This is a genomic window from Rhodanobacter sp. C05 (assembly GCF_002001165.1).
Classification (GTDB): domain Bacteria; phylum Pseudomonadota; class Gammaproteobacteria; order Xanthomonadales; family Rhodanobacteraceae; genus Rhodanobacter.
Genome location: NZ_MUNQ01000020.1, coordinates 173,015 through 227,509, shown reverse-complemented (window position 1 = coordinate 227,509; position 54,495 = coordinate 173,015). Strand labels below are relative to the sequence as shown.

59 protein-coding genes (2 of these 59 only partly in view) are annotated in these 54,495 nt (G+C 62.0%); 36 read left to right on the top strand and 23 right to left on the bottom strand.

The genetic code is table 11. The annotated features are described in order from the left end of the window. Window positions 1-1,605, top strand: partial view of an Atxe2 family lasso peptide isopeptidase gene (locus tag B0E51_RS16985; protein WP_077446066.1) — the 3' portion only. Its footprint begins 558 nt before the window's first position; the window shows 1,605 of its 2,163 coding nt (coding positions 559-2,163); its start codon lies off the left edge, out of view; the stop codon is at window positions 1,603-1,605. Here B0E51_RS16985 and B0E51_RS16980 read toward each other — a convergent pair. The 4 genes from B0E51_RS16980 to B0E51_RS16970 all read right to left on the bottom strand — a co-directional run bounded on the left by B0E51_RS16980 (window position 1,602) and on the right by B0E51_RS16970 (window position 5,076). After that, window positions 1,602-3,344: an asparagine synthase C-terminal domain-containing protein gene (locus B0E51_RS16980; RefSeq protein WP_077446065.1), complete on the bottom strand. Its 1,743-nt coding sequence runs from the start codon at window positions 3,342-3,344 to the stop codon at window positions 1,602-1,604. The two genes, B0E51_RS16985 and B0E51_RS16980, sit on opposite strands and share 4 nt — an antisense overlap. Continuing rightward, complete coding sequence (locus B0E51_RS16975) at window positions 3,341-4,015, bottom strand: lasso peptide biosynthesis B2 protein (RefSeq protein WP_077446091.1); 675 nt, start codon at window positions 4,013-4,015, stop codon at window positions 3,341-3,343. The genes B0E51_RS16980 and B0E51_RS16975 overlap by 4 nt, the downstream gene beginning before the upstream one ends. A 51-nt stretch (window positions 4,016-4,066) precedes the next feature. After that, on the bottom strand, window positions 4,067-4,207 hold the full coding sequence (locus tag B0E51_RS19355) for a benenodin family lasso peptide (RefSeq protein ID WP_143525977.1): 141 nt from the start codon (window positions 4,205-4,207) through the stop codon (window positions 4,067-4,069). 236 nt (window positions 4,208-4,443) lie between these two features. Then, complete coding sequence (locus tag B0E51_RS16970; RefSeq protein ID WP_174570693.1) at window positions 4,444-5,076, bottom strand: GntR family transcriptional regulator; 633 nt, start codon at window positions 5,074-5,076, stop codon at window positions 4,444-4,446. A 781-nt stretch (window positions 5,077-5,857) separates the two neighbouring features. Here B0E51_RS16970 and B0E51_RS16965 point away from each other — a divergent pair. The 6 genes from B0E51_RS16965 (at window position 5,858) to B0E51_RS16940 (ending at window position 9,701) form a co-directional block, all read left to right on the top strand. Further along, complete coding sequence (locus tag B0E51_RS16965) at window positions 5,858-6,430, top strand: RDD family protein (RefSeq protein WP_077446064.1); 573 nt, start codon at window positions 5,858-5,860, stop codon at window positions 6,428-6,430. An 8-nt stretch (window positions 6,431-6,438) separates the two neighbouring features. Continuing rightward, window positions 6,439-6,747: a hypothetical protein gene (locus tag B0E51_RS16960; protein ID WP_077446063.1), complete on the top strand. Its 309-nt coding sequence runs from the start codon at window positions 6,439-6,441 to the stop codon at window positions 6,745-6,747. Window positions 6,748-6,850: 103 nt separating this feature from the next. Beyond that, the gene (locus B0E51_RS16955; RefSeq protein ID WP_143525976.1) at window positions 6,851-7,054 is read left to right on the top strand and encodes a hypothetical protein; all 204 of its coding nucleotides are present in this window, start codon (window positions 6,851-6,853) and stop codon (window positions 7,052-7,054) included. A gap of 173 nt (window positions 7,055-7,227) precedes the next feature. Then, window positions 7,228-8,226 (top strand): hypothetical protein, encoded by a 999-nt coding sequence (locus B0E51_RS16950; RefSeq protein WP_077446061.1) that lies wholly within the window; start codon window positions 7,228-7,230, stop codon window positions 8,224-8,226. A gap of 137 nt (window positions 8,227-8,363) precedes the next feature. Continuing rightward, entirely contained in the window at window positions 8,364-8,879 is a 516-nt protein-coding gene (locus tag B0E51_RS16945) for a DUF3016 domain-containing protein (protein ID WP_077446060.1), read from the top strand. Window positions 8,880-9,041: 162 nt separating this feature from the next. Continuing rightward, complete coding sequence (locus tag B0E51_RS16940; protein WP_077446059.1) at window positions 9,042-9,701, top strand: thiopurine S-methyltransferase; 660 nt, start codon at window positions 9,042-9,044, stop codon at window positions 9,699-9,701. Between the two features lie 223 nt (window positions 9,702-9,924). On the opposite strand, the gene B0E51_RS16935 is transcribed toward B0E51_RS16940, so the two are convergent. Further along, window positions 9,925-10,572 (bottom strand): hypothetical protein, encoded by a 648-nt coding sequence (locus tag B0E51_RS16935; RefSeq protein WP_077446058.1) that lies wholly within the window; start codon window positions 10,570-10,572, stop codon window positions 9,925-9,927. Window positions 10,573-10,998: 426 nt separating this feature from the next. Between B0E51_RS16935 and B0E51_RS16930 the strand changes: the two genes are divergently transcribed. The 7 genes from B0E51_RS16930 to B0E51_RS16900 all read left to right on the top strand — a co-directional run bounded on the left by B0E51_RS16930 (window position 10,999) and on the right by B0E51_RS16900 (window position 22,298). Continuing rightward, window positions 10,999-11,595 (top strand): OmpH family outer membrane protein, encoded by a 597-nt coding sequence (locus B0E51_RS16930; RefSeq protein ID WP_077446057.1) that lies wholly within the window; start codon window positions 10,999-11,001, stop codon window positions 11,593-11,595. 106 nt (window positions 11,596-11,701) lie between these two features. Continuing rightward, entirely contained in the window at window positions 11,702-12,091 is a 390-nt protein-coding gene (locus B0E51_RS16925) for a GFA family protein (RefSeq protein ID WP_077446056.1), read from the top strand. Window positions 12,092-12,298: 207 nt separating this feature from the next. Continuing rightward, entirely contained in the window at window positions 12,299-15,241 is a 2,943-nt protein-coding gene (locus B0E51_RS16920; RefSeq protein ID WP_077446055.1) for a TonB-dependent receptor, read from the top strand. 213 nt (window positions 15,242-15,454) lie between these two features. Beyond that, window positions 15,455-18,055, top strand: coding sequence for a glycoside hydrolase family 3 N-terminal domain-containing protein (locus B0E51_RS16915; protein ID WP_254424560.1), 2,601 nt, complete (start codon window positions 15,455-15,457; stop codon window positions 18,053-18,055). A 54-nt stretch (window positions 18,056-18,109) separates the two neighbouring features. Then, the gene (locus tag B0E51_RS16910; RefSeq protein WP_077446089.1) at window positions 18,110-19,654 is read left to right on the top strand and encodes a glycoside hydrolase family 30 beta sandwich domain-containing protein; all 1,545 of its coding nucleotides are present in this window, start codon (window positions 18,110-18,112) and stop codon (window positions 19,652-19,654) included. 308 nt (window positions 19,655-19,962) lie between these two features. Beyond that, entirely contained in the window at window positions 19,963-21,255 is a 1,293-nt protein-coding gene (locus tag B0E51_RS16905; RefSeq protein ID WP_217333120.1) for an alkaline phosphatase family protein, read from the top strand. 101 nt (window positions 21,256-21,356) lie between these two features. Beyond that, window positions 21,357-22,298 (top strand): M14 family metallocarboxypeptidase, encoded by a 942-nt coding sequence (locus B0E51_RS16900; RefSeq protein ID WP_077446052.1) that lies wholly within the window; start codon window positions 21,357-21,359, stop codon window positions 22,296-22,298. Window positions 22,299-22,516: 218 nt separating this feature from the next. Here B0E51_RS16900 and B0E51_RS16895 read toward each other — a convergent pair whose 3' ends face one another. Further along, window positions 22,517-23,566, bottom strand: a complete 1,050-nt coding sequence (locus B0E51_RS16895; protein WP_143525975.1) for a hypothetical protein — start codon at window positions 23,564-23,566, stop codon at window positions 22,517-22,519. Next, the gene (locus tag B0E51_RS19350) at window positions 23,563-23,979 is read right to left on the bottom strand and encodes a hypothetical protein (protein WP_143525974.1); all 417 of its coding nucleotides are present in this window, start codon (window positions 23,977-23,979) and stop codon (window positions 23,563-23,565) included. The genes B0E51_RS16895 and B0E51_RS19350 overlap by 4 nt, the downstream gene beginning before the upstream one ends. A 6-nt stretch (window positions 23,980-23,985) precedes the next feature. Between B0E51_RS19350 and B0E51_RS16890 the strand changes: the two genes are divergently transcribed. The 4 genes from B0E51_RS16890 to B0E51_RS16875 all read left to right on the top strand — a co-directional run bounded on the left by B0E51_RS16890 (window position 23,986) and on the right by B0E51_RS16875 (window position 25,910). Further along, window positions 23,986-24,537 carry a hypothetical protein gene (locus B0E51_RS16890; RefSeq protein WP_143525973.1) on the top strand — a complete coding sequence of 184 codons (552 nt, stop codon included), beginning with the start codon at window positions 23,986-23,988 and terminating at the stop codon, window positions 24,535-24,537. A 101-nt stretch (window positions 24,538-24,638) separates the two neighbouring features. Further along, entirely contained in the window at window positions 24,639-25,160 is a 522-nt protein-coding gene (locus tag B0E51_RS16885; RefSeq protein WP_077446049.1) for a GNAT family N-acetyltransferase, read from the top strand. Window positions 25,161-25,359: 199 nt separating this feature from the next. Continuing rightward, a complete protein-coding gene (locus tag B0E51_RS16880; protein WP_077446048.1) occupies window positions 25,360-25,563 on the top strand; it encodes a hypothetical protein in 204 nt (67 codons plus the stop codon). A 125-nt stretch (window positions 25,564-25,688) separates the two neighbouring features. After that, on the top strand, window positions 25,689-25,910 hold the full coding sequence (locus B0E51_RS16875) for a TonB-dependent receptor (protein ID WP_077446047.1): 222 nt from the start codon (window positions 25,689-25,691) through the stop codon (window positions 25,908-25,910). A gap of 21 nt (window positions 25,911-25,931) precedes the next feature. Here B0E51_RS16875 and B0E51_RS16870 read toward each other — a convergent pair whose 3' ends face one another. Continuing rightward, a complete protein-coding gene (locus B0E51_RS16870) occupies window positions 25,932-27,008 on the bottom strand; it encodes a DUF6765 family protein (protein WP_077446046.1) in 1,077 nt (358 codons plus the stop codon). A 750-nt stretch (window positions 27,009-27,758) separates the two neighbouring features. Between B0E51_RS16870 and B0E51_RS16865 the strand changes: the two genes are divergently transcribed. Continuing rightward, the gene (locus tag B0E51_RS16865; RefSeq protein WP_254424559.1) at window positions 27,759-28,520 is read left to right on the top strand and encodes a hypothetical protein; all 762 of its coding nucleotides are present in this window, start codon (window positions 27,759-27,761) and stop codon (window positions 28,518-28,520) included. A 72-nt stretch (window positions 28,521-28,592) separates the two neighbouring features. Then, the gene (locus B0E51_RS16860; protein WP_077446044.1) at window positions 28,593-29,564 is read left to right on the top strand and encodes a hypothetical protein; all 972 of its coding nucleotides are present in this window, start codon (window positions 28,593-28,595) and stop codon (window positions 29,562-29,564) included. On the opposite strand, the gene B0E51_RS16855 is transcribed toward B0E51_RS16860, so the two are convergent. Both B0E51_RS16855 and B0E51_RS16850 read right to left on the bottom strand, forming a co-directional pair. Beyond that, window positions 29,520-30,026 carry a DUF1223 domain-containing protein gene (locus B0E51_RS16855; RefSeq protein ID WP_077446088.1) on the bottom strand — a complete coding sequence of 169 codons (507 nt, stop codon included), beginning with the start codon at window positions 30,024-30,026 and terminating at the stop codon, window positions 29,520-29,522. The two genes, B0E51_RS16860 and B0E51_RS16855, sit on opposite strands and share 45 nt — an antisense overlap. A 38-nt stretch (window positions 30,027-30,064) precedes the next feature. Next, entirely contained in the window at window positions 30,065-31,513 is a 1,449-nt protein-coding gene (locus tag B0E51_RS16850; RefSeq protein WP_077446043.1) for an Hsp70 family protein, read from the bottom strand. A 126-nt stretch (window positions 31,514-31,639) separates the two neighbouring features. Between B0E51_RS16850 and B0E51_RS16845 the strand changes: the two genes are divergently transcribed. The 6 genes from B0E51_RS16845 to B0E51_RS16820 all read left to right on the top strand — a co-directional run bounded on the left by B0E51_RS16845 (window position 31,640) and on the right by B0E51_RS16820 (window position 36,915). Next, window positions 31,640-32,797, top strand: coding sequence for an acyltransferase (locus B0E51_RS16845; protein WP_077446042.1), 1,158 nt, complete (start codon window positions 31,640-31,642; stop codon window positions 32,795-32,797). Window positions 32,798-32,852: 55 nt separating this feature from the next. Continuing rightward, entirely contained in the window at window positions 32,853-33,233 is a 381-nt protein-coding gene (locus B0E51_RS16840; RefSeq protein WP_077446041.1) for a hypothetical protein, read from the top strand. 13 nt (window positions 33,234-33,246) lie between these two features. Further along, window positions 33,247-33,867, top strand: coding sequence for a nuclear transport factor 2 family protein (locus B0E51_RS16835; RefSeq protein WP_254424558.1), 621 nt, complete (start codon window positions 33,247-33,249; stop codon window positions 33,865-33,867). Window positions 33,868-33,956: 89 nt separating this feature from the next. Further along, a complete protein-coding gene (locus tag B0E51_RS16830) occupies window positions 33,957-35,300 on the top strand; it encodes a M48 family metallopeptidase (protein WP_217333119.1) in 1,344 nt (447 codons plus the stop codon). 94 nt (window positions 35,301-35,394) lie between these two features. Further along, window positions 35,395-35,697 (top strand): hypothetical protein, encoded by a 303-nt coding sequence (locus B0E51_RS16825; protein WP_077446040.1) that lies wholly within the window; start codon window positions 35,395-35,397, stop codon window positions 35,695-35,697. 129 nt (window positions 35,698-35,826) lie between these two features. Further along, a complete protein-coding gene (locus B0E51_RS16820; RefSeq protein WP_217333118.1) occupies window positions 35,827-36,915 on the top strand; it encodes a diguanylate cyclase in 1,089 nt (362 codons plus the stop codon). Window positions 36,916-37,067: 152 nt separating this feature from the next. Here the strand turns inward: B0E51_RS16820 and B0E51_RS16815 are convergent, their stop codons facing one another. Both B0E51_RS16815 and tsaA read right to left on the bottom strand, forming a co-directional pair. Then, entirely contained in the window at window positions 37,068-37,568 is a 501-nt protein-coding gene (locus tag B0E51_RS16815) for an META domain-containing protein (protein WP_168172666.1), read from the bottom strand. Window positions 37,569-37,901: 333 nt separating this feature from the next. Next, window positions 37,902-38,438, bottom strand: coding sequence for a tRNA (N6-threonylcarbamoyladenosine(37)-N6)-methyltransferase TrmO (tsaA, locus tag B0E51_RS16810; RefSeq protein WP_077446037.1), 537 nt, complete (start codon window positions 38,436-38,438; stop codon window positions 37,902-37,904). An 87-nt stretch (window positions 38,439-38,525) separates the two neighbouring features. Between tsaA and B0E51_RS16805 the strand changes: the two genes are divergently transcribed. The 4 genes from B0E51_RS16805 (at window position 38,526) to B0E51_RS16790 (ending at window position 41,308) form a co-directional block, all read left to right on the top strand. Next, window positions 38,526-38,900, top strand: coding sequence for a YciI family protein (locus B0E51_RS16805; RefSeq protein ID WP_077446036.1), 375 nt, complete (start codon window positions 38,526-38,528; stop codon window positions 38,898-38,900). Between the two features lie 66 nt (window positions 38,901-38,966). Then, entirely contained in the window at window positions 38,967-39,500 is a 534-nt protein-coding gene (locus tag B0E51_RS16800; protein WP_077446035.1) for a hypothetical protein, read from the top strand. Between the two features lie 67 nt (window positions 39,501-39,567). Further along, the gene (locus B0E51_RS16795) at window positions 39,568-40,281 is read left to right on the top strand and encodes an HAD family hydrolase (protein WP_077446034.1); all 714 of its coding nucleotides are present in this window, start codon (window positions 39,568-39,570) and stop codon (window positions 40,279-40,281) included. Between the two features lie 64 nt (window positions 40,282-40,345). Continuing rightward, complete coding sequence (locus B0E51_RS16790) at window positions 40,346-41,308, top strand: quinone oxidoreductase (protein WP_077446085.1); 963 nt, start codon at window positions 40,346-40,348, stop codon at window positions 41,306-41,308. 33 nt (window positions 41,309-41,341) lie between these two features. On the opposite strand, the gene B0E51_RS16785 is transcribed toward B0E51_RS16790, so the two are convergent. Next, complete coding sequence (locus B0E51_RS16785; protein ID WP_077446033.1) at window positions 41,342-41,620, bottom strand: hypothetical protein; 279 nt, start codon at window positions 41,618-41,620, stop codon at window positions 41,342-41,344. Window positions 41,621-41,678: 58 nt separating this feature from the next. Next, window positions 41,679-42,575, bottom strand: a complete 897-nt coding sequence (locus B0E51_RS16780; protein ID WP_077446032.1) for an ion channel — start codon at window positions 42,573-42,575, stop codon at window positions 41,679-41,681. A 137-nt stretch (window positions 42,576-42,712) separates the two neighbouring features. Here B0E51_RS16780 and B0E51_RS16775 point away from each other — a divergent pair, with 137 nt between their 5' ends. Continuing rightward, a complete protein-coding gene (locus B0E51_RS16775) occupies window positions 42,713-42,901 on the top strand; it encodes a CPXCG motif-containing cysteine-rich protein (protein WP_077446031.1) in 189 nt (62 codons plus the stop codon). 46 nt (window positions 42,902-42,947) lie between these two features. Next, window positions 42,948-43,433, top strand: a complete 486-nt coding sequence (locus B0E51_RS16770) for a putative toxin-antitoxin system toxin component, PIN family (protein ID WP_077446030.1) — start codon at window positions 42,948-42,950, stop codon at window positions 43,431-43,433. Between the two features lie 9 nt (window positions 43,434-43,442). Here B0E51_RS16770 and pncA read toward each other — a convergent pair whose 3' ends face one another. Beyond that, the gene (gene pncA / locus B0E51_RS16765) at window positions 43,443-44,096 is read right to left on the bottom strand and encodes a bifunctional nicotinamidase/pyrazinamidase (RefSeq protein ID WP_077446029.1); all 654 of its coding nucleotides are present in this window, start codon (window positions 44,094-44,096) and stop codon (window positions 43,443-43,445) included. A gap of 115 nt (window positions 44,097-44,211) precedes the next feature. Between pncA and B0E51_RS16760 the strand changes: the two genes are divergently transcribed. Beyond that, window positions 44,212-44,595: a hypothetical protein gene (locus B0E51_RS16760; RefSeq protein WP_077446028.1), complete on the top strand. Its 384-nt coding sequence runs from the start codon at window positions 44,212-44,214 to the stop codon at window positions 44,593-44,595. A gap of 36 nt (window positions 44,596-44,631) precedes the next feature. Here the strand turns inward: B0E51_RS16760 and B0E51_RS16755 are convergent, their stop codons facing one another. The 5 genes from B0E51_RS16755 to B0E51_RS16735 form a co-directional block, all read right to left on the bottom strand. Next, the gene (locus B0E51_RS16755; protein WP_077446027.1) at window positions 44,632-45,426 is read right to left on the bottom strand and encodes an alpha/beta hydrolase-fold protein; all 795 of its coding nucleotides are present in this window, start codon (window positions 45,424-45,426) and stop codon (window positions 44,632-44,634) included. 79 nt (window positions 45,427-45,505) lie between these two features. Beyond that, complete coding sequence (gene cls, locus B0E51_RS16750; RefSeq protein ID WP_077446026.1) at window positions 45,506-46,897, bottom strand: cardiolipin synthase; 1,392 nt, start codon at window positions 46,895-46,897, stop codon at window positions 45,506-45,508. A 19-nt stretch (window positions 46,898-46,916) separates the two neighbouring features. After that, complete coding sequence (locus B0E51_RS16745; RefSeq protein ID WP_077446025.1) at window positions 46,917-48,284, bottom strand: FAD/NAD(P)-binding protein; 1,368 nt, start codon at window positions 48,282-48,284, stop codon at window positions 46,917-46,919. 27 nt (window positions 48,285-48,311) lie between these two features. Next, on the bottom strand, window positions 48,312-48,890 hold the full coding sequence (locus B0E51_RS16740) for a cysteine dioxygenase family protein (protein WP_077446024.1): 579 nt from the start codon (window positions 48,888-48,890) through the stop codon (window positions 48,312-48,314). A gap of 296 nt (window positions 48,891-49,186) precedes the next feature. Continuing rightward, window positions 49,187-49,855, bottom strand: a complete 669-nt coding sequence (locus B0E51_RS16735) for an energy transducer TonB (RefSeq protein ID WP_077446023.1) — start codon at window positions 49,853-49,855, stop codon at window positions 49,187-49,189. 424 nt (window positions 49,856-50,279) lie between these two features. Here B0E51_RS16735 and B0E51_RS16730 point away from each other — a divergent pair, with 424 nt between their 5' ends. The 3 genes from B0E51_RS16730 (at window position 50,280) to B0E51_RS16720 (ending at window position 51,843) form a co-directional block, all read left to right on the top strand. After that, window positions 50,280-50,687: a hypothetical protein gene (locus B0E51_RS16730; protein WP_254424562.1), complete on the top strand. Its 408-nt coding sequence runs from the start codon at window positions 50,280-50,282 to the stop codon at window positions 50,685-50,687. A gap of 116 nt (window positions 50,688-50,803) precedes the next feature. Then, window positions 50,804-51,472 (top strand): hemolysin III family protein, encoded by a 669-nt coding sequence (locus B0E51_RS16725; RefSeq protein ID WP_077446021.1) that lies wholly within the window; start codon window positions 50,804-50,806, stop codon window positions 51,470-51,472. Window positions 51,473-51,474: 2 nt separating this feature from the next. Beyond that, on the top strand, window positions 51,475-51,843 hold the full coding sequence (locus B0E51_RS16720; RefSeq protein ID WP_254424557.1) for a TfoX/Sxy family protein: 369 nt from the start codon (window positions 51,475-51,477) through the stop codon (window positions 51,841-51,843). Between the two features lie 48 nt (window positions 51,844-51,891). Here B0E51_RS16720 and B0E51_RS16715 read toward each other — a convergent pair whose 3' ends face one another. The 3 genes from B0E51_RS16715 to B0E51_RS16705 form a co-directional block, all read right to left on the bottom strand. Then, complete coding sequence (locus tag B0E51_RS16715; protein WP_077446019.1) at window positions 51,892-53,670, bottom strand: DUF885 domain-containing protein; 1,779 nt, start codon at window positions 53,668-53,670, stop codon at window positions 51,892-51,894. A 76-nt stretch (window positions 53,671-53,746) separates the two neighbouring features. Then, on the bottom strand, window positions 53,747-54,232 hold the full coding sequence (locus B0E51_RS16710; RefSeq protein WP_077446018.1) for a DUF456 domain-containing protein: 486 nt from the start codon (window positions 54,230-54,232) through the stop codon (window positions 53,747-53,749). A gap of 111 nt (window positions 54,233-54,343) precedes the next feature. Beyond that, window positions 54,344-54,495, bottom strand: the 3' portion of a protein-coding gene (locus tag B0E51_RS16705; protein WP_077446017.1) for a ferredoxin--NADP reductase. 625 nt of this gene lie beyond the right edge of the window; 152 of the gene's 777 nt are visible here — the last part of the coding sequence; its start codon lies off the right edge, out of view; its stop codon occupies window positions 54,344-54,346.

Sequence of the window (54,495 nt, the reverse complement as noted above, 5' to 3'; positions counted from 1 at the left end):
TACGAACGCGGCATTCACGTCGACAGTTCGGTGCCCATCGGGCAGGGCGGTCTGTTCCGGTCCGGAAATGTTGAAGGCCGTCTTGCGACGCAGCGTCTGGATGTCATGGGCGATGGGTTCGCTCGCGTTCCGCTGCTTTCCGGAGTTCCGGACCGCTGGAAGGCGATCGATCTGGTGACTGGTAAAACACGTGACCTTGCGGCATCCGAGGTGCCATCGCCGCAAACCATCGCTTCGGCACTGCCGAAGGGGGAGTCGAAGCCCTGGAGGTTTGCACTCGACACCGTGAATCACCGAGTAGCCCTGCTGACGCGAGTGGGTGACCAGGGGAACCTGGTGCAAAAACCGGGGATCGAGCTGTCAGTGATGCTGGGAAAGAATTCTCCACGGCACATCGAGTGTCAGGCTGAGCCATGCGTCAACAAGGCGATATCGGGAGTCCAATGGAAGCCGGGTAGCGAGGAAGTGGTGTACACGGTGACCGACCCCACGGAGGGGTTGGCCCAATCCATCTTCCGATGGAATGTGAAGAACGGCGAAGTGATGCCAGTTGCACGCTCCGTTGGCCTGCTCAACGGCGGACAGCGATACGGCCTTGAGGACCCCGGCTGTGGCCTGTCGTCCACGGCGTTGGTCTGTGTGGCAGCCGATGCCAACCGGCCGCCGCGAGTTGAGAAGATCGACCTGGAGACAGGCAAGCGCCAGGTCTTGTTCGATCCCAACGCATCGCTTGCGGCTGACATCTCGGCTGACATGCCGGTGAAGCTGCTTCGCTGGAAGGATGCAAAGGGGAGGTTGTTCACCGGGCAGTTCTTTGCCGCGCGCAGAACGGGAGATCGCCCGCCCCCTCTGTTCATCGCGTACTACCTCTGCCCGGGATTCCTGCGTAGTGGGTACGGAGGCGAGTGGCCTCTGGCGACATTTGCCGAGCACGGAATTTCCGCGCTGTGCATCAACTATGGCCCTTTCAGCTTCGATGCGGTTGAGCGATACAACCAAGGTCTGTCAGCAGTAAAGAGCGCAGTGGACCTGTTGGCATCGTCTGGAGAAATTGATCGAACCAGAGTGGGAATGGGTGAACTGAGCTTCGGCACGGAGATAACGATGTGGACGGCATTCAATTCCGATCTTCTCGCCGCGACATCAATCACCGGCGCCGTGCTCTCGCGAAGCATGTACTTGCATGGAAGCCTGAAAGGGAAGGAGTTCATGTCGCGCACGCGCAAGGTGTGGCAACTTGGACCCCCTGACGAGACGCCAGAGCAATGGAAAAGAATTGGACTGGAGCTCAATTTGGACAAGATCAGGTCGCCGGTTCTGATGCAGGTGCCTGAGCAGGAATACGTGTGGTTGCTCGACTCCGCCGTTCCGCTGATGCTGGATCACAAGGCCGATCTCTACGTGTTCCCTCAGGCGCCGCACTTCAAGTTTCAACCCAGGCAGTTGCTGGCTGCGAACGAGAGGAACGTCGACTGGTTCAGATTCTGGCTGCAGGATTACGAGGATCCCGATCCGGAGAAGAACGGCCAATATGCCGTCTGGCGTGAGATGAAGGCGCATGCGTCCAATCGAGGCGACAACACTGCTGGCTCGCGTAGCGACTAGGTTTGATGACGCAGCCAATTCTCGACCGCGAAGAGAGAAAGTATCCGCGTGAAGGATTTGTCCCGCGGCGGAAGCTCCGCATTGAAGAAGCGTGTGAGCGCATCGGGATCCAGCAGGCGCTGATCGTGCAGGGCGCCTGATAGAAGGATCTCGTGCATCTGACTCTTGTTGCGCTTGAATATGGCGCCAAGATAGCCAACAAACGAGCCTTTGCTTCTGCGGTTGAGAACGCTTTGAGGTAGTACATCCGCGAATGCTGCTCTTGCAGCACTCCGGTTATGACCGCCGGATATCGACATCCAGGAGGGCACTCTGAGACATGCCTCGACGACAGGCTGAGAAAGTAGAGGCATGCGTATCCAGCGGTTCTCACCCCGATAGACCATGTCCCTGAACAACTGGTTGCTGGCAAGGTCGACGATCCTTTCCCGGTCGCCAGGCAGTGCGTCGGTCGGAGCATCGAACCACGGGTGAGCGTCTGTCGGGGCGACGGCAAGCGATGTGTTCAAGAAGCTGCGGTCTGGCGCGCAGGTTGCTTTGGGTCCCCGCATCATTTTTCGTGCGGTGAGCCTTGCGGCTTTCCATATCGTGCACTGATGCAGGAGGGAAAGATCTCGGATCGCAGAGAAGCCGGCAATCAGGCCGCGCTCCCTTATTGCGTCTGCAGCAGGGACCGCGTTGGTCAGTAGGCCGAATACCGTGTCGCCTCCTGCGCCCATGTACGAGCTTGACGCCCCGTACCGCCGGGCTGCAGCTTCCATCGCCTTGGACACCGCGTATTGCAGGATGCCCATCCTTGGGGAGACGGCATCGGGAAATGGTCTGACATCGCTGCAGGCCATATCGAGATCGAGCTGGTCGGTTTGTAGCGCTACCCCGAGATAGGCTGCCATCTGCCTGGCGTACTGGCGTTCGTCGGCACCGGGTACCGGCGTTGTCAAGTTGTAGCAGGTGACTTGCCGCCGCGCGTCCTTCAGGCAGGCCGCGACAATGGAGGAGTCTAGCCCTCCCGACAGTTCCATGAGAATAGATTCGTCGATATCGGCCCAGGCACCAACCACCGAAGCCACGGCTTTTCGGATGTCTGTGGCTGCGTCAGAGAGATTGGTGTGTCGGTGCTCCTTCGTGACGAATTTCCATGGCGACCAGTTCGAATCCGTCGTGAGATTTCTCTGGCCGATGTTCAGCGACGATCCCGGCAGCAACTCGCAAATGTCGGCAAGGCCTGTGCGACGAGTTTTGAGGTTGGGGTAGGTTAGGCACTGGGCGAGAAAGTCCCAGTCGATCCGCTTCCGGTAAAGCTCAAGACGGGTGGCCAGCGAAATGTTGGACGTGATGAAACCACCGCCGTTACGCAGTGAATAGACGCAGGGGACGCCGCCGGATGGATCGCGAGTGATGGTGGTGTCCGCGCCACGTCTCTCGTCAGATTGAACCAGGAGGTACTCACCCCAGCAGTTATCCACGATGTGTTCTCGCAGACGCTTGTTGTTTGAGAAGGTGGAAAGGTGGTCGATGGCGTCAAGTGGTGAGAAGGTGTGCGAGAACAGGTGTCCGATTGTGAACCCGCCTCCGGGCAACGGTTGGCACGGTGTCTCTTCCGAGAGAAAGAGCTTGATCGATCCAGATGTGAAACGTTCCCGCATGCCAACCATCCGCAACGCGGCTTCGATATCGGTGAGGTTTGCGAGATCCCACCGCCGACTGGCGTCGAAAAGCGCGAGGTAGCTGTAGCTCATTGGAGCACCCGTATCGGAGTGTGGGCATTGGCATGCCCGACCGTGTCGTTGAGAACCAGATCTCCGGCTTGGACCCAGCAATGCGCCGAGAACGGATCTGAGGTGACACCAAAGACGATGCTTGCGTGCAGTTTCCGCTTGACGAGGAAATTGATCATGGCGAGCGAGTCGAGCAGGCAGCTGTTTTCAACAGGCGTATAGGCGCGCGCGAGTCTGAATTCGCCAGAGGCTTCGAGGAGTAGCTGCTCGACTGCCTGGTCAGAAATGGAGCCCGGACGTAGTTGCTCGTTTGGTCTGGAGGTCACAACCGCGTCGAGGACGTTCCTCAGCGGATGTGTTCTAAGCTGCCTCCGTATCGAGCAGACGGTGATGCATACGTCGACTAGTGAGCCGAGATGAAGTTTGGCTTGGCAGGATTGTTCAAGGGCACTTCGGGCGGGGCATTCGATGTTCACAGCTGTCACCCGACCTTGCGAGCCCGAAGCTTCTACCAGGATGTTCCGCTCTACCAGATCACAGACGTCGGTATCTTCATTCCCGTTGGCGTATGCAACAAAAGGACGCTCCAGGCTGCTCGGCAACCGAAAGTAGCGGTCGTTCCGAATGTCCAGGAAGATGAGGTGATCGTCTACCCGGCAGAAAGACAGATCGTTGCGCAACGCGTAGGGCACGGTGTCCTCACTAACAAGAGAAAGGCGCACCTTTCGGTGCGCCTCGTGGGTTCAGTTCTCGGAGATTCCCGGCATTACATCGAGCCCGATGGGCTCAATGGTGCCAAAGGGCCCCCGTGTCTCGACGCTGGCGACGCCGAGCTCGATAACGTCTTCCGGCGTTTTGTTGCGGATGTTCTCGTTCGTGTTCATCTCGATCTCCTACGGTGACGTCATGGCAGTCCCATGACGCGAGTAGCGTAGGAGTCGGAAATTTTGATTTTCAAATGATTATTGCGCTGTCATCCGATGATTATTCCGGGAGCGTAATGGTCGTCCCGCCATGCCGGACTCAGCGTCGATGCTTCGACTGACGCGTGCGAGAGAAAGTCTGATCAACTTGCTTCATCGTCGCTTCGCAACTTCAGGATGACCGGAAAACCAGAGGCTTACTGGTGAAGGTAGTCGCTGCCGTCACTCAGCAACGCCACGATGCGCGGGACGAGTCGCTTCCGGCGTTCGTGATAGTCGCGTAGTGCGGACCTCAGGGCCGGCATGTCGTGTGTCTGCCAACGCCGTTTCAGTTCCGAAAGTTCTTCGAAGCTGTGCTTGAGCAATCCTTGCTCGGCCCGACGTATCGGCGCCAGCCGGTCGTTGGCCTGCTTCACGGCATGGTGCAGGGACCTGTGGGCTGTCGCGCGGGCGATCGCGTCGAACAGTTGCCACGTCAGCTTGATCGGATCGTCGTCAGCGGACGCAAGCTCCCGCTGATCTGTCTTCCCGGCTGCCGGCGCTGCGCCGATATCGCATGCCATCAGCAACAGGCGTTCCATCCAATCGTAGAGGTCCCGCATGGCGACTTCGGTGAGCAACGGGACGTGCAGTCCGCCGCGTGCCTGGTCGACGACCAGAGCTTCGCCGACCAGGCGATACAGGGCGAATCGAACTGGCGTGGGGCTGGTTTTGAACTCTGCCGCGAGCGTGGCCGGATCAATCCGCTGTCCGGGTGCGTAGCGCCCTGACCGCAGCGCGCGTTTGACCTGCCCGTACACGAATACACTCTTGGAGTGGATCGCATCCATATGCTGAACTCCATGTCGGCGGATGGTTTCCTGAGTTGGAGGTACAAGGATTTTGTGTCACGCAAAGAATCGGATTTTCGGCGGGAACGGGGCGCCGTCAGCGCAGTTCACGTTGTGGTCGATCGAAATTCACTTCGAGACATGGACGTATCGCGCGGACTCGGGATCCTTCCGCGTCGTTTCTGCCCATGCTTTGAGGGGAGCCCTTCAACGTCGCTCGGGCCGGCGCCAAAGTCCGTGCCCTGCATGTCAGGAACCATGGGTGCGTCTTTCGCCGCGACCGTGCCTGTCCCTAGCACCAACATCAGCTCTACTGCAATCCAAGCCTTCATAAACTCCCTCCCTTGCGCAGAGGCTCGCAATATCTTACGACCAGTTAGCCGGGAAAGGGGGAAAGGTGTGAGAGCCGAATGACACTTACTTAAGCGCCGTCATTCCCGCGAAAGCGGGAATCCATGGTCTTTCACCCTGCCAGCCAATGGATTCCCGCTTTCGCGGGAATGACGAAAAATAAGGTTGGCCGCTTGGCCGCTTGGCCGCTTGGCCGCTTGGCCGCTTGGCCGCTTGGTCGCTTGGTCGCTTAAGTAAGTGCCATTCGTGTGAGAGCCCCAAAGAGGCGGCGTCATCACCGCGTCGATGAGCCGGCGTGGCAACTGCTGAGCCGCTGTCTGCAGCGAAACGCTGTTTGGCTCGCTGGAAGTGGGGCGGCCTTTCCTCTGTCCAACCCCGAAAGGTGGCGGCCTGCGTTACATGGAATACCTCCTCTCTGTCGAGATATCCCATGCAGCGCTTCACGCTGTTTTGCAAACGACTGCTGGCCCTGTTCGTGGACTGCATCGTCCTGACGACCATGAACGCCGTGTTGCAGCCCTTGCTGATGATCGGTTATCTCATCGCCGCATCGCCCGGCCCGGGCGGTGACGTGCGAAATGGCGCGCTCGTGTCGCTGCTGCTGGGCGGACAGCTTGTTCCTGCCTTTGTCTATTTCTGGTTGTTCCATGCCTGCCGCTGGCATGCGACGCCGGGCAAGCTGCTAATGGGCATCGAACTGCGCGAAGCGGACTCGCGACCGCGCACCACCCGCGCCATCGCGAAACGTTCCCTGTATGCGCTGTTGACCCTGTTGTCCGCCGGGCTGGGCTATGTGTGGGCGCTGTTCGATCGTCATGGTCTTGCCCTGCACGATCATCTGGGAGCCAGCGTGGTCGTGCGCCGCAGTGTCGATGCGACCTTCGCGGTTCCTGCCGCATCGCTGGCACCGTCGGCGACGATCCTCATCGTGCTTGCCAGTTATGTGCTGTACGCGGTTGCGGTGATCCCGTGCGCGCTGGTCATCAGTCTGGTGCTGCGATGAGAACTTCCATGGTGACGATAGGCGTCGTTGCGGCGCTGTTTCTGGGCGCGCTTGGCCTGAGGCAATGGGTCATGCGTATCCATCCCGCGATCCGCGCGTTCCAGGCGCACAACGACGGGTATCTTGCGCCGATGAAATGCGGGGCGTTGGTGCAGCTGCCGCCGAATCTCGCGCGCTATCCGGACGGTTCGTCCATCTACTTCGACAACGCCAGCGGAAAGGTAGTCGCACAGTGCGACAATCCCCTGGCCTGGCACTCCCTCAGTCCGGAGAAGCGTGTGCGTTGTCCGCCGGCAGGGTGGACATGCGGTCCATGATGCCGGGAGAACAAATAATCGGTAACCAGGTCACCATTTCGCCGCCGGCGACAATTCGCCCGCACTTGCTTTTCCCCGGTGATGCCGAGGGTAGATGCCCGTCTTGCCGCTGACCACCCGCCGCTGTGTTTCATGCGGCGCCAAGATCGCACCAGTCAACGTTCTGGTTACCGACCAGCGCATCATCATTCTCGACGGCCTGTTCAACCAGCAGGTGCCGGCCTTCGACATGATCGCGGACATGCGCAAGGTTTGTGCGATCACCCGTGAGGCGCCGCAGTCGAACCGGATGCGCGCAGTAGCGTGACGAAAATCCGGATCAGGGCCGCGGCCCGCATCGCGATGACAATCGTCACGACGGTTCACTGACAGCAGGCGCTGTTTCGATTCTCGCCAACAGGCCATTCTGCGCAGGGCCCGCCGGTGCATCGTCAGGCAAGGCGATTACTGCGGCGCGGGTCGATCAGAACAAGGGGACTTATGCGAAACAAGATGTTCGGACGTGCGCGCCATTTTTCTCTGATGCTGGCCGTCGTCTGCAGCGTGGCCGCGAGTGTGGCGATGGTTCATGCGGATACGCCGCCATCGATGGCGGCAGCGGCGCCGCGCAGCACGGCTGCACTGCAGGCGGACGCCCTGTTCTGGCAGACCCTGCACAGTGGCGACTACGCACACATCCAGGCTGCGCTGGAGGCTGAAACGGGTGCGCACCTGCGCGATCCGCGCGACGGCACGACCACGGCCCACGTCGGCTTTCTGCACATCTGGCGTATCTCCGAACGCGCGCGTCAGGCATCGGTGGCGCCCACCGTGACCGACGATGCGGTGCTGGCGCGCAGCTACTTCCAGCGTGCTGCGGATCAGGTGCCGGACGATCCGCGCTACCAGGGTTTTCTGGCCAGCGCGATGCTGGCCGAAGCGAGCATCCAGCATGACCCCGCGTTGCAGCAGCAAGCTGCGCGCACCATGCAGGCAGCGATCAAGGCGTGGCCGGCGTTCAACCTGTTCACCGCAGGCTACGTGATGAGCAGCCTGGATGCGACGAGCCCCGGCTTCCGACAGGCATTGGCGTGGCAGTGGAGCAACCTCGATGTTTGTGCTCGCGAGCCGGTCGACCGCCACCATCCGGACATCGCCCGGCTAGCCGCCCGCATCGAGGCAACGCCCACCAATGCGCGTGATCGGCGCGCTTGCAACGAGAGTGCGATCGCGCCTCACAATCAGGAAGGCTTCTTCCTCAACATGGGCGACATGCTGGTGAAATCGGGCGACTGGCAAACCGCCCGCACCATGTATGCGGCCGCCAAATCCGCCCCCGGCTACGCCAGCTGGCCGTTCCGGCGCGAACTCGAGCAGCGCATCGCCGACGCCCCGGCGAACGTGGCGCGCTTCAACGCCGTGACCCCGCCGGGCAGCACGCCGCCGGCGCGGATGATGCTCAACTCGACGTTCGCCTGCATGGCTTGCCATAAGCACTGAGCAGGTGCAGGGACAAAAAGGAAGTCCGGAGCGGCAAACGTAGCGAAGGGGTGGAGGAAGTTGTGAGGTGGCAGTTTTCTGACCTGCCTTCTGGCCCGGACATATACTGAGCCCTGTTCCGTTCCGGGAGACCTGTCATGAAATCTTCCCCGCTGCTCCGCCTGCTATGCGTCGCCTGCCTGGCCTTCGCCTCGGTCATGGCGAGTGCGGCGGCACCGCCGGACAACGTCAACGTCCACTACAAGGATCCCCAGCACTTCACCGAGGCGAAGCGCGATGTCGGGGTGCACATGATCGACCCCGATGCTTATCTGAAACCGTTCCAGGCCTACATCGCCCAGCGTGCCTCGCGCATCCTGGCACCAGGCCAGCGGCTGGACATCGAGGTGACCGATGTGGATCGTGCCGGCGAATACGAGCCCTGGCGCGGGCCCCGTTTCAACGACGTGCGCATCATCAAGGACATTTATCCGCCGCGTATCGACCTCGACTTCACCCTGTACGGCGCCGATGGCAAGGTGTTGCGCGAGGGTAGCCGCAAGCTGCGAGACCCGGCCTTTCTCAACCACAACATGGCAAGCGATCAGGATCCGCTGCGTTACGAGAAATCCCTGATCGATCTCTGGTTGCGCAAGGGCACCGGGAAGCTCTGAGGATCGGTAGCGGGACGGAGCTTGCTGCATGCCGACCGCTGCTTCCGCAGTAGAGTGTCAGGGACATTTTCTCCTTCATAGCGCGAACAAAACGGTGTCAGGATCACGTCCTGACTCGACGCCATTCGGCTCGCTCGTTCCCACGCCGACAGGAGCCACACCATCGACCCCGAGTTCTGGCATCGGCGCTGGCGCGAAGGCCGCACCGGTTTCCATCAGGACAAGCCGACGCCGCTACTGCTCGAGTACTGGCCGACCCTGGCGCTGGCATCCGGCAGCCAGGTGTTCGTACCGCTGGCCGGCAAGTCGCTCGACCTCGTCTGGCTGGCAGCGCAGGGTCACCGCGTGCTGGGGGTGGAACTGTCGCCGCTGGCGGTCACGCAGTTCTTCGCCGAGCATGGCCTGACGCCGCAGGTGCACGACTCGCGCTACGGTCGCCACTACCGGGCCGGCGACATCGAACTGATCTGCGGCGACGTTTTCGGCCTCGACGCCGACATCCTGGCCGACTGCGCGGCGGTATACGACCGCGCCGCGCTGATCGCACTGCCGCCGTCGCTTCGCCGCCGTTACGTGCGCGAGCTGCATGCGCTACTTCCAGCCGGCTGCCATGGCCTGCTGATCACGCTGGAGTATCCGCAGCATGAAAAACAGGGGCCGCCGTTCGCCGTGCCGGAAACCGAGGTGCGCGATCTGTACGACCGCGACTGGCGCGTGGAAACACTGGAGCGCGGCGACATTCTCGTGCAGCAGCCGGGGTTCGTCGCCGAAGGAGTAAGCGCACTGGAGACGGTGGTGTACCGGCTGTCAAAGCGACAATAAGGTTGTCAGGGACGATTAAGCTCGTCATCCCCGCGAAAGCGGGATCCAGCGCCTCTGACAGCCTGAAGTCACTGGATTCCTGCTTTTGCAGGAATGACGAAAACTGGAGCTTTTCGGCTAAGTAAGTGCCACTCGTGTCAGGGACATTTTCTTCACGCGCGTTGAGTTTGAAGCAGCCAAGCGAGGCAGACGTAACCGCATCGTTCGGCACGACGCCTTGTCTCTAGCGCAGGCCGTACTTCTCCAGCGTCGCCGTGGCCTGCGCGCTGTTCTTGTTCAAGAGCCAGCCACGAAATGCCGGATCTGTCTGGGCATACGAAACCAATCGGTCGTCGTACGAGCCGTCAAAATAAGTCCCTTCCGAATGACCCACGAGATGCTTTTGCGTTATGCGCAAACTCGTCATGATGTCGTTGAGCTCCAATTGCTCTTCGCTGTCCTCCGAGCTTGCAATCAACAGCGCCGGGTCACTGTAATGAGCGCTCAGGAACAGGTTGGTTGAGGTGGCGTCGTAGATCAACCGCATGCCCCCGCCGATGACGTTGTACTCCACGTATCGATAGGTGTTGACCACGTCCACCGGGTACTTGGATTCCAAATTCATGTGAAAGGGTGTGTCGGGGCGCACACCGGCAGCCTTGAACGACTTGATCAGGAACTGCACCACATTCCCGTACGTCGGCGCCTTCGTCTTCAGGATCGACAAATCAATCACCGGGTAGGCGACTCCGGTGATTATCTGGGTCTGGTTGACAAGCCCATACACCTGCCGGTGGATGTGATCCTTCTTCTCGGCGGCTGTCTTGTAATCCTGCTCGTAGGCCGATCGGATGTTTGCGTCGGCGGCCTTTTCCAGGTTCTTGACTGGCATGAAAGTTCCTCCCATGGATAGAAAATCCAAACCCCACTCACGAGGTTATATGGAACACGCTGCCACTGTCGACGTCGATCCGCCTTCAGTCGTACTTCGGTAACAGGGTCAGCCTCACTTGTTCATGGCGCAGCGATGATCGAAGGCTCATGCCATTGCAGCGCCGTGCAATGGCAGTTCGATGGCCGACCGGATAGCGGCGAAGCCCGCAGGGCTTCCAGCACTGCATCGCCGCCTGTATCAGCGCCGGAACCTGACGCTACCGTGATGCGCTGATGTAGCCGGAATCTCCCCTCCCGGAGCCGCAAGGGAGCAATGGCGTTGTTTGTTGTACCCGCGAGATACATCGATTGGGTATGCTGGAAAGCCACGCGGCCCTCGTGGAACCGTTGGGTCGCATGAATTCCACCATACGGGACTGCCATCATGAACCTGCATCGCTCATCGTTCGTCGCCCTCCTGATTGCCGCGGCCGGTCTTTCCGCCCTTCCGGTGTCGTCCGTGCGTGCTGCCGATAACCTCGGGGGCAATGCTGTACCAGGTGTGTGCCTGCTCTCGCGCGAAGCGGTTTTCGCGCAGGCCAAGGTTGGCCAGGCCGCGAGCCAGCGGCTGAGCCAGCTGGCCGACCAGGCGAGCAGCCAGATGGAGAGCCAGCGCAAGCCGCTCGAAGCGGACATCCAGAGCTTCCAGCAGACGTCGCCGTCCTTGAGCGAAGCACAGCGCAAGCAACAGGGGGCGGCCCTGCAGCAGCGCATGCAGGCGTTTCAGACCCAGTCCGGCGAGATAAATCAACGCATCCAGCTGACTCGCGCCAAGGCCATGCAGACTATTGGCCAGGAGGCGGAGCCGATCATCGCCAGCAGCTACACGAGCCATCATTGCGGGCTTTTGCTGAACCGTGACGCGGCGCTCGCCGGCAACATGGCCAACGACCTGAGCGGCGAGGTTGTCCAGGGCCTGGACCGCAAGATCACCACCATCAGCTTCAACCTGGAGCCGTTGCCGAGTGGTAACGGAAAATAAGCGGAGACCGAGGCGGTGGCAAAAGCGCCAGTTGCCACCGTCCTGTTTCGTGAGAACGGAGTAGCCCAGCTTTACTTGTCTTGAATCCATGCCACGGGAGGCAACGATGATCGAAGGCTCATGCCACTGTGGTGCGGTGCGCTGGCAGTTCGACGGCCAGCCCGATGGAGCCACGGCCTGCAACTGCACGATCTGTCGCCGTTATGGCGCGCTCTGGGCCTACGACTACGTGGACGAAGGAATTCGCGTCGCGGGGCATACGCAGGCCTATGTCCGTGGCAAGGCGATCGAGTTCCACTTCTGTCCGGCCTGCGGTTGCGTCGTTTGTTGGCGCGGCCTTGAGACGGACGCGGCGGGGCGTCGCCGCACCGCCGTCAACCTCCGGTTGGCCGAACCCGAAGCCGTCGCGCAAATTCCCATCGACCATTTCGATGGACTGGACACGTTCGATGACCTGCCACGCGACCGCCGCTGTGTCGCTGATTACTGGTTCTGAGGCGCACCCGGGCACAGGACACCCGAAGAGGCCAGGTTCACTGAAAGGGCACGGCGTGCTTCGGTTTCGTTAGAGGGGCATCGGCTTTCGCAGCACTGGTCGCAACATATTGCGACCAGTGCATGATGACACGACACATCGTATGAACTTAGCATGGGCTCCGGCCGCCGCAGGCGGAGCCGCAAGTGGGTTCTCAGGGAGATACGAATGAACCGTCGTTGTCCGTCGTGGGCGTTGGTCGCGCATTCCACCTCGCAGCATCTGCGTCCGCTGGCCGCTGCATGCACTGCCGCATTGTTCTTCGTCATGGCAACCAGCGTGGCTTCAGCGCAGGACGCGTCGGGCCAGGCTCAGTCGAGCCCGGCTCAAGCACAACCCGCGGCTGCCGAACCGGCTCCGGCCAAACCAGGCGTGAAGACACCGCCGGCAATCAGCAAGAAGCCCGCATCCCCCGTAGCTGAACTCAGTACGGTCGTGGTGACTGGCATCAGCAGCAGTATCCAGAACGCGATAAAGGTGAAGGAGAGCTCCAACGACATCGTTGAAGCCATCTCGGCCGAGGACATTGGCAAGCTGCCGGATGTCAGCATTGCCGACAGCCTGGCGCGGTTGCCAGGTCTGGCGACGCAGCGAGTCGATGGCCAGGCCAGCGCCATCTCGATCCGTGGTCTGTCACCCGACTTCGCCGGCACCACGCTCGATGGACGGGAGCAGGCGACCATCGGCGAGAATCGTGGCGTCGAATACGATCAGTACCCCGCCGAGTTGATCAATGGCGCGACGGTGTACAAGACGCCGGACGCCAGCCTGGTGGGCCAGGGTCTGTCCGGCACGGTGGATCTGCACACCATCAATCCGCTGGATCTGCCCAAGCGCACCCTGGTGTTCAATCTGCGCGGCGAGCACAACAGCGACGGCAACCTCAATCCCGGTACCGGCACGGGAGATAACGGACATCGTGCGAGCTTCTCGTATGTCGATCAGTTCTTCGACCACACGCTGGGCCTCGCCATCGGCCTCGCGCAAGTCGATCAGCCGATCCAGGAGAAGCAATACCAGGCCTGGTGGTGGAGCGCCGACAACGGCTCGGCGGGTATTGAGCAGAATTGGGGCGGACCGCATACGCCGGGCATGCCCGACAATGTGATTTCGCAGGAAGGCATGCAGTTGCGCGCGCAGTCGCAGGATCAGAAGCGCAATGGCCTGATGACCGTGCTCGAATGGGCGCCCGATGAGCATTACTACTCCAAGCTCGACCTGTACTACTCCACCTTCAACAAGAAGAAATTCACCAACGGCGCGCAGTGGTCCAGCAGCCCCTACGACAACATTTCCTACGACGACGTGGCGACCTCGCCCGGGCAACCGTTGCCCATCGTCACCTCGGGCACGGTGAACGGCATCGCGCCGATCCTGCAGAACGAATACACCAAGGAACACGACAAGCTGTATTCGATCGGCTGGAACAACAAGTTCTACTTCGGCGACTGGACCGGCATGGCCGACCTGTCGTCCTCCAGCGCCACGGTGAAGTTGCACGATGCTTACCTGTTCAGCGGCCTGTCCGGTGGCGCCTTCACCAGCGCCGGGTTCAACACGCCGGCCGGTTACGGCTATCCGGATTTCACGCCGGGCGTCGACCTGAGCAGCCCCACTTCCGTGGTCTTTACCGATCCGGACAACTACGGCTACAACGGTCGTGAGGAGTTCGACCGCCAGACCGACAGGATCCACGCCTTGCGCCTGCAGGCGAGCCATCCGATGGGATGGATTTTCAGCAGCATGGATCTCGGCCTGGACTATTCGGATCGCACGAAGACCAAGCAGGCCGATGTCAATTTAGCGTGGCTGGACGGCAACGGCTCCACGGATGGCACCTACCAGAACCACTACAGCACGCCGGTCAATCCGGCGTTGCTCTACAACCCGTCATCGCTGGGCTATGGCGGGATCCCGGGCATTCTCAATTACGACGTGCTGGGCGCCATGTACAGCCAGTTTTACCTGACTCCGGAAAACACGCAGGGGGACTGGAGTCGCAACTACACGGTCGAAGAGAAGGTTCCGCTCGCCTACGCCAAGTTCAACATTGACACGACGCTGGCCGGCATCCCGCTGCGCGGCAATGTCGGCGTGCAGTTCGTGCATACCGATCAATCGTCCAATGCACTGCAGACCGATGGCAATACGCTCGTCGGCAGGATTGCCGCCGGTGCGTCGTACAACAACGTGCTGCCAAGCCTGAACCTGGTGGCCCACCTTGGCGATCGCCAATACCTGCGCTTCGGCCTGGCCAAGACCATGGCGCGCGGGCGCATCGATGACGAGAAGGTTTCCACTTCCGCCAGCGTGGCGAAGGTCACCGATGGTCCGGCAGCGGGACAGGTGCTCTGGTCCGGCAGTGGCGGCAATCCCCAGTTGCGGCCTTACGTCGCGGTCGGTACCGACGTGTCGTGGGAGAAGTATTTCGGGGAGGCGAGTTACGTGGGTGTCGCGGCGTTCCACAAGAACCTGCTGAACTACATCTACAACCAGACCGTCCTCAACTACGACTTTTCGCATTACACCAACGACACGCCGACGCTGATTCCCACCAGCAACATCGGCTCATTCACCACACCGGAAAACGGCACCGGCGGCAAGATGGACGGCCTGGAGCTGTCCGGCTCGCTGGAGGGCGGATTGCTGGCGCATGCGCTGGAAGGGTTTGGCGTGCAGGCCAACTATTCGTTGACCAACAGCTCCATTCCGACCAGCTCCATTTCGGCGATTCCCGGCAGCCCCAGCACGCTGCCCGGCCTGTCGCGGCAGGTGGCGAACCTGACGTTGTTCTATGAACGCTACGGGTTCTCCGTGCGTGTGGCCGAACGCTATCGCTCGTCGTTTACCGGCGAGGCCGTGGCCCTGTTCGATCAGCTCGGCTACACCAAGATCCTGGCCAACCGCCAGACCGATCTGCAGCTGGGCTATGCCTTCTCCGGCGGCCGCCTGGACGGGCTGTCGATCCTGTTGCAGGTCAACAACCTGAGCAACACGGCGGATTCGACGGTGCAGGTCGCCACGCTCCCCAACAATGTCCCTCTTACCCGTCCGCTGGAATACGACACCTGGGGGCGCACCGTGCTGCTTGGTTTCAACTATAAGCTGTAACCGGCAAGGCGCCGCATCATCGCGGCGCCTTTGCTCGCCCGGTGCGACTTCAGGCGTGCGTTTCACATCCCGGCTGGCCTGTGCCGCAGCAGCCGTGCGCTACCGAAGTGCGGTGTGCTGCAGAAATGTGATATCGGTGCAGTCCGCATGCTTCGGTGGAAACCACACGCCTGTAAAGTGTCAGGCGAATGCTCCGGACAAGCGAGGCTCCCCATGATGCGTACCCGATGGTTGTGGTTGATGTGCGCTGTGCTGACGACGGTCAACGGAGGGGACGTCGTGCGCGCAGCTGACACGGCGACGAAAGACGCCGGATCTTCGGCGGCACCGTCCTCCAGCGAGCGCATACCGGCGCCGACGCACTATGTGGACTGGCCGGCGATCCAGAGCCGGCTGCCAGCCGATCCCGCACTGGAAGCGCGCGTGCGGAAAATCGTGGCGAGCATGAGTCTCGCCCAGAAAATCGGTCAGATGACGCAGGCCGAGATCAAGTCGATCACACCGGCCGAGGTGACGAAATTTTATATTGGCTCGGTACTCAATGGCGGCGGCTCCTGGCCGGGTGGAAACAAGCACGCCGGGATCGCGGATTGGCTGGCGCTGTCCGATCGTTATTACGATGCGTCGATGGCGACCGACGCGGCGGTCAAGGTACCGATCATCTGGGGCATCGATGCCGTGCATGGGGACAACAATGTCTTCGGAGCCACGATGTTCCCGCATAACATCGGGCTGGGTGCGGCGCACGATCCGGCCTTGATCGAAGACATCGGCGCGGCCACCGCCAGCGCGGTACGCGCCACCGGCGTCGAATGGGCGTTCGCACCGACACTCGCCGTTGCCCAGAATGCCCGCTGGGGGCGCAGCTACGAAAGTTTTTCCACCGAGGGCTCGCTGGTGCGCGCCTATGCGCGTGCCTATGTAACCGGACTGCAGGGCGGCTTTGGCGACCACAACGTGATGGCGACGGCCAAGCATTTTATCGGCGACGGCGCGACCCATAACGGAACGGATCAGGGCGAGGCCAGGGTCAGCCAGAGCGACATGATCAACGTGCACGGATCGGGTTACTTCGGCGCGATCGAGGCCGGGGTGCAGAGCGTGATGGCGTCCTACAACAGCTGGAATGATGTGGACACAGGCATCAACTACGGAAAAATGTCGGGCGCGCATGCCTTGTTGACGGATGCGTTGAAGGACAAGATGGGCTTCCAGGGCTTTGTCGTTTCCGACTGGAATGCCATCGGCCAGTTGCCGGGATGCACCAACGCCAGTTGCCCGCAGGCGATCAATGCCGGCATCGACATGGTGATGGTGCCCGATGACTGGAAGGCTTTCATCGCAAACACCACCCATCAGGTCGAGGACGGCGAGATCCCGATGGCGCGCATCGATGACGCCGTCAGCCGGATCGTTCGCGCCAAATTGCGCATGGGGTTGTTTGGCACGCGACCCTCGCAACGCGCAGGGGCTGGCGACGCCGGTTCATTGCAGAGCCGCGAGCTGGCGCGACGAGCCGTTCGCGAATCGCTGGTCCTGTTGAAGAACAATCATGACGTGTTGCCGTTGAAGCCGGGCAGGAAAATTCTGGTGGTGGGGAAGAGTGCCGACAGCCTGCCCAACCAGACCGGTGGCTGGTCGCTGACCTGGCAGGGTACGGGCAACAGCAATGCCGATTTCCCCCATGGCGAGACGATTCTGGCGGGGTTGCGCCAGGCCGATGGCGCGGCGAATGTCACTTACAGTGAAACGGCGCAGGGCATCGACCTCAAGTCCTTCGATGTCATCGTTGCGGTGATTGGCGAGACGCCGTACGCGGAGACCTTGGGCGACATCATGCCGTCGGCCACGTTGCGGCATAGTGATCGCTATCCGGAGGACCTGGCCGTCTTGCAGACGGTGGCCAAGGGCCACAAGCCGGTGGTGACCGTGTTCGTGGCGGGACGTCCGCTTTACGTCAACAATCTGCTCAATCTCTCCGACGCGTTCGTGGCTGCATGGTTGCCCGGGACCGAAGGCGCTGGTGTGGCAGACGTGTTGTTTGCAGACCATTCCTACAATTTCAGCGGAACACTCGCCATGCCGTGGCCGGGCGTCTCCTGTCCCGATGCGAGCAGCGGTGCCAAGGCGACGCGCTGGCTCTTCGCGCCCGGCTACGGGCTGCGCTACCCAAGCAAGCATGAGCTGACCGCGCTGGCCACCGATCCCGGTGTCGATGCCTGTGCCAATGCATCGGTGCTGTCGGTGTTTCACACGCTTGCCGTGCCACCGTTCTCGCTCTACCTGGCCGATGCGAACCTAGAGCAACCTGCGCATGACATCGGTTCCGATCTGAACGCCGTCATCGAGTGGCCGGCAAGCAAGCCGGTGCTGCGTTTACGCACGGTGCAAGTCAACACCCAGCAGGATGCCAAGTCCGTCACCTGGCTCGGCGCCGGCCGATTCTTTGCGCAGAGTCCGCAACCAAGGAACCTGATGTCGCTGGTATCCACTCATGCGGCCTTGCAGTTCGATGTGGTGATAGCCACGCCGGGCAAAGGGCCGGTGAAGGTATACATGGGGTGTGGCGACCACTGCACGACAAGTGTCGACCTTGCACACACCTTCGCTGCCTATGCGAACGGCAGCCGCCACACCGTGTCGATTCCACTGGAATGCTTCATCAAGAACGGTATCGACCTCTCGCACATTGATGTCCCGTTCGGTGTGCTGGCATCGCCGCCGTTTTCTGCCGCTTTTGCCGACGTAAAAATCAGTGCGGGTATGATGGATCGACGCGCAGACTTGTCCTGCGCAAGCCTGGGAGCTCCCTGAGCGTGGGATTGCCGCAAGTGAACTGCAATGTCGGCGATTGGGTTTGTGCGCGCTATGGATGAGCGCAAATATGTGCCCAGCTGGGTGGCCATTGCGTCCATCACGTTGATTACCCTGCTTGCACTGGCTTCCCTTTATGCGCCGCGCTTCAGGCATCCCAGGGTGGTGCCCAAAGTTACCCCGACGATGCATCCGATCATGCCCACGGTCAGTCTGTGGCTGAGTACAGAGGATCGCCGACTGCGTCTGGCGCAGCAGCCCGACATCGAGATGAGCGCCCGCGAGTCGGTACCCGCCGATGTGGTCATCGACATCAGCAAGAAATATCAAGCCATCGTCGGCTTCGGTGCAGCGTTGACAGACTCGTCGGCGTGGCTGCTTCAGAACAAGCTGAATGGGGTGCAGCGCAGTGCGCTCATGCTCGAAATGTTTGGGCCGCCACCCAACCTCAATCTGAACATGATGCGCCTGACCATCGGCGCCTCGGATTTCTCGCAGCAGCAGTACACCCTGGACGATCTTCCCTTCGGTCAGGTCGATCCGCCCTTGCAGCATTTCAATGTCGTCGCCAATTTGCACGACCTCATACCGACCGTACGCGAAGCCCTGTCCGTCAACCCACAGTTGCGCATCATCGCGTCGTCATGGAGCGCACCGGCGTGGATGAAGGACAGCGAAAACCTGATTGGCGGGGCGTTGCTGCCGCAGTACGAAAGCACGTTCGCGGACTATCTCGTCAAGTACCTCGACGCCTATCGCGGCTACGGCATCCCCATCTTCGCCTTGACCTTGCAGAATGAGCCGGGCTTCATACCCGTGACCTACCCGGGCATGGATTTACCTGCGGCTACCCGGGCGCGCATCATCGCGCAGTATCTCGGCCCGGCGTTGGCAAGTCGCAACGCAAAGACGCGCATTCTCGGGTGGGATCACAACTGGGACCAGCCGGAGCAGCCCTTGAGTGTGTTGGCCGACCCCGAGGCGGCGCGCTATATCGATGGCGTTGCCTGGCACTGCTACAGCGGCAGCCCGCATGCGCAGAGCAAGGTACATCATGCGTATCCCACGAAAGACACCTACATCACGGAATGTTCGGGGGGTGACTGGGCGTCAAGCGCAAACGGCGAGTTGCTCTGGTTTACGCGCGACCTGCTGCTCGCCGGGATCAGGCAGTGGGCGCGCGGTGTCGTGTACTGGAACCTGGCACTCGATGAGCAACATGGTCCGCATCTTGGTGGGTGTGACGCCTGCAAGGGCGTGGTCACGATTGACTCACACACAGGTGAGGTGAGTCGCAACGATGAGTACTACGCGTTCGCCCACTTCAGCCGATTCGTCTTGCCCGGTGCCTTCCGGGTGGGGTCCACCGAGACAGGCAAGGGTATCGACAATGTGGCATTCCAGAATGTTGCTGACGGATCGATCGTGTTGGTGATGGTGAACAGCAATACGAGTACGCGGCGCGTCTCCGTGGCGCTGGGCCAAACCGGTTTCCAATATACGTTGCCACCGCAGAGCGTGGCGACTTTCGTATGGAGCCCGGATCAGGCACATGCGTGGGTACGACGAGTTCTCGGCTGGTTTAAAAGCGCCCGTTAAGACATGGTCTGAACAAGTCTTTGCTCGTCATCCCAGCGAAAGCTGGGATCCAGTGCCGTTGCAGACACTGAAGACGCTAGATTCCAGCTCTCGCTGGAATGACGAGTTATTCAGACTATCCCTAACGAGTGGGACGATCGGCGAGCGTAACGTGATTGAGTGATACGGTGTTCCGACAGGCACCTTTTCTCTATCGAAGGGATCGCATGATGTGCTCAAGCTCCAGTTTGCTTCGAAACGTCGTTGCCACGGCGATGCTCTTCACAGGCAACGTCTCGCTTCCGCTTTACGCACAGGTGGTGCCCGCCGTGCAGAGACCGAAGGTCGTGGTGATCAGTCTGGACGCCTTCGGTGCCGCCAGTCTGCATGAGCCGGAGCTGCCTGCGCCGACGCTGCAGGCGTTGATGCAGCGTGGCGCCTATGCGGCTGCCATGCAGTCGATCAATCCCACCATCACCTGGCCAAACCACACCGCCATGATCACCGGTGACGACGCGGGCCTGCATCACCTGCTGGTCAACGGACTCATCGTCAATCAGCGTGCCGCTACGCCACCCAGGATCGAGATGTGGGTACCGAAGTCGCGGCTGGTCGCCGTCCCTACCGTGTACGACGCCGCGCACCAGGCGGGTCTCACCACGGCGCAGGTGGACTGGGTCGCCATCGAAGACACACCGAGCATCGACTGGCAATTCGCCGAGCGCCCCGATCCCGACGGTGTCATCGAACAGGATCTCGTGCGGCAGGGCATCATCACCCATGATCAGCTCGTGCATTTCGGCGCGCCATCCCAGGCCTGGCGTGATCGCATGTATACCCGCGCGGCGATCGACATCATCCAGAAGCATCACCCCGACCTGCTGTTGCTGCATCTGCTGGCGCTAGACAGCATCGAGCACGAGACGGGTTTCGGTAACGACTCGGGGCGCAACACGATTGCCTTCCTCGATGATCGCGTAAAGGATGTGATCGACGCGGTGCGCGCCGCCGGTGACTTCGACCGCACCACCTTCATCATCGTCTCCGACCACGGTCAGCGAAGCGTGCACCAGCTCTTGCACCCTAATGTCCTGCTCAAGCAGGCTGGCCTGCAGGCCGCCTCGGCGAACCAGCCCAGCTATTGCATTGTTGACGGAGGTTTCGCCCTGGTCTTCCAGCAGCACGCCACGGAGGCTTCGACCAGGCAGTTGAAATCGCTGTTCGCGGGGAAGCCCGGCATCCGCTCGGTACTGGCTCCTACCGAGGCAGCGAAGCTAGGCTGGCCGACGCCTACGCAGAGCGATCAGGCACCTGATCTGTTGCTCTACGCAGCCGACGGCTACGCTTTCCGTCAAGGCGACACCGGCGACTATGTGACACCGACCAAGGAGCTCGGCGACCACGGCTACCCCAACTCGGATCCCCTCATGCAGGGCATCTTCATTGCGGCGGGCTTCGGCATACGGCCCAAGGGTGAAATCCCGGCCTTCCTCAATGTCGACATCGCACCAACGATCGCGCAGCTTCTGCACATTTCCCTCGGTACGATCCAGGGCAAGCCGCCGACGGACATTCTGAAATCACCTGGTCGCGTGGCCGAAAGGCAGGTCCCACGCCAGTGAAGCTTATGGCTTTGGAGGGCAGACGCGTCGCGGCTGCCGACATATCAACCGATGCTAAAGTGTTTCGCCTCTCCTGATGCCACAACGAAGCGAGTAACGCGATGACGACCCTAGACTCCTATCCCATCGGCACACCCGGACGTCCCTGGGGCGAAGCGGAAGTGGCGACATGGCGATCGCAGCAGACCGTCAAGCGCGGCTACGCAGCAGATGTGCTGAGTGTGATCGAGACCTTGCGCGCACGCTTCGACGTGTCGGAGTACGGCAGCCTGAATTACCATTCCAAGAGCTATCCACTGTTCGCGATCAAGAGCCGCGATTGGCGCGATGAACTGCCCATCGTGCTGGTGACGGGCGGCGTGCATGGTTATGAAACCAGCGGTGTACATGGCGCATTGCAGTTCGTCGATCAGCATGCAGCAAGCTATGCAGGTCGGGCCAACCTGATCGTTGCACCATGCGTAAGCCCCTGGGCCTACGAGCGGATTCATCGCTGGAACGCGGATGCGCTCGACCCGAACCGTTCGTTTCGTGAGAACAGCCCGGCGCAGGAGTCGGCGGCACTCATGCGCCTGGTGGCGCCGTTCCGCGATCGTGTGCTGGTGCATATCGATCTGCATGAAACCACTAATAGCGATGAGACCGAGTTTCGCCCGGCGCTGGCCGCCCGCGATGGCGTCGCTTACGAACCGGGTGAAATCCCCGACGGTTTCTATCTGGTCGACGACAGCGAGCATCCGCAGCCTGAGTTCCAGAAGGCGGTAATCGCAGCGGTGGCAAAGGTCACCCACATTGCCCCGGCCGATCGCCATGGCGAAATCATCGGTTCGCCCGTGGTCGCACCGGGTGTCATCGAGTATCCGCTCAAGCAGCTTGGTCTCTGCGCCGGCATCACCAGCGCACCCTACAAGACCACCACCGAGGTTTATCCTGACAGCCCCCGCGCCACAGCCGAACAATGCAACGCCGCGCAGGTGGCGGCGGTGTGCGCGGCGATCGATTTCGCCTTGACGCAGCGTGCAGGGGCTGCCATCGAGCGGTAGAGAAGCATGGGCGCGTGAGCTGGCCACCAAAGCGAAGGAACGGCAATGATTATTTAAAATCATTGCCGCTGCAGCAGGAGGTCGCGTACTCCGCGCTCGGGGATATGGTTGCAATGGCGGCCTACACCGGCTCGCTCAAGTCCCGACGACAGGCATCCACGCGAAAATCAAGCAAAGGGGGCGGCAGGCAGTCCGCCCCTGCTTTTCTTGCCGTACGCCTAATAGCTATCGTGATCCGCACGCACGATGGCGATGCCGTTGGTTGTGGTGCTGTTGATGGTCGTCAGCCCTTTCAGGGTAAAGCTGCCATCCTCGTCGACGTTGAAAATGGAGACATGCGAGACGCTGCCGTTGGCGTCGATCACGGCGGCAAGATCCTTGCGGTAAGTGATGTCGGTCGGGTTGCCATTGAAGCTTGCAACCACCGCCGCGTCCTGGATGATTTTTTCGCCGTAGACGGCATAGCGCGACACCGACTTGCTCGGTGAATTCGAGGAGAACAGGAAGGGCCCGTCCAGCGTGACCCAGCACGGTGCGGATTGGGTACCCGAACCGGTCACGGTCAGCACTGCGTTGTTTCGCACCAGGCTGATCTCGTTGGCGTGGGCAATCGTCACATAGGCGTCATTGCCGCGCGTGGCCAGGCCGAACGGCGCATTGACGTTGGCGGGGATGTTGGCAACCTGCGTGGTCGAGCCGATCACCGCACCTTGTCCATCCAGGCTGACCGTTTCGATCGCATTGCTTTTCTCGCTGATGACCAGTTGACCCCGCAGCGCTCCCACTTGCGCGGCGGAACCATCGCCGATGACCAGCTTCGCTTCGCCATCGGCGGTCGATTCCACGCCGTAGCGATTGATCCGGTGCGATTCGATGTACGACGCGGTCAGGATGTACAAGTGGTCGTTGCCGAACGCGACGCTGACGGGATTGGTGAGGGCCGGAACGAGCTTCTCGTAGCGCAGGCTGGTGTGAGCAGGGTCCTTGCCGAATATCGACACGTTGCCCGAACCGAAATTGACCACGGCGAGCCGTTCGCTATTCTGCGCGATGCCGCCGGCGTTGCCACTGACGCCTCCCGCACCACCGGTGGGAAGCTGTTCGAGCAAGGTACCTGCCATGCTGTAGATCATCAGCTGGTTGTGCGTCGTATTCGATGCGGTCACGATCAGTGCCTGACCGTCCCTTGATGGTGAAGTGCCCTGGGCAGCCACGGCGCCGGCAATCATCAGCGAAAGCAAACCCATGCCACGGACTGTTCTTTTCATGTGCGTATCCTCGACGGTAACGATTCGGAATGACGACCGGTGAGAGTCGTCGTGCAGTACATCCAGCCGACCGGGATGGCGTCGGTACTGTGTTCATTCGTCGGGATGCGGAGAAAGTTACGCGGTGTTGGTGATTTCGTCGAAGCACGATACTGCCGGCTTGATTTAAGCTGGCTACTCGTCGTCTTGCGATTGGAGGGGGCATGTTCGGACTGTTCCGCAGAGGGACTTTGCTGGGTGACGAACTCACCGAGTGGCAGTTTGACGTTTTTGCATGGTTGCTCAGGCATGCCGGTGGCTTCGATGCGTTCAGGCATCGCCGCCTGGTCCAGCCGACGCCGCAGTTTTTCGAGCGACAGGGTGCGCAGGGTCACGCGTTTGCCGAGACGATCTTCGCGCAGGTACGCGCACATGCCGGCATGGCGGACTGGCCGTGCACGCTGCACGTGCAGGAAGACGATCCCAACCCGCTGGTCGCTCCGACGTTGCTGATTCAGGGCACGCCGTCTTCGCCGGGTGGAACCTTTCGGGCCACCGAGGAGGGGGCGCTGATCACCTACCATCCAGACAAAATCAGCGAGCCGATGTCATTGATCGCCACGTTCGCGCATGAGCTGGCCCACTACCGCACGGCGAGCTTCCCCGAACCACCACCGGGCGGCTGGGATGTATGGGAACCAGCCACCGATCTGGCGGCTGTGTTCCTCGGTTTCGGTCTCTTTCTCGCCAATTCGCGGTTTCATTTTGCGCAGCACTCCGACGGGCAGACGATGGGCTGGCGAGCGCAGTGGCAGGGTTATCTGTCCGAGCCAGAGATCCTGCACATGCATGCGATTTTCGCGACGCTGCTGGAGCTGCCGATGGCCGAGACGCTCACGCATCTCAAGCCGGCTCTTCGAGGAACCTATAAACGTCTGCACAAGGATGTGGGGCGGGCGGCCAGTGAGCTGGACAAGCTGCGAGCCATATAGTTGCGAGCGACTGCCGGATCGGAGAAAAGCAAAGGTCAGGGTGCACTTTCTGCGAATCCCGTACACACTCGCCTCTCGTCCGATTCCAGAATGTTCACCCGATGCTTCGAGATGCCACGCCAGCCGACTTCCCTGCGATCCTCGATCTCAACGAGGCTTTTGTGGCCGTGCTTAGTCCGCTCGACGGCGCACGTCTGGCACGGCTGCATGCCCGGGCGGCACTGCATCGCGTGATCGAGCAGGACGGCCGGATCGAGGCGTTCCTGCTGGTGTTCCGCGAAGGGGCCGACTACGACAGTCCGAACTACCGGTGGTTTTCGCAACGGTATGCGCGATTTCTATATGTGGATCGCATCGTGGTTGCCGAGGATACGCAAGCACGCGGCGCCGGGAGTCGGCTTTACCGCGAGGTGTATGCGCTGGCATTGCGTGATGGCGTGCCATTGATCACTTGCGAGTTCGATATCGAGCCAGCCAACCTCGCATCCGAACGATTCCACACCCGGCTGGGGTTCTGCGAGGTGGGTCGCCGGCAGCTCGATGGGGTCAGCAAGACCGTTTCGATGCAGGCGCTCGATGTCGCTGCGGGCAACACGGCACTGGGAAAGATCGACGTCGGCTGATGTTTCATTTCCACGGACGCACGGCATCGTCTGTCCGCTTGTCCGGCATCGCGTTGCCGGCTGTCCGCGGACAGCCAAGCGAAACAGTTCATGTCCCGATCTTCTAAGAAAAATCAATGATTTATGGCGTGCTAATGGGTTGGCATGGCGGTTGCTACATAGACAGCACAGGGCACTTTGCCAATCACGGAGACACGTCATGAAATTCGAATCACTGATCCTGGCTGCACTGTTCGTTGCCTGCTTCGGCGTTTGCGCACTGGTCATGGGCGCCATGCTGAAAACCACACCGACCTCGGTGCAGCTGGCCAGCACGAGCAAGACGGCTGCTGTCGCTCTGGTCGCGCCGGCGAGCTGCAGCTTGCCCGCCGATGCTGCGGCCTGCCCACTCGCCAACGGTTGATATCGTTCGACGCCGCGTGGCCACGCCGATCGAAACCAAGGTTCGGAGCGCCGTTTGCGGGGCAGGCGCTATTGCCTCGGCAAAGGCCTATGCTGCCAAGGCGATTACGCCAAGAGTTTTCAGTCATGGCCAATGTCTCCGGCAAGACCAGCAATGGATGTACCTACGAAGGTGATTACCACCCGGCGAGTGCTGGACGTGTGCATTGGTCGGCGACCTTCCGCCACAACGGTGACTACGCTGGCATGCGGCATGGCTGCGTCCACGACATGCTTGGCGTTGATACGGCAAGCGTCGATGATGCGGTCAAGCTCGACATCGAGTCGACCTGGACGCAGGCCACCTGATGTCCAAGCAGGGATCTCTCGTCAAGCGAGCCGCACCCCGTGCATGGGCAGGATGAGCTGAGTCACGATGAACCGGTGTTCCTTGATCGCGTCATGGAATTTCCGGTAGTCGGATTGTTCGAATTGCTCGGACCAGACCGGTCGGGTGTCGCCATCCTTGTCCGCATCGGTGATGCCGGTAGCGGCATCCTTCCAGGAGCCCGGCCCCTTGGAGAGGTAGGCCGGAATATTTTCCGCAAAGCCGGGGATGCTGCCGTTCGCCATTGCCGTCGTCAGCACATGCAACCGTTCGTCGGGATCGTCAAGGCGATTGGATCCGAGTAGGGATGTCAGTGCGACTCTGACATCCGGCGACAGTCCATCCTCCTTGGCGTATTCGGCGTTGCCGCTACGAAAGCCCTTGATGGCGCGATACGCCATGTCGGCAGCCTCCATGAAGATAAGCAGGTTGTCGCGCTTGAACTTGAGGCCGTGGCCGTTTTCGTATTCCCACTTCGCCCATGGCAGGTCAGGGAAGTGCAGTGCGGCGCCATGGCCGAGCTTCACCACGTGATCGAGGAAGTCTGTCTGGGCCGTATGCACGATGCCATCCAGGAGCTGCTTCAGCTTGCCTGTCCAGGTTTCGTGCGAGTAGTCGTCGCTGGTCAATGACTTGACTACATTGTGGTCGCTGATCGTTCCACTGAAGTTCTGGTGCGCCCAGGTGTCGACGTAGACATGCAGGGTGATGCCCAGCCGATGCAGTGCGTTCTCTGCGTTCCGGTTCTCGATGGTGTGGGCCACCATGTCGCGCGCGACGGCGCTGTCGGGTTTGCAGATGGATTTCTCTTCCAGCGTGTTGCCCTCGCCGGCGGGCAGGAAGTGGAATGGGGCCCAGATGCGCTTGTCACTGGTGTTGTTGATGTTCATGTAATCGAACATCTTGTGCGCGCTGGCAAAGCGCTCGTAGCTTTCACCACCCTCGAACTTGAGTACGCCAGATACCGTCGCGTCGTCCACGTACTGGCAGGCATGCGCCACTGTTTCAGCCTGTGGCTTTTCCAGTCCGGCGAGCCGGGCCAACACGTAGATCACGCCGTAGTGAAAGTCGATGTTCATCGAGTCATCATCCGGACCTGATTCTACGAGAGCAAGATAGTTCGGCTTGGATAACCTGATCCGAGCCAGAGATCTCCACATGTTCCCGTTGCTGGATCCACACCCTACAACGGCTTCGAGCGGATGAAACTGTACGCATGGCGAAGTATTCGATGCAACCTCACCATACGAGGGCATGCTGACCATGCGCGCCAGTCGAGTATTGCAGAAGTGTCTTAGTCGTTCATTGGATCCTATGCATGAAACGCGCTCGCGCATGCTTCTTCGTTTGGTCGAGGCGTTACTGACTGGGTGCCGGTTGACGCTAGTAAATATCGCCTGCGCGTGGCCAGATATTGAACGATGCGCGCCCACTGAAAGCGTTTGACTGCCTCTTGAGCAACCAGCATCTGCGCGACACATTTACTGTGACATGACACGCTGGTTGTAGCGTAGCGAACGACCCGTCATCCCGTTCTTCTCCTTCTTGCGGTCAAGCCGATTTTACCCAGCAAGATGCATCCTGCGTGGTTATGGACGGCGCAGTTATCGCCATGTTATTTTTTTACGACACAAGGGGAAATCATGATTTTTCATCACATCGCCGCCGCAGTGGCTTTGAGCCTGAGCGTGCCAGTCGCAGATGGCCTTCGATATTCATACCTACTACCGAAGGTAGAGGGTCGGATTCATCAGCGACGCGGACTTAGTCCGCTAAAAGCGATTGCTCGCGTTTAGCGGCGGCGCGTTGCACTGCCTGGATTGCGCTGAATGACTTCTCAGTCGCTTTCCGTGAAAACCGTCTTTTCGATGATGGGCCAACAAACCAGGGGACAAGGAATGCAAATACGTTTTGGACTCGTAATATCCGTTATGGCCGCTGTTCTAAGCGGATGTGTATCTGCGCCGCAGCGCTCCATCGCGCTTTCGACGCAGACACTTGACGCGCGGGCGGGGAAAGTTGGAGTGGCAATGACTACATTGCCCAAGGTAGACACCCATCTGCCGGGTGCAAGCTGTCTGCTGTGCATTGCGGCCGCCTCCATGGCCAACTCGAAGCTGACCACCTATTCGCACTCGCTGCCAGAGGAAGGCCTACCGAAACTGAAAAGCGATCTGGTGGAGCTCTTACGCAAAAGGGGTGTCGACGCGATCGTCATCAACGAAGACATCAATGTGGCCAAGTTACCCGATGCCAAGGTCAAGGGTGACGATGTCGCGAAGAAGGACTTTTCCTCGTTTCGAAATAAATACAATATCGAGCACCTGATCGTCATCGATATCAACGAAGTCGGCTTTGAACGCCCTTACTCTGCGTACGTCCCTAGCGGCGAGCCCAAAGGTGTGGTCGCGGGCCTTGGTTATGAGGTCAGTTTGAGCAACAACACCTACGAATGGTATTTGCCGTTGAATATCCAAATCAGTGCCGACGGGCAGTGGGATGAACCACCGAATTACCCGGGGCTTACCAATGCGTACTTCCAGGCGCTGGAAACAAGTAAAGACAACCTGCTCAAGCCATTCAGCGGCTGATCTGGCAAGGACGTTGAAAAATTTTCGACGCCCCCGGAATTCCGCTTGTACACATCACCGGAAGTTCAAGGAATGAAACGTCTTTTACTGTGCTTTGTTGGTGTGCTGGCGGGTGCCGTCGTCGTGGGTTTGACTACACCATGGAATACAGTCGCGGGTGCAACGCAAGCCGTTGCGGCTACGCATATGCCTGCGCCAGCGAACTTGAACTGGGCACTCCAATTGCCAACGGAGGGCAAGGTGATTTATCGGGGTGTCGCAGATTTCAACAGCGCTGGAATGCGGCAATCTGCCATGCTCTATCCGGCTCCAAATGCTATTGGCATGCTGGTGGCAGTGGCCACGCACGCGGCGCTGATGAAGTCCGGCCGGAATGCGCAGAAGGAGAAAATTCAGGCCGCCGCCGATAAAGTTCTAGATCCCTACTTGGCCGTACTTGCCGACTTCAACTACAGGGAGCTCATGCAGAGTGGCCTATCGTTCACCACGGCGGGCGCTGCCAAACAGCTCGTGGAGGCTGGCAAAAAGCATGACGACATCTGGCTGGTACTTAGTACGGCTGTCTTTTCGATGACCCAGGATCAAAGCACCATCGTTCTGGATAACATGGTCACGATTTACGCCCCCGGGGAGTCGAAGAAAGCGGCGTACAGCAATACCATCCGGGTTATCGCCGATGCGCAGGTGGGTCCGAATCTGGCGGCAGTCTGGACGGCTAATCAGGGTGCGGCGCTGAAGGATGAAAGCGCTCACTTACTTGCAACCTCACTGGATATCGCGTTTTCCGATGCATCGACTACCAGTGGTGACCTTGTCTATAAAACTATCAGGTACATGGAGGGTAGCGCGGAGAGGATGGAGCGCGGGCAACTTTTGAGCGAGCATTGTGGCCGCGTCCTGCTCAGATCGCTCCGAGGCTCACTGATGTCTGTTCCCGTGCGGGTGGATGCCATGGCATCGCCGGCCGATTGCACAGGCACAGGTGACGCGATGGGCGACTTACACACGGAGCCCCAGCAGAGCATGACGAAGAGTTTGGAGTGAGCGCGGTTTTCGGCACTGACCACGAGTTGGCCTTTCCGCTAAGACAAGTTGCGGCCCTTGCGAGGTTGCATCGGCGATGGCCTGATCGAGCTTCTCACGGTCGGAGCTCGCCAGGTCGGCGTGACCGTTCACATAGGCTTGTGACGTCCACGCGTTGTTGCGCCTGCGATATTTCGCATACGCCCATTGTCTGTCCGTGTAGGCCCTGGTGGCGAACGTATCCTTCCATCCAGGGCTGTCCCAGTAGGTGACGCCGTAGGACAGCGCGAGGATGTCCGGCTGCCCCGCGATCGCATTGAGGTTGGCCTCGGCCGGCGGACAGGACGAACAGCCCTGGCTCTGGAAAAGCTCGACCACCACGAGGCGGACCGGCGCGGGCGGTTCCTGCGCGTAGCCGAGCTCGCAGCAGGCAAGCAGCGACAGGGCGCCGAGCAGGAGTTTCAAAAGTGGACGGTGCATCATGACGATAGCTCTCCAGTCGACACCATAAGCAGCGCAAGTCAAAGCAGTGTGTCGATATCCTTGTTCTTCGTCATGGCTTGGGGAAAGTTACCTTGGCGATCGGCCTCGCTCGCCGCCACGGCCAGCCCTGAGACTACGCCCAATGAAGGGTCGCCCTGCACCAGCGGGATCTCCGGGAAACAGGCTTGCACGTGTGCCTTGACCTGCGGTGAGCGCGAGGTACCGCCGGTGAGGAAGACGCTGGCGGGGAGCTGGTCGAGGTCATTGCGCACGGTCGCCAGGGTACGTTCGATCTGGCCCAGAAACGAGGCGATGGCGGTGTGGAAATCCTCGCTGCCGAGTTCGACCGCGAGGCCATGCTCGATGAAGTCCAGTTCGGCGCGATGGCGTGGCGAGGTACTCAGGGTGATCTTGCTGCGCTCGGCCGCCTGGTTGAGGCGGGTGGTGGCGCCGGGTTCCTGCAGGGCGCGCAGGCGCGAGCCGAAGGGTTCGTCGATGAGGCGGTAGTTCTGCTGGCGGAACTCGCGCTGCTTGGGCAGGTTGTGCACGCTGGCCGCATCCACGTAGCGGTGTGCCGGCATGCTGATCTGATCCTTGCCAAGCTGCGGCATGAAGCTGTGCAGGCTGACGCTCACGTCGAGGTCGGTGCCGCCCTTGGGCAGGCCCCAGCTGCGTGCGATGTGTGCGGCTTCGCCACCGCCGAGTCGGGCGTGCGCCACATCAGTGGTGCCGCCGCCGATGTCGACGATCAGTGCGTACTGCCGTTGTTGCAGGCTCTGGTGATAATGCATCGCGGCCGCGGCCGGTTCTTCCAGAAACGTCACGTGGTCGAAGCCGGCCACGGCGGCCGCTTCGCGCAGAATTTCGATCGCCTGCGCCGATCCCTGCGCACCCATCGAGCTGCGGAATTCCACCGGCCGTCCAATCACGGCACCACGCACCGGTGCACCGAACTGGCGGCTGGCGGTTAGGCGGATGTGCTCGAGGATATGCGTGGCGATATGCACGATCACCTTGCGCACCTGCGGGTCGAGCCGATAGCCGAACATCGACTTGGGCGACTCGATCAGATTGCCGCCGCCGCTTTCCAGATAGCCTTCCACCGCTTCCTCGCCGAACAGCGCGTGCTGGAAACTGGCGACCGAGGCGGTGGCGGCGCGGGTCTGTTCCTCCATCCACTGCCGACGCACTACGCGCAACGCTTCGCGGCGCAGCTCATCTTCGCTGCGCGACACCGGCATCTGCCCGCGTGCAGCGGCCGCTGTGGCCTGCTGGCGCTGCTGGGTTCGCGCCAGGCGCAGTTGGGTCTCCAGTTGCGCTTCCAGCGCGGGAGTCAGTGCAAAATCGTTGGGGTCCGGCACCAGCTCGGGGAAAAACACGGCCGTGCGGAACTGCTCGGCGTCGCCGAAGCGCACCAGGCTCAGTTCGCCGTCGATGATGGCGGCAGCAGCGGAATAGCTGGTGCCGAAGTCGATGCCGATATGCATGGGTTCACGTTGTCGCGGTATGCCAGCCCGACAGTATGACGGCTGCGCCGGCGATGGCCTAGCTGGCACCGTGAGCAACAGGAGCCGGGCTACACTTGTTTCCGCCAGCTCCTCGACAGGATGTCCATGAATCGTCTGCCCGGTCTCGATCTGCTCCGCGCCATCGCCATCGCCTGGGTGATGCTGTTCCACTCGTATATCGTCGGCGGCCTCGGTCCGGACTTTGCGTGGCTCTCGCGCTATGGCTGGGCGGGTGTGGATATTTTTTTCGTGCTCAGCGGCCTCCTGATCGGCACGCAGGTGTTGCGACCGTTGCAGCGTGGCGAGCCGCTGTCGTTCGGCGGGTTTTACGCGCGTCGCGCCTGGCGCATCCTGCCAGCGTTTGTGGTGGTGCTGGCGTTGTATGTGTTCTTCCCGACACTGCGGGAAGCGCCGGGATTGCAGCCGTGGTGGCAGTTCGCCACGTTCACGCTGAACCTGCTGATCGATTACGGTCGCAACCAGGCTTTCTCGCACGCGTGGTCGCTGTGCGTGGAAGAGCATTTCTACCTGGCCTTTCCGCTGCTGGCGTGGTGGCTGATGCGTCGACCATCGACCGTGAAATTCGTCAGCGTGTGCGCCGGCGTGGTGGTGCTCGGCATCGCCCTGCGCAGTGCAGTCTGGCTGCACGATGCGGCGATCGATCCGCCGCGCAACTGGTACATCGAAGACATCTACTACCCGACCTGGATGCGGCTGGATGGCTTGCTGATGGGCGTCATGCTGGCCGCGTTAAGGGTTTGCCGGCCGCGGGTCTGGGAGCAGCTGCAGGGGCGCTCGAACACCTTGCTGTTCGGTGGCATGGCCGTGTCATGCCTTGCGTTCTGCTTGTTCCGAGATCGCACGGGCCTGCTCGCGAATGCGCTCGGCTGGCCGTTGCTGTCGTTCGGCTTCGGGCTGATAGTGTTTGCCGGTGCGGATCGCCGGAGCCTGATCGGCCGTTGGCGAGTACCGGGCGCAGGCTGGCTTGCCGCCATTTCGTACAGCCTGTATCTCAGTCACAAGATCGCCTTCCATGTTGTGCAGACAACATTTGGCGTGTCGTTGCGGGGGCATGCTGCGCTCGCCTTCGCGATCTATGTACTGGCGGTGCTCCTGCTGGGCGCTGCGCTGCATTATCTTGTCGAACGCCCGTTCCTGCGTCTGCGTGAGCGTCGGGAAACCCGCAGGGCAGCGGCGGACAGGGGAAGCCTTGAGCGCAGCCGGCATGCGTGCGTGACAAAGACAGTGGAATCACTCCATTGATCCTGCACGCCGGACAACCGGCGGATGGATCGCAAACAAGACAGGGGAACAGGGAATGAATAGCTACAATCCGTATGAGGCGCCGAAGGCCGATGTTTCGGCACCGATGGTGGATGAGGCTGGCATCGACGAGGTGGCCAGTGCGCAGAAGTTGATCATCTACGCGATCCTCACCTACTTTGCGGCGGCCGCCATCAGGGCTTATATGGGCCCGGTGGGTTTGCTCGTTGCCCTGGGCGCACTGCTCATGGGGCTGGTGGGCACCTATCGCCTGTGCTCCGGCCTCGGGTTTTCGATGGCGTCGCGAGTCATCCTGATCGTGCTGATGTTCGTGCCGCTGGTGAGTCTGATCGTACTGCTGGTCCTGAACGCCAAGGCGACCGCGAAGCTGCGTTCCGCCGGATATCGCGTGGGATTGCTGGGCGCGTCCCGCTGAGGCATGCGTACCGGTGAAGGTGAACCTTCACCGGTCATGCCCGGAAGCAAGCAGCAGGTCGAACTGCACTTTTGGCAGAGGTACTTTCCTTCGTTCAAATGCTGGCCATCGCGCCCGCCCGGAGATGGATATGAACAGGTTCGTTGCTTCGATGGTCGTCATTCCCGTACTGATGGCACTCGGGTTTTCCATGGCAGCTGCTTCGGGTTCGCCACCTGTTGCGCCATCACCAGAAGGTGTTCTGTTCGACAGGATATCGGCGCTCGACACGGCCGTATTCGATGCTTTCAACCACTGCAGTTCGCCGCAACAGCTGCAGTTGCATGCCAGCTATTTCGCACCCGATGTCGAGTTCTACCATGACGAAGGAGGCGTGACCTGGACACGCCAGGCGATGATCGCCAACACCGCGAAAAACGTGTGCGGCCATTTTCGTCGCGAGCTGGTTCCGGGCAGCCTGAAGGTTTTCCCGATCAAGAATTTCGGTGCCATCGAGCAGGGCGTGCATCGTTTCTGCCAATTCAGTACCGGTAACTGTGATGGCATGGCCGACTTTGTCATCGTGTGGCACCAGCAGGGTGACAAGTGGCAGATCACGCGGGTACTCAGCTACGGCCATCGCCCGAACAAATGACAAGGGTATGGTCGGGGTGTCGGCAGTCAGGTGGTGGAGACGCATGGCTTCGGTTACGTTGGAGACTCTTCAAACGAGGGGAGTCGTCCATGAAATACGTTTTTGCCATCCTGCTGATGGTCGTCATGACGCTGGGCGCGACGCGGGCGTGGGCTGCGCCGGCAGCTGACACTGCACCGGCTGTCAGTGCATCGACCGCAGCGGCCAGCACGACGCATTTCGATGTGGATGCCGCCACCAATGCCTACATGGCGGAGCTGTCGCCGCAGGCGCGGGCGAAGTCCGATGCGTATTTCGAGGGTGGCTACTGGCTGATCCTGTGGGATCTGCTGGTGGCGCTGGGTGTGGCGTGGCTGTTGCTGGGTACGCGGCTGTCCGCGCGCATGCGCGATTTCGCCGAGCGCATCACGCGTTTCCGCTGGCTGCAGACCGCCATCTATGCGGTGCAATACATCCTGCTGACGAGCCTGCTGTCGTTGCCGTGGAGCATCTACGAGAACTTCGTGCGCGAACACCAGTACGGCCTGTCCAACCAGAATTTCGGGCAATGGCTGGGCGAGCAGATCACGGCGCTGGTCGTCGGCCTGATTCTGGGCACCGTGGCGCTGGTGATCATCTACGCGGTGATCCGCAAGGCCACGCGTACCTGGTGGCTGTGGGGTGCGGGGGTCGCCATCGTGTTCTCCATCTTTGTCGGCACCATCGCACCGGTATACATCGCGCCGCTGTTCAACACCTACAAGTCGCTGCCGGCCAGTCCGCTGAAGGGGCAGATCCTGTCGATGGCACGCGCCAACGGCATTCCCGCCACCGATGTGTACTGGTTCGATGCCTCGCGCCAGAGCAAGCGCATCAGCGCCAATGTCAGCGGCATGTTCGGCACGACCCGCATCAGCCTCAACGACAATCTGATGAATCGCAGTACCCCGGCGGAAATCAAGGGTGTGCTGGGCCACGAAATGGGTCACTACGTGCTCAATCACGTCTACAAGGGCCTCGCGTTCTTCAGCATCATCATCGTGCTCGGCTTTGCCTTCGTGCGCTGGGGGTTTGCCTGGACCGAACGTCGCTGGGGTACGCGCTGGGGCATCCGCGGCGTGGGCGATGTGGCCGGCCTGCCATTGATCGGGGCGCTGTTCTCGATCTTCATGTTCTTCATGACGCCGGTGAACAACACGCTTACCCGCACGACGGAGGCCGAGGCCGATGCGTTCGGCTTGAATGCGGCGCGCCAGCCGGATGGTTTCGCGCGGGCTGCCGTGCAGCTGTCCGAGTATCGCAAGATGCGGCCTGGACCGATCGAGGAGTTCGTGTTTTACGATCACCCCAGCGGCTGGAACCGCATCCACCGCGCCATGATCTGGAAGGCCGAGCATGTCGATGATGCGGATATCAGACAGGAAGAATCGATCGCGCCGGCAGGCGCGCGCTGAGCTGACGGCATGGGCTGACGGAGTGGCTCAGGCACTCCGTCAGCCCATGCGCCGGCGGCCTCTGCCGGATTCATTCAATGGAAGGAGTGCAGTCATGACATCCGGATGGGTCACCCTCGGGACGCTGGGCCAGCTGATGCTGGCCGGCTTCCAGTTCATGCTCGTGATCGTTTCCGCCAGCAGCCTGGGCGCAGGACCGGCACTCGGCAAGCTGGAGTCGGCGGCCCTCAACGCTTTGATATACGTGCTTCCTGCCACCAGCATCGTGAGCGCGGCGATCGTTTTGTATCTGTACTGGCATGGCGGCAGCAGTACAGGCTACTGGTGGTATGCGTTTCCGCTCGTGGCGACCGTCGGCTACCTGGTCTATGTGATCGGCCTAGGCAACCGGTCGTAGCGAAGGCTGCCAGACCGGAGTTCCATTGTCTGGATACGCACCATCAGTTTGGTGATCGGCCTGGTACGGCTCAGATCTTGCTTGCCTGTGCGGGAATCAGGGCAGCGACAGGGCAGGATCATGTCAGAAGTGTTTGAACTCTACGGCGACTTGCCTCGCTTGCGCGACGCGCAACGGTTGGGCCAGGAGCTGTTGCCGCGGCGGGTATATCGCTTTCGTGCGCTCGGCATGGGAGTGGCGGGTTTGCCGATTGCGATGGTGCTGCGCGAAAACGGCGCGACTCCATGGTCAGTGACGCTGCTGGTCTTCACCTGCCTGATCTGGCCGCATCTGGCCTATCTGCTGGCCCGGCGCAGTGCGACACCGTTTCAGACCGAGCTGCGCAGTCTGATGATGGATTCGCTGATCGCCGGGCTATGGGTGCCCTTGATGCACTTCAACGTGTTGCCCTCGGTGCTGCTGCTCACCGTGGTTACCGCCGACAAGATCAATACCGGCGTGCGTGCGCTGTGGCTGCGTTCGCTGCCGGGCATGGTGCTGGGTGTGTTGTTCGGCGGCATGCTGACGCATTTCGTCACCCATTACGAAACCAGCCTGGCCGTGATGCTCGCCTGCCTGCCGTTGCTGGTGATCCATACCCTCGCGGTGAGCCTTGGCAGTTACCAGCTGGTGCGCATGGTGCAGGGGCGGAATCGCCGGCTGGATGAACTGAGCCGTGTGGATGGGCTGACCGGCCTGGCCAACCGCCGCCACTGGCAGGACGAAGCCGGGCGGCTGTTGCAGGCCTGGCACACCGACGGCCGGCCGGCCACCCTGATGCTGGTGGACGTGGATCTGTTCAAGACCATCAACGACCGTCATGGTCACGCCGTGGGCGATGACGTGTTGCGCCGCCTGGCCGAACTGATCCATCGGCACATCGGTCCCGACGCCCGTGCCGGTCGCCTCGGTGGCGACGAGTTCGCCATCGTGATGCCCGGTTCGTTGCGTGCTGCCGAAGTGGTGGCGGAGCGCCTGCGCCACGGCGTGGAGACGCTCGGCTTGTCGCACGTGCCCGAACTGCGCTGTTCGATCAGCCTGGGTCTGGCTGCGGCCAGCGATGCCGGCCGCAGCCTGCGCGAATGGAGCGAGGCTGCCGATCGCGCGCTCTATCGTGCCAAGCACGCAGGCCGCAACCGCATGGCCAGTGGGGCCGAGCTGCGGAAAGAGTGCGCATGAGGCATCACGTCGTGCTGCTGCGTTCGCGCTGACCGCGCATACCTGCGCCAAGCCAATTCGCGGTTGGCTCGCGGTGCTGTGCGTGCGAAGGGTTGTGCGGCAACCATGCAACGCCGCAGCACAAGACAGTCAGCCGGTGTGGTTGTGCTGGCCTAATGCGTCTCGGTCATGGGGCTGCCGGTGAACGTCAGGGTGTGACCGTCATCCGATGCCAGCGTGAGCGATGGCGCATTGCCTTCGGTGGACAGGATCAGGGTTGGCTTGCCTTGCAGCAGGTTGCCGATCGTGGTCTCACGCTGCATCAGCGTCTGGTCGTGGCAGGCCATCATGGTATGCATCATGGGCGTGACTACGAGATGGCCCTCGACGATGAGGAAACTGCCGCCCATGCCGTTGCAGGCGTTGCGCACCCTGACCCGGCCATCGGCGAAATCGAGTTGCAGCGGCCGGTCCGGCAGGCCGAACAGCGCATCGAGGCGATTGCCGTGGCTGTCGACGGCATCATGCAACTGCCAGTGATAGCGCGCGAGGGTGGCCGGCCATGTCGATGCGTCCGAACTGTCCGCGATGGGCGTGGCTGCATGTGCAGGCGGCACCGGAACCGTCGTGCAGGCGGCGAGAGCGAGCGGGAACAACAGCAGGTGGATTCTCATGGCGTGTTTCCTCCAGCGCTGATTGAACAACGTATGGCGTGAACAGGGTTTGATGATGGCGTGCACAAAAAAGCCGCGCCGGGCATGTGCCTGACGCGGCAAGAGGTTTGAACCGACCACTGCCAGGAAGTCGGGAGCCGTCGCCGGAGGGTTCCGTCGCGGTGGAGGCAAATTAGCGGGAGCGTGTCTCAGTAGTTGAGATGGTGGAATCCGCATCATCGACCGGTCGGGTTATCGGCGTATGACAAGATGCCCGGCAAGATGACCATGCATGCCACTCCCGTTGCCGGACGGGTCGTTCCGAAGTCACGTTCAGTGCCGGGGTGTTGACGGTCAGTCGCGTGGCGTGGAACGTGGGCGCCGCGGCCCTGGTGCAGAGTGCAGCCCCTGTGTCGCGTCGACGGTATCGATCCAGCCGGCGCGCGAATCCGGGAAGGCATCGGCGTAGGGTACGTACGGTTTGATGTCGAGGATCGGCGTGCCGTCGAGCAGGTCCATGCCGCGCACGCGCAACGCATGCCCCTCTACGGCAATCAGCTCGACCGCGGACAGGCCGATCGCGTTCGGCCGGTGCGGCGAGCGCGTCGCCAGCACGCTGCGCTTGCCGCCGCCGCGTGGAGGCCGCACCTCGGCCTTCCAGCCTTCGCTGCGATGGAACACGAACACCAGCCAGATCCGCTCGAACCCGGCCAGGTCGCGAAACGCCGCCGCCGGAAAATCCGCCGTGAACTCGATGATCGCCTCGGCCACCGCGCCGGTCTCGGTGCCTTCCACCACGGTGGGCTGGTGCGGCGCGTCGATGCGCCGCGCATATGGCGAGCGCACGAACGCGATCGGATGGCAGGAGAGCGCACTGGAGCTATCGTTCATGGTGGTCAGCGTAGCGGGATGGCGGCATTATCCATCCTCCACACTCCTTCCCATGGCTTTATCCACCTTCCCCCTGTCGAGGACGCCATGAAATACCTGGTGATGATCTATTGCGACGACACCTTGCTGGACGCGCTGCCGGACGGCGAGTTCGACACGATGATGCACGGCTGCTTCATGCATGCGGACGAATTGCAGGCGCAAGGCCATCTGCACGATGCGCAGCAACTGGAGGCGCCGGCCACCGCCAAGACGTTGCGCGTGCGCAACGACCGCGTCAGCGTGGTCGACGGGCCGTTCGCCGAGACCAAGGAATACCTCGGCGGCTTCAACCTGATCGAGGCCGACAGCATGGACGAGGCGGTGCGGATCGCATCGCAGTTCCCGTGGTCGCGCACCGGCGCGATCGAGATCCGGCCGGTACGCGACATGGCAGAGGTACGGCGCCGGGTGGGCGCGTGATGACTGGCGCTTCCCCCACGGTGGCGGACGCGCCACCATGCGACTCCTGCCCTTGGTGATCCACCCATGAATTCATCCGACGACGATTTTGATGCCGAGCGCGAATTCGACGATGTCGATGAGGACTCCGTCGAGGCAAAGGTCTGGCAGCTGCTGCTGCTGATCAATCCCGGCGACGAGGAAACCGCGCTGCTGCAGTTCAACGACTACCGGGAGGCGGTGGCTGACGTCGATGTCGACGAGGTCGAGCCGATCGAGATCATCGGGCGGGTGATCGACTGGCGCTCGGGTTTCATCGTGGGCACGCATGACCTGCGTTCGCTGGTGCAGGCGATCGACGAGTTGTCCTCGCGCTGGAACCTGTCGGTGGACTGGAACGGCGATGCGGACGATGACGAGTTCTTCGATGACCTGGATGCAGCCGAACTGTTCTCGATCGCGTATGACCGACTCGCCGAGTTCGGCTACACGCTGTGGGCGTGGGAAACCGACGGCGACACCTATGCCGGCTGGATGACACTGACCCGCGACGGCGAGCCGTTGCGCGAACTGGCCACCGCTCTGGGCATCAATCTGCGACTCGGCAGTGAAGTGAGCTAAGTGATGGATGTGGAGAGGGATGGCGCAGCGGCCGTCCGCGATGAGAACAAGGACTGGACAGATTCCCATGCTGCAACTGATCGGTTTCGATGGCGACGACACGCTGTGGCATAGCGAGGGCTACTACCGGCAGGCGAATGAGGAGTTCGCTGCGATCGTCGGGCGCTATGTGGATCTGGCCGACCAGCAGGTGCACGACACCATGCTGGCGACCGAACAACGCAATCTCAAATTGTTCGGCTACGGCGCGAAGGGCATGGCGCTGTCGATGGTGGAGACGGCGATTGCGGTCACCGACGGCCGCATCACGGCGGCCGATATCCATCGGTTGATCGAGTTGGGCAAGGACGTGCTGCAGCATCCGGTGGAACTGCTGCCCGGTATCCGCGAAGCGGTCGAGGCGGTGGCAATGCATCACGCGGTGGTGCTGATCACCAAGGGCGACCTGTTCCATCAGGAGAAGAAGGTCGCGCAGTCAGGGCTGGCTGGACTGTTTCGGCGCGTCGAGATCGTGTCGGAGAAGAACGCCGACACCTACCGGCGCGTGCTGGCTGATTTTGCGTTGCAGCCGGTGCAGTTCGCGATGGTCGGCAATTCGTTGCGCTCGGATATCGAGCCGGTGGTGAAGCTCGGCGGCTGGGGCATCCATCTGCCGTATCACGTGACCTGGGCGCATGAGCTGGAGCATGATCTCGGCCACGATCATCCACACGTGATCACGGTGGAGGCGCCATCGGCCATTCCTGCAGCAGTGGCGCAATTGCGCGAGCGGGCGGCCTGAATCTCGCGTTGCGCGTGAGCATGGTTGCCGTCAGCAGGTTTCATTGGATTCGGAGCGTTACACCATGCATGCCTTGTTGTTTGAAAAGTTCGGTGGCCCCGAGGTATTGCAATGGGGCGAGCAGCCCGATCCTGTCCCCACGCCTGGCCAGGTGCTGGTGCGCATGCGCAGCGTCGGGCTGAATTTCGCGGACGTCTATCGGCGCAACGGCAACTATCACCTGAGTGGCACGGCGCCGTGGATTCTTGGCTACGAGGGCGCGGGTGTGATCGAGGTGGCAGCGACGGGCGATACGCTGTTTCCAGTTGGCACGCGGGTCGGCTTTGCCGACATGCCGTATGCGAATGCCGAGCTGGTCGCGGTCGATATCGACAAGCTGATCCCGTTGCCGGACGACATCACGTTCGATACCGCTGCAGCGACCCTGCTGCAGGGTTTGACGGCGCAGTATCTGGTGACAGACAGCTACCGCGTGCGCCGCTGCGATGTGGCGGTGGTACATGCGGCGGCCGGCGGCGTGGGTCAGCTGCTGGTGCAGATGCTGAAGACCTTGGGCGCGACGGTGCTGGGCGTGGCGTCGAGCGCGGCGAAACGCGCGGCAGTGCTGGCGGCAGGCGCAGATGCTGCGTGCGATTACGACGAGTTGCAGGCGCAGACGAAACAACTGAGTGCGGGCCGCGGCGCTGATGTGGTTTACGACTCGGTCGGCCGCACGCTGGGCGACAGTTTGGCGGCCGCGCGCATCGGCGGTACGGTGGTGTTCTACGGTATGGCGGCGGGTGATCCCGATCCGGTCGATCCGCGCCTGTTGATGGATCGCTCGTTGACGCTGACTGGCGGCGATCTGTGGAATGTGCTGACCAGTGCGTCGATCCGGCGCGAACGGGCGGCGGCGTTGTTCGCGCAGATCCGCGCCGGCCAGCTGCAGCCGAATATCGCCGCGCGTTTTCCGCTCAGCGAAGGTGCGAAGGCGCACGCGTATCTGGAAAGCCGCGCGGCGATCGGCAAGGTGCTGCTGACGCTGTGAAGTGACGTGGCCCGGTGCATGCCGGGCCCACAATCATTCCGGCTCGATGGCTGGCTTGTCGTCATCGAAACCGGTGTAACCCTCGGGGAAAATCGGCGTGCCGTCCTCTTCCAGCCCCAACATGTCGGCCAGCGCCTTGGCGGCAGCGGTCTCGGCGATCGCCTTGTCGCGGAAGCTGCGGTTCTCGCAGATCGCGAAGTACATCGGGAAGCCGCTCTTGCGCGGGGTCACCGCGAGGTAAGCGGTGTAGCGCGAACCCTCGAGCGTGGCGCCGGAGCGGGCAAGGTAATTGTCGAACTCGCGCTCGGCCATCGGTGGATATCCGCTTGAGGGAAGGGACAGTGTATCGCCTGACTAGTGTGACGCGGCGTCAGCCGGACGAGCTTTCGTCCGCGTCCAGCGGCAGCACTTCGTGAAAGACGCTGTAGTCGATGATGTTGATGCCGGCATCGTCGACGTGAACGAGATCGGTGTAACGATGGTTCCAGCGCAGGTCCTGATGACTCCACCGCTGGCGCGCAAGCATGGACTGCGAGGTTGTCTCGTCGATGCCTTCGAGACTAAGAAGGAAGGCGGATTCGGTACGCTCCAGGATCTCGGGAGTTTCGCCGTAGAGCGGGCTGCTCTCGTCGATCACATGCATCAGGCTCCAGCTCAGCATGAAGATCGGATGGCGATCACGTACCAGCTTCAGGTCGTAGATCTTGCGCAGCTTGAAACCCTCCGGTGAAGTTTCCAGGCGAAGCAGATGCAATTGAGCGGAGGCTTCGGCGATCACGTTTTGCCGGGTGTTGGCCGCGCGAACCATCAAGGTCTGTTTGCCGTCGATCATTCGCACGATCGGATGGTTGGTGAAGATGATCTTCGCGCGCGGGCGCGAGAAGCGTGAAAAAATCAGTCCGGTGACCACCGCAATGCATGCCATGCCGGTGAAGATTTCCACCGTGGCCACGATATGCGCATAGACGGTCTGCGGATGCATGTCGCCGTAGCCGACCGTGGCAAGGGTTTCCACGCTGAAGAAGAATGCGCCGGCGAAGCCATGCGGAAACTGGTTCGCGATGGGTTGCGTGCCGAGCTGGTAGATCCCGGCAAAGAAGGTGTTGAGCAGCAGAAAGGCCGCTGCAGCCAGACCGAAGAAAACCGGCCAGCTCACGATCAATGCACGATGGTAGATGTCATCCCAGACGCGTCGTGACAGGCCCTGGCTGACGAACGGCCGCCCGCCGATGTCGATGATCCGTGGTCGATTCAGGAAGTGCAGCATCTGCCTGGGTGTCTTCGCTAAGGATGGATGCCACCCGGATTGGGCGGCGTGCGGATCGATTGTAGCGCGCGCGGCACCGGCGTCCGGCGCCGCCTGTCTGTGGCAAGCTGCGCTACCCATGCCCCGGTAGTGCGCCCATGCTTACGCCCTTCGATATCGCCTGCCCGTATTGCGGCGAAGCCATCGGAATCCTGGTCGATGCCTCGGCCGGTGATCAGCACTATATCGAGGACTGCCAGGTTTGCTGCCGGCCGATCACCCTGAGCATCCGCATCGAAGCGGATGGCGAGCCTCAGGTAAGCGCAACCTCCGAAAACGAGGCCTGAGCGGAGTGGTCTCATTCATGCGACTGGCTGGCCCGGTGTCGCGGCGATGACCGGCGTCGATCGCACGTTGCCGCGTATCGTGCTGGATACCAATGTATGTCTGGATCTGTTCGTGTTCCGCGATTCCATGTGCTCGCATGTGCTGGCGGCCATGCAAAGTGGGGCAGTGCAGGCGGTCACGCGCGACGACTGCCGCGAGGAGTGGCACCGGGTGCTGCATTACCCGCAACTGCCGATCGACGACCTGCAACGTCCGGTATTCAGCGCGGCTTTCGATGCAATGATCCATCTGCTGCCGCCCGAGCTGGCGACGGCGGACGAGGATATTGCCTTGCCACGTTGCGCCGATCCGGATGACCAGAAGTTTCTGGAACTTGCGCTGGCATCGGGAGCCCGCTGGTTGCTCAGCAAGGACAAGGAACTGTTGAAGCTGGATCGCCGTACCCGCAGTGCCGGGCTGTTTTCGATCCGGCTGCCGCAGCTGTGGTCGATTGCCGAGGCACGATCTTACGGAGCGCCCGAGCCGGAATGACCGGAAGCGTCAGTTCCGCCGCAGCTCACTCGATTCGGTGATCGAGATACCCTGCGCCAGCAATGTGGTGCGGGTCGCCGCATCCGTGTCGGGCGTCACCGGGCGGCTGAGATCCCACAGCAGGCTGGCGCGAAAACCTAGTTCCAGTGCGTCCTGCGCCGTCCACAGCACGCAGACATCGCGCGCCAGACCACACACGAACACTTCGTCGACATCGCGTTCCTGCAGCCAGCCGGCCAGACCGGTATGCGGCCGCACGCCAGCCACGCCATGGTTCTCGCGGAAACCGGTATAGGAATCCACGCCGGGATCGCTGCCCTTGCGGATCAGCACATCCAGCGCCGACCAGTCGATGGCCGGATGCAGCTCGGCGCCCGTCGTACCCTGCACGCAGTGATCCGGCCACAGCGTCTGCGGCTGGCCGTAAAGATCGATCTGCTCGAATGGCATGCGACCCGGATGCGAACTGGCGAACGAGACATGCCCGCGCGGATGCCAGTCCTGCGTCGCCACCACGTGACGGAACACGCGCGAGCGCAGCAGTTCGTGGATGCCCGGCACAATCCCATCACCTTGATGGCAGGCCAGTGCGCCACCTGGCATGAAGTCCGGCTGCACGTCGACAACGATCAGGGCGGCGTGGGGCGAAATGGAATGACTCATGTCTGGGGTTCAAACTGGAGGCGGTGCCAGAGTCTAGCGCGGCCGTGCCATTGGCCTGGGTACACGCGACTGTAGGCATAATGCTCGGACAATCACATACGGAAACTGCAGCGCCATGCATTACAACCAGGACTGGATGGGCTACGGCTTCGTCGGTGGCATCGAGGCCGGGGTGATCTCGGCATTGGCGGGGCTGCTGCTGTTCGTCGTGTTCCACTGGGTCGGACGTCGCAATGGCTGGAGTTACGGCCCGCAGATAGGTTGGTCGTTCCTGCTGGCCACGATAGTCACGGCCAGTGGCGATCTGTCGGACCTGATCTATTTCAACTACGCACCACTGCAGTCGCTGCAGCTGCTCAAGGTGAAGCTGGCGCAGGTGCACGATCCCGACAGCATCGGCCTGCGCGTGATGTGCGAGTTGGTGGGGATCGCGCTGGGCATCTATGTGGGCTGGATACTGTGCAGCCGCAACGGGCGCTCCGGTAACCTCGGTAAATAGCCTAGGCAGATGCCGACTGGCTTGGGCTGCATGGCTTCAACGTGGCGCAGGTGCCTTCGCTAGCCGATGCGAGAACATCCATGGCCACAGTTCGCTGGTGGCATACGCCATCGGCCAGGAACCGTGACCGACACCGGGGAATTCGGTGTAGCGAACATCGTCGCCAAGTGCCTGCAGCGCGGCATGCATGCGGTGCGATTCCGCTGGCGGCACCACGTCGTCGATGGCGCCGTTGAAGATCCACACCGGCAGTTTGCCGATATGCTGGGCAATCCAGGCATACGGATCGGCGACATCGGCGGGGATGCCTTGCACGTGCAACGGGTCACCATCGTTGGGATGACCGATGCCGCCGCAGATGATCGCGGCGGCGGCGAACATGCCAGGATGGTCCAGCGCAATCTGCCATGCGCCGTAGCCGCCCATCGACAGACCGGTGAGGTAAAGCCGCTGGCGATCGCCGTGATAAGCCGCGATGCTGTCGCCCAGCGCCTTGAGCGCCATCTGTTCGGTCTCGCCATTCCAGCCGTCAGCGTTCGGTGCTTGCGGGATCACTACCACGGCCTGGAAATCCTTGCCCTGCTGCTTGAGCCATGGTGGCAGGCCCTGGCTCAGCTGGCTGCGGTTGTCGCTGCCGCTCTCGCCGCTGCCGTGCAGGAACAGCACCACCGGCCAGCTCTGTTTGGCCGTCCAGCCGTCCGGAACGAATACCTGGTAGTGGTAGGTCCTGCCGTGCAGGCTCACGGCACGCTCGACGAAGGGTGACGATTCACTGGCATGGCAGGCCACGCTGGCGATCATCAGGCAGAGCAGCAGAATCAGTCGGCGCATGCTGGGATTCCTCGGGAGGTGCTTCAGTTCGTCGTGTTTCGCTTCGCAATGATGCGCCAAGCGTGCTGCGCGCCGCCCGCTACAGCAGCGGATCGAACAGCCGTGCCACGTGCATTGCCACCCGGCGCAGGTAAGGTGCGTCGAGGTATTCGCGTTCGTCGATGGCCCGGGCGCGGCTGAAGTCGGTTGTCAGCATGGTCTCCACCTCGCCGGCAAACGCCGGGTCGACCACCAGCGCGCTGATCTCGAAATTGAGTCGGAACGAACGGCTGTCCAGGTTCATGCTGCCGATCGCCGCGCTGTCGTGGTCGATCAGCAGCGCCTTCTGGTGCAAGAAGCCGGGTTGATAGCGGAACATGCGGATGCCGGTGCGCACGGCGTGATAGGCGTGGAGGGTGGAAGCGAGAAACACGGTGCGGTGATCCGGTCGCGCCGGGACCAGCACGCGCACGTCGACCCCGCGCAGCACCGCCAGCTGCAACGCCGCGCGCACCGAGTGATCCGGCACGAAGTAGGGCGTGCTCAGCCACACGCGTTCGCGTGCGGCATTGATCGCCGCGGTGAAGAACAGCGAGCCGGTTTCCAGTTCGTCGGCCGGTCCGCTGGCCACGATCAGCGCGCTGGCTTCGCCCGTGCCGGGTGCTGGCGCCAGCATCGGCGGCAGGCTGCCGGTGATCCACTGCCAATCTTCGGCAAAACGCTGTTGCAGATCGGCTACCACCGGCCCGCGCAACTCCAGTTGGGTATCGCGCCACGGTGCCAGCGGCGGTTTCAGGCCGAGGTATTCGTCGCCTACGTTGAGGCCGCCGACGAAGGCGCACACACCATCCACCACCACGATCTTGCGGTGGTTGCGGAAATTCAGCTGCAAGCGGTTGCGCCAGCGATGGGTGGCGAAGCGGTGAATGGCCACGCCGCCGGCGCGCAAGGTATCGACGTAATGCTGCGGCAACGCGTGGCTGCCGATGCCGTCGAACAGCACGCAGACGCGCACGCCGGCGGAGGCACGTTGCAGCAGCAGTTGCTGCAGGCGCCGACCGAGCCCGTCATCGTGGATGATGAAGAACTGCACCAGCAGATAGTTTTCCGCTGCCGCCATCGCCGCCAGCATGGCGTCAAAGGCGGCCACGCCATCGATCAGCAGGCGCAGCTGGTGGCCACCGCGGAACGGTCGTCCCTGCAAGGCGCTGATCGCGGCGAAGCGGGTGCAGCCCGGATCGATCGCGTGTCCGTCCGTGCTGGCCGGCGACAGCGGGGCTGGCCGCAACTTGTGCCCGCTGCGATAGCCGAGGAAGCGGCTGGAACCGAGATACAGGTACGGCAGCAAGGTGACATAGGGCAGCAGCAACAGGCCGATCGCCCAGCCGATCGCGCCTTGCGGGGTGCGTGTGTGCATCACCGCATGCATCGCCGCGACCACGCCCAGCAGATGCAGCAACACGATGCCGGCGGTGAGCATGCTGACGGTCATGGCTGGCCAGGCAAGCCGGCTAGTCGCCCAATAGCTGATCGGCGAGGTTGCGGGCCTGCTGGCGGATCTCCGGCATGGCAGTGGACTCCCACAGCGTACCGCGCAACAGGCTGCCGATGGCAAACAGGTGCGGCCAGCTGGCGCCGTTGTGGCGCAAGCGGCCTGCTGCATCGGCCTGTGCGCCGAGGCCGAGCGGGTCTGCCGTGATGTGCGCGTTGGTCACCAGCTGCCGCACCAGCCGATGCCGGGTACGGCGCACGTCGGTATCCAGGCCGACGGTCTGGATTACCAGGTCGGCATCCAGCGTACGCGTTTCGCCTGCGTGGCTCAGGGTGAGTTGCAGGGTATTGTCGACAAGATCGACCGACTGCACCCGGCCGCGTTGACGCTGCAGCTGGCCAGCCTGTTCCAGGGTCGCAATCGACTCCAGTACCTGCGGCGGCATGCGGTGCCGTACACGTTCCCAGGCCCAGCGTGCATGACGCAGGAAACGTGCGCGCTGCTCCAGCGGCAGCTCGTGCCAAAGGCCGGACGTATGTGGTCGCAGGCTGTCGATGACCGGGCGCCAGTCGGTTTCCTGTGCACAGGCTTCGCGCAGCAGATGCAGCCAGCGGTGGATTTCGGGGGCATCGCGCATCGAGGTGATCAACTCGGCGCTGTCATCGGCCGGCGCGGCGGCCTTGGACAGATGCGCTGCGGGGAGCAGCCCATGGCGGGAGACGGCGATGAATTTGGTCTGCGGCCATTGCGCGGCGAGTTCGAGCAGTACGTCGACAGCGGTCAGTCCCAGGCCGATCAGCACCACCTTGCGTGGTGGCGGACTGGTTTCGGCGGCGCCGGCCAGCTGCTGCCATGGATCCACCACGTAGCGGCCGCTGTCCAGCGCTGCCTTGCTGACACCGCCCAGTGGCTGTGGCGGCAATGCGCCCAGCGCCAGCACGGCGGCATCGGCCCGATGGTTTTCCTCGCCGTGAATCAGCGTGACGCCATCGTTTTCGGGAACCAGCGCATCGACGGTGAATGGAATGATGTTGACGTCGTGGCCGTGCGCCTTGCCTTGCTGCAGCGCGCGTGCCACTTCCGCCTCGAGATAGTCGCCATAGCGGCGGCGCGGCAGGAAATCAGTGCCGGCAATCGCCGGATCCTCACGCTGCACGAAATCCAGAAAGCCGCGTGGCCTGCCGGCAAACATGCTCATCGATGCCGCCCGCACGTTCAGCAGATGGCGATCCGAGGTGGTGCCATACGCGACGCCGCGCGCCGGCGCGCTGGTAGCACCGGTATACCAGTCCAGATGCAGTGGCTGCGCTGACTGGCGCTCCAGCAGTTCGCCGAGCAAGGTCGCTGCCGCGGCACCGCCGCCGATGATGGCGACCCGTCGAAACATGAAATTCCCTGTGTAAGTGGCGTGCGGTCAGCCGCGCAGGCGGCCGGCAATGCGGCTTTGCTGCGGCTGTGCGATCCAGCCGCCGGAAGGTCCGGTCTGCTCGTAAGCGAAGAATTGCGCCAGGTCACCACCGTAGACGTGCAGGGTCAGCGCGGTATCGTGCCTGGACAGGTTGCGGCACCGATGCGCGTGGTTTTCGTCACCCTCGAACCAGGTGCCATCACCCGGACCGAGCCAGTCGCGACCGAGCATGCGCAGGTCACCTGAAGCGGAGTCGCGCGCATAGGACTGCACTTCGAGTGCGCCAGCGAGAGCTACCTCCAGTCCCCACAGGCCGGCATGGTCATGCACCGGGGTGAGATGGTTCGGTGGCCACGCCATCACCAGCACACTGAGCGCCGGTTTGTTGCGTTCGGCCAGCAGCCAGCGTTCGAAGCCGCGTTGACGCGCGCGCAAGGGAGCCAGACGATTTGCCAGCGTCGCCGCATTCTGATGCACCACGCGACCCAGTTCGCGTGCCATCGAGGCCAGATCCGGTTGTTCACTGCTGCCGTATTCAAGCGCGATATCGCGCAGTGTTTTCAAGGTGCGGCTGTGCTTGCCCATGCATGAAGCTCTACAGGGTAACTGGGCATCAGTGGAGCATGCCTGTCGTTAAAGACGTGTAAGCCAGCAACGATTTTTTGCCATGACTTTTGCACCATGCGCCGCGCGCGTGAGGCGTCCATGCTGGAGCTGCGCTGGTGATGCCGAACCGCTTCATGGTGGTGGTTCGGCCTGTCACGCACAGTGCCCGGCGTGAGCTGACAGGCGAAGCGCCGGTACCTGCAATTCTGAGGTGTGGTTGCCGTGGAAGGGCCCGGTCGGCACGTGTTGCCGGCCGGGCCTTCCGTTTGTGCGGCCTATTGTCCGCGCAGGGCGAAGCTCACTGGCACGCGTGCCCATGCGCGCACCGCGTGGCCATTCACCAGTGCAGGCTGAAAGCGCCAGCTGGCCAGTACCTGTTCGCGCGCACTGCGATCGAGCAGGGCATAGCCGCTGCCGTGCTCGATCTGCACATCCACCGGCTTGCCGTTCTCGTCCACCAGCACGCGCAGCAGTACGGTGCCCTGCATATGCTGGCGCAAGGCCTGGGCCGGGAACTGCAGCGGTGCCGAGCGATACGCCAGGCTTGCCTCGATCGGAATGGCCGTCGTGGCGGGGCCCTGAACGGTGCTCGGTGGATTCAATGTCGGGGTGCTGGTCAGTGGCGCGGCGACATGGCCCTCCGTGCTTGGCGTCACCACCGGCGGTGTGGCGATCGGCATCGGTCGCGGATGGGTCATTACAGGTACTGGCGGATGCGGCAACGGTTTCAGCTCGATCACTGGCGGTGGTGGCAGCTTTGCCGGGGGATCGATCAAGTGGATCAGTGGTACGGGAGTCAGCTGCCGGGCAGCGGCGAGCTGCGCCGGCGTGATGGGCCGTGTGGCGATCGCGATCACGGCAAGGTTGAGGGCGATCGCGGCACTGAGGGCAGCGATACGTGCGGGGTCGGGGCGACGGGCAACAGCCAGGCTTGCGGACGACATAAGCGACCTCCTGACGGCAGTTTGGGATGTTGCGTCCGTCACGCTGCACACGGGCAGGGGGATCGTGCGGCCGCAACTGCAGCCTATGCTTGTTGCCTGCCATTGCGCAAGTGGACGGCTGGACGTCCATATCAGATGGCATTGAGCGCGGCATGCCTGTCGGGATGGCGACGACAGTTGTATCCGCCGGGCAAAAAAATGCCCTGCGGGGAGGCAGGGCGGAATGCGGATGACAGGGGGATGGATTGTCACCGCGGAGGCAGTTTCCCAGCCGCCGCATGCCAATGGCGTGCAATTGGGGTGAAGGTGGATTTAACGCCGTGGTTGCCTGCGGATGGAGCCACCCTGCGACAATCGGATATCGGCAACGGGCCGGCATGGGGAGTGGCGACAGATGAATCTGATCAAATGGACAGTCGTGACGATGCTGGTGTGCGGCGGGTTGCTTGCCGGCACACCGGCCCGTGCCGGGGATATCTCATGCAAGATGAGTTTTCAGCTGTCGGGTTGGTCGGTGTTCTACAAGACCGCCAGCGGCAGCGGCACGGTTCGTTGCAGCAATGGCCAGAGCCTGCACGTGAAGCTGCGCGCCAAGGGCGGTGGGCTGACCTTCGGCAAGACCAGGATCAGCAATGGCATCGGGAAGTTCAGCGGGATCAGCAATGTGCGCGATGTGCTTGGCCATTACGCCAATGCCGAAGCGCATGCCGGTGTCGAGGACAAGGCGGCTGCGGCGCAGGTGCTGACCAAGGGCAATGTCTCGCTGGCGCTCAGCGGCAAGGGCGAGGGCTGGAACCTTGGAGTGGCTTTTGGTGCGTTCATCATCGAGTGATGACATGGCGACGGTCGACGCTGGTACGACCATGCGCATAGGTATGCAAGCGTCAGTGTGCCGGTTAAGGTAGAGCTAGTGTCGTGTAACCATCCCGGCATTTTCAGGAGTCTCCCATGTCCGCCACATCCGGTGCGGTCGTACCGCGCTACAGCTTCGGTGACGAACTTGCCAGCAGCATCATCCACGGCATCGGCATTGTCCTGAGCATTGCCGGGCTGGCGACCTTGGTGGCCTTTGCGGCACTGCACGGCGATGCGCTGGCGGTGATCGCCTGTGCGGTGTTTGGCACCTCGCTGGTGCTGCTGTATACCGCCTCCACCTTGTACCACTCGATTTCCGTGCCTGCCGCCAAACCGGCGTTGCGCGCGTTCGATCACATCGCGATCTATGTGCTGATTGCTGGCACTTATACCCCGTTTACCCTGATCGCCTTGCCTGGCACCTGGGGCTGGAGTCTGTTCGCCGCAGTGTGGACGCTGGCGCTGGCCGGCAGTGCACTGGAGCTGGGCCTGCTTAAGCGATATCACAAACTGGCGGTGTTGCTGTATGTGGGCATGGGCTGGATCGGCATGATCGCATTCAAGCCGCTCAGCACGCATCTGCAGGCCGGCGGCATGTGGCTGCTGATCGGTGGCGGAGTGGCCTATACGCTGGGCGTGCCGTTCTACCTGTGGCGGCGGCTGCCGTATCACCATGCGCTGTGGCATGTGTTCGTGCTGGCAGGCAGTGTGCTGCATTTTCTCGCCGTGCTGTTGTACGTGCTTCCCGACGCACGAGTATGAGCATGCCCGTCGCACTGGATGCGATGCGCCGCGAACTCGAGGATGCGGCCACGCATCTGGGCAAGCCGCATGATCTGCGCTTCAAGCCGATGTTTGGCGGCCTGATGGCATATTTCGATGAGCAGCCGTGTGCATGGCTGACGGTCGCCGGGCTGGCCCTGAAGCTGGCGCCGGCCGATCAGTTGGCGCTGCTGCGGCTGGAAGGTGCCGCACGGCTGATTGCCAAACCTGGTGCGGCGCCAAGCCGGCATTACATCATCGTGCCTGCGGTGGTATGCCGTGATACGACGAAGCTTGCCGAGTGGCTGGCCAGAAGTGGGCAATGGCGCGCGGTCAAACCACGTTCAGTACATTCGTCAGGCCGTCGATGACGGTGTGATGCCGTGGCGGCAGGCCGGAGCCCGCCGCCAGCGACGGGCTCAATGCTTCTGCCGGGCCGGAATGAATTGTGTGCGCACTGCCTCGGCCAGCTGGGCCGGTGGAAGCAGGCCTTGGCCGATCACGAAGTCGTTGAACGCCATGCGGTCGAACTTCGGTCCCAGCGTGAGCTCGGTTTCCAGCCGCACCTGCTGGATCCGCATGTAGCCGTAAAAGTACGAGGCGGCCTGGCCAGGGCTGTTGAAGGTGTAGCGGTCGATCTCCTCGCGCGCCATCGGTTCGGACAGACCGACGTCGTGCACCAGCACCTCTTTCGCACGCTCCTTGCTGATCAGGCCGAGGTTGAGCATCGGGTCGAGATAGGCGCGCGCGGCGCGCATCATGCGGGCCTGCAGGGCAGCGAACTGGCCGGCTGGCGGCTCATACGGCAGCATTTCCGATTCCGAATACAGCGCCCAGCCTTCCACGTTGACGCTGTTGAACGCGAACAGGCTGCGTGCCAGCGACACGCCGCGTTCGAGCATCGCAGCGAACTGCAGCTCGTGGCCGGGGCGGCCTTCGTGCGAAGTGAGCGTCCATGCCGCGGCCTTGAAGGTGAAGTCGTCGTAGCTCTGGCTGGTGTCGCCCTGCTTTGCCGGGTGGCCGGTGCTCAGCACGAAGGTGCCCTCTTCACCGTGATTGTTGATGAACGGCGGTGGATCCATGTGCGGTGCCGGGATCTGTGCATTCTCGGCGTCCGAGGCCAGACGCATCTGCATCTTGCGCTGGGGCAGGGTGACGATGTGCTCGCGGCGTATGGTTGCCTCGATCTGGCCGAGTACGTCGTGGTACCACGGCAGCACCTGGTCTTTCGGCAGCTGCTGTTTCTTCAGTGCCTTCAGCACGTCGCGGTAATCGGTGGCCTCGATGCCCTCGGCTTTGGCCACCACCGGTGCCAGCATCTGCATCGCGCCGCGCATCTCGACGAATTCCAGCTCCGCCTGCTTCATCAGTTCCTGCGGCGGAATGTCGATGCCGACCTGCTTGAGCGTGTAGGCATACAGTGGTTCGGGCATACGGAAGTCGGTACGCGCATGTGGCAGTACGGTGCTGCGCACCCAGCTGTCATAGTCCTTCAGTTGCTGGGAGAGCGTCTCCAGCGCGGCCTCGCCTTCGGCATTGTCCAGCTTGTACTTGGCGAACAGCTGGCGGATGCCGTCGACGTAGTGCGAGGTGTTCTCCAGCTGCTGGTCGACCTGGCCCTTGTAGGGACCCAGCAGTGCCTTGTTGCCCAGCCGCTCGGTGGTCTGTGCCTCGGCCAGCTGGGTGATCGGCGTGCAACCGGGCGCCTTGCCGATATAGCACTGCAGGCGGCCCAGCGCGGATGGGTGTCGCTTGGCATCGATGCCATCCTTCAGCAATGCAAACTCGCCGCCGAAGATCAGCTGGCCGACATCCTGGAACGGCAGCAGGTATTTCGCGTTGAGGTCGATGCCTTCGATTTGCTGGGAGGTCGCATCGATCATGATGTGCAGGTCCTGCTGCACGTTGGCATCCTTCTCGGTCGCCAGCATGCTTTCCAGCTTGCTCTTGGCGTCCACCAGCGCCGCACGTGAGCGTGCATCGATGCCGGGCTTGAGGTCGGCGACCTTGTCGTCATAGCCGGGGACGCCGATCTGCGAGGCGAATTCCGGACTGAAACGGGCCAACGTATCCAGCAGCACCTGGGCGTCGGCATTGCTGCGTGCGACCCAGGCGGGTGGCGTGGTAGCTGTCTGGGCGTGGACCGAGCCGGCGGCAGCCAGCGCGGTCGCCATGGCGATGGCGAGATATTTGGACATGGGCAGGGCTCCCGATGAAGTAGCCCAGCCTAGGTGCGTGCACCCGCCCGGCGCCATGTGCCGAAGGTCGTGGCACTCAGCCGAAGAACAACATGGCCACGCCGAACAGGCCGACCATCACAAAGGAGAGCACCAGCTTTATCAGCGTGCCGAACAGCAGGCCAAGCCAGGTGCCGATGCCGACATGCGCCGAACGCAGCACACTGGTGCCGGAAGCCAGTTCGCCGGCAAGTGCGCCGAGGAACGGTCCGAACAGCAGGCCGGGAATGCCGAAGAACATCCCGATCAGGGTGCCGGCACTGGCACCCCACAAGGCCAGCTTGCTGGCGCCGACACGTTTGGCGCCGAGCGTGCTGGCAACGAAGTCGACGACCACCCCGATGCCGCCCAGCGTGCCGATAGCCAGCAGCCACCACAGGCCGAGATGCCGGTATCCGTCCACCGCGGCGACCAGCCAGATGCCGCCGAAGATCATCGGGATGCCGGGCAGCGAGGGCAACACGGCACCGGCCAGACCACCGACGATCAGCAGCGCAGCAAGTACGTACAGGGCGATGTCCATCGACGGGATCCGTGCGGCAGGGACAGCCCGGCCATGATCGGCAGCATTTCAGGAGTTCGCGGATTGCGCCAGTCCATGCCGACTGACGCGGTACCGCTCACCACACCATGCTCACTTCTCGACGAAGGCCCGCTCGACCACGTAGTCGCCCGGTTCGCGTGTACGTGGTGAGGCCTGAAAGCCGCGACCGTCGAGCAGGGCGCACAGGTCATCCAGCATCACCGGGCTGCCGCACAACATCACGCGGTCGGTCTCGGGATTCA

What these genes read in the sequence shown, in the direction of transcription:
- B0E51_RS16980 (WP_077446065.1), bottom strand. Translation starts at nt 3,344, where the DNA reads ATGAGCTACAGCTACCTCGCGCTTTTCGACGCCAGTCGGCGGTGGGAT.
- B0E51_RS19355 (WP_143525977.1), bottom strand. Translation starts at nt 4,207, where the DNA reads ATGAACACGAACGAGAACATCCGCAACAAAACGCCGGAAGACGTTATC.
- B0E51_RS16970 (WP_174570693.1), bottom strand. Translation starts at nt 5,076, where the DNA reads ATGGATGCGATCCACTCCAAGAGTGTATTCGTGTACGGGCAGGTCAAA.
- B0E51_RS16965 (WP_077446064.1), top strand. Translation starts at nt 5,858, where the DNA reads ATGCAGCGCTTCACGCTGTTTTGCAAACGACTGCTGGCCCTGTTCGTG.
- B0E51_RS16960 (WP_077446063.1), top strand. Translation starts at nt 6,439, where the DNA reads ATGGTGACGATAGGCGTCGTTGCGGCGCTGTTTCTGGGCGCGCTTGGC.
- B0E51_RS16950 (WP_077446061.1), top strand. Translation starts at nt 7,228, where the DNA reads ATGCGAAACAAGATGTTCGGACGTGCGCGCCATTTTTCTCTGATGCTG.
- B0E51_RS16945 (WP_077446060.1), top strand. Translation starts at nt 8,364, where the DNA reads ATGAAATCTTCCCCGCTGCTCCGCCTGCTATGCGTCGCCTGCCTGGCC.
- B0E51_RS16935 (WP_077446058.1), bottom strand. Translation starts at nt 10,572, where the DNA reads ATGCCAGTCAAGAACCTGGAAAAGGCCGCCGACGCAAACATCCGATCG.
- B0E51_RS16930 (WP_077446057.1), top strand. Translation starts at nt 10,999, where the DNA reads ATGAACCTGCATCGCTCATCGTTCGTCGCCCTCCTGATTGCCGCGGCC.
- B0E51_RS16925 (WP_077446056.1), top strand. Translation starts at nt 11,702, where the DNA reads ATGATCGAAGGCTCATGCCACTGTGGTGCGGTGCGCTGGCAGTTCGAC.
- B0E51_RS16920 (WP_077446055.1), top strand. Translation starts at nt 12,299, where the DNA reads ATGAACCGTCGTTGTCCGTCGTGGGCGTTGGTCGCGCATTCCACCTCG.
- B0E51_RS16915 (WP_254424560.1), top strand. Translation starts at nt 15,455, where the DNA reads ATGATGCGTACCCGATGGTTGTGGTTGATGTGCGCTGTGCTGACGACG.
- B0E51_RS16910 (WP_077446089.1), top strand. Translation starts at nt 18,110, where the DNA reads ATGGATGAGCGCAAATATGTGCCCAGCTGGGTGGCCATTGCGTCCATC.
- B0E51_RS16900 (WP_077446052.1), top strand. Translation starts at nt 21,357, where the DNA reads ATGACGACCCTAGACTCCTATCCCATCGGCACACCCGGACGTCCCTGG.
- B0E51_RS16895 (WP_143525975.1), bottom strand. Translation starts at nt 23,566, where the DNA reads ATGAAAAGAACAGTCCGTGGCATGGGTTTGCTTTCGCTGATGATTGCC.
- B0E51_RS19350 (WP_143525974.1), bottom strand. Translation starts at nt 23,979, where the DNA reads ATGTGCGCGTACCTGCGCGAAGATCGTCTCGGCAAACGCGTGACCCTG.
- B0E51_RS16890 (WP_143525973.1), top strand. Translation starts at nt 23,986, where the DNA reads ATGGCGGACTGGCCGTGCACGCTGCACGTGCAGGAAGACGATCCCAAC.
- B0E51_RS16885 (WP_077446049.1), top strand. Translation starts at nt 24,639, where the DNA reads ATGCTTCGAGATGCCACGCCAGCCGACTTCCCTGCGATCCTCGATCTC.
- B0E51_RS16880 (WP_077446048.1), top strand. Translation starts at nt 25,360, where the DNA reads ATGAAATTCGAATCACTGATCCTGGCTGCACTGTTCGTTGCCTGCTTC.
- B0E51_RS16875 (WP_077446047.1), top strand. Translation starts at nt 25,689, where the DNA reads ATGGCCAATGTCTCCGGCAAGACCAGCAATGGATGTACCTACGAAGGT.
- B0E51_RS16870 (WP_077446046.1), bottom strand. Translation starts at nt 27,008, where the DNA reads ATGAACATCGACTTTCACTACGGCGTGATCTACGTGTTGGCCCGGCTC.
- B0E51_RS16865 (WP_254424559.1), top strand. Translation starts at nt 27,759, where the DNA reads ATGACTTCTCAGTCGCTTTCCGTGAAAACCGTCTTTTCGATGATGGGC.
- B0E51_RS16860 (WP_077446044.1), top strand. Translation starts at nt 28,593, where the DNA reads ATGAAACGTCTTTTACTGTGCTTTGTTGGTGTGCTGGCGGGTGCCGTC.
- B0E51_RS16855 (WP_077446088.1), bottom strand. Translation starts at nt 30,026, where the DNA reads ATGATGCACCGTCCACTTTTGAAACTCCTGCTCGGCGCCCTGTCGCTG.
- B0E51_RS16850 (WP_077446043.1), bottom strand. Translation starts at nt 31,513, where the DNA reads ATGCATATCGGCATCGACTTCGGCACCAGCTATTCCGCTGCTGCCGCC.
- B0E51_RS16845 (WP_077446042.1), top strand. Translation starts at nt 31,640, where the DNA reads ATGAATCGTCTGCCCGGTCTCGATCTGCTCCGCGCCATCGCCATCGCC.
- B0E51_RS16840 (WP_077446041.1), top strand. Translation starts at nt 32,853, where the DNA reads ATGAATAGCTACAATCCGTATGAGGCGCCGAAGGCCGATGTTTCGGCA.
- B0E51_RS16830 (WP_217333119.1), top strand. Translation starts at nt 33,957, where the DNA reads ATGAAATACGTTTTTGCCATCCTGCTGATGGTCGTCATGACGCTGGGC.
- B0E51_RS16825 (WP_077446040.1), top strand. Translation starts at nt 35,395, where the DNA reads ATGACATCCGGATGGGTCACCCTCGGGACGCTGGGCCAGCTGATGCTG.
- B0E51_RS16815 (WP_168172666.1), bottom strand. Translation starts at nt 37,568, where the DNA reads ATGAGAATCCACCTGCTGTTGTTCCCGCTCGCTCTCGCCGCCTGCACG.
- tsaA (WP_077446037.1), bottom strand. Translation starts at nt 38,438, where the DNA reads ATGAACGATAGCTCCAGTGCGCTCTCCTGCCATCCGATCGCGTTCGTG.
- B0E51_RS16805 (WP_077446036.1), top strand. Translation starts at nt 38,526, where the DNA reads ATGAAATACCTGGTGATGATCTATTGCGACGACACCTTGCTGGACGCG.
- B0E51_RS16800 (WP_077446035.1), top strand. Translation starts at nt 38,967, where the DNA reads ATGAATTCATCCGACGACGATTTTGATGCCGAGCGCGAATTCGACGAT.
- B0E51_RS16795 (WP_077446034.1), top strand. Translation starts at nt 39,568, where the DNA reads ATGCTGCAACTGATCGGTTTCGATGGCGACGACACGCTGTGGCATAGC.
- B0E51_RS16790 (WP_077446085.1), top strand. Translation starts at nt 40,346, where the DNA reads ATGCATGCCTTGTTGTTTGAAAAGTTCGGTGGCCCCGAGGTATTGCAA.
- B0E51_RS16785 (WP_077446033.1), bottom strand. Translation starts at nt 41,620, where the DNA reads ATGGCCGAGCGCGAGTTCGACAATTACCTTGCCCGCTCCGGCGCCACG.
- B0E51_RS16780 (WP_077446032.1), bottom strand. Translation starts at nt 42,575, where the DNA reads ATGCTGCACTTCCTGAATCGACCACGGATCATCGACATCGGCGGGCGG.
- B0E51_RS16775 (WP_077446031.1), top strand. Translation starts at nt 42,713, where the DNA reads ATGCTTACGCCCTTCGATATCGCCTGCCCGTATTGCGGCGAAGCCATC.
- B0E51_RS16770 (WP_077446030.1), top strand. Translation starts at nt 42,948, where the DNA reads ATGACCGGCGTCGATCGCACGTTGCCGCGTATCGTGCTGGATACCAAT.
- pncA (WP_077446029.1), bottom strand. Translation starts at nt 44,096, where the DNA reads ATGAGTCATTCCATTTCGCCCCACGCCGCCCTGATCGTTGTCGACGTG.
- B0E51_RS16760 (WP_077446028.1), top strand. Translation starts at nt 44,212, where the DNA reads ATGCATTACAACCAGGACTGGATGGGCTACGGCTTCGTCGGTGGCATC.
- B0E51_RS16755 (WP_077446027.1), bottom strand. Translation starts at nt 45,426, where the DNA reads ATGCGCCGACTGATTCTGCTGCTCTGCCTGATGATCGCCAGCGTGGCC.
- cls (WP_077446026.1), bottom strand. Translation starts at nt 46,897, where the DNA reads ATGACCGTCAGCATGCTCACCGCCGGCATCGTGTTGCTGCATCTGCTG.
- B0E51_RS16745 (WP_077446025.1), bottom strand. Translation starts at nt 48,284, where the DNA reads ATGTTTCGACGGGTCGCCATCATCGGCGGCGGTGCCGCGGCAGCGACC.
- B0E51_RS16740 (WP_077446024.1), bottom strand. Translation starts at nt 48,890, where the DNA reads ATGGGCAAGCACAGCCGCACCTTGAAAACACTGCGCGATATCGCGCTT.
- B0E51_RS16735 (WP_077446023.1), bottom strand. Translation starts at nt 49,855, where the DNA reads ATGTCGTCCGCAAGCCTGGCTGTTGCCCGTCGCCCCGACCCCGCACGT.
- B0E51_RS16730 (WP_254424562.1), top strand. Translation starts at nt 50,280, where the DNA reads ATGCTGGTGTGCGGCGGGTTGCTTGCCGGCACACCGGCCCGTGCCGGG.
- B0E51_RS16725 (WP_077446021.1), top strand. Translation starts at nt 50,804, where the DNA reads ATGTCCGCCACATCCGGTGCGGTCGTACCGCGCTACAGCTTCGGTGAC.
- B0E51_RS16720 (WP_254424557.1), top strand. Translation starts at nt 51,475, where the DNA reads ATGCCCGTCGCACTGGATGCGATGCGCCGCGAACTCGAGGATGCGGCC.
- B0E51_RS16715 (WP_077446019.1), bottom strand. Translation starts at nt 53,670, where the DNA reads ATGTCCAAATATCTCGCCATCGCCATGGCGACCGCGCTGGCTGCCGCC.
- B0E51_RS16710 (WP_077446018.1), bottom strand. Translation starts at nt 54,232, where the DNA reads ATGGACATCGCCCTGTACGTACTTGCTGCGCTGCTGATCGTCGGTGGT.